Origin of the sequence: Ancylobacter dichloromethanicus (genome assembly GCF_018390645.1) — a bacterium.
In the GTDB taxonomy this organism is placed as follows: domain Bacteria; phylum Pseudomonadota; class Alphaproteobacteria; order Rhizobiales; family Xanthobacteraceae; genus Ancylobacter; species Ancylobacter dichloromethanicus.
Genome location: NZ_JAHBGC010000005.1, coordinates 54,850 through 108,814, shown reverse-complemented (window position 1 = coordinate 108,814; position 53,965 = coordinate 54,850). Strand labels below are relative to the sequence as shown.

Here is a 53,965-nt window from a genome sequence, read left to right as displayed (position 1 = left end):
TTGCCGGAGACGCCGAATAAATGGAGAAACGTAATCCGCGCGTCATCGCGGGGCCTTAACAGGAGGCTATCCGGCCATTAATGTTGGCCTGGTGTCGTTGCCCCTGCTTCGCGCCCCGCCCTCCGCACCTGCGTCGCCGCGCTTCCCGCCACGGCTTACCGGAATTGAAGTCGCATGCTCCATCGTTCTGCCTGCCCCTCGCCGAAAGAGCGCCCCGACGAAGTCCGCTTCCTTCAGTCCTGGTTCCAGAATCCGCTGCGCACCGGCGCGGTGTCGCCGTCGGGCCGGGCGCTGGCCCGCACCATGGCGGGCTATGTGGACCCCGAGCAGGACGGCCCGGTCATCGAGCTCGGTCCCGGCACCGGACCGGTGACGGCGGCACTGGTCGCCCGCGGCGTCGCGCCCGAGCGGCTGGTGCTGATCGAGTACAATCCGGAATTCTGCAAGCTGCTGCGGCTGCGCTTCCCCGCCGCCACCGTGATCCGAGGCGATGCCTATGACATGGCCCGCACGGTGGAGAGCCATATCGACCGCCCGGCGGCGGCCGTGGTCTCCAGCCTGCCGCTGTTCACCCGCCCGGCGCCCGAGCGCCACGGGCTGCTGGACCAGGCCTTCGGCCTCTCCGTGCCGCGCGCGCCCTTCATCCAGTTCACCTATGCCGTCGTCTCGCCGGTACCGCTGCTGCCCGAACGGTTCGATGCCCATGTCAGCCAGCGCATCTGGGCCAACCTTCCGCCGGCCCGCGTCTGGGTCTATCGTTCCAACATGCACCGCGCGGCGGCGCCGGAGCTGAACGCCGTCGGCGCGTGAGGCCGGAAGCCGCCGCCTGATCGCCGAGGCCCTCATGCGTTCGCCGCGTATCGTCGTGTTCGCCGGTTCCATCCGCACCGGCTCGTTCTCCGCCAGCCTCGCCGCGCTGGCCGCCAAGGAGCTCGCCCAGCTGGAATGCGAGCCGCTCCTGCTGTCGCTCGCCGACTACCCGATGCCGATCTATGACGGCGACCTGGAAGCGAATGAGGGCGTGCCGGCCAGCGCGAAGCAGTTGCGCGACCAGCTCGCCCGCGCCGACGGCGTGTTCATCGCCACCCCCGAATACAATGCCGGCCTGCCGCCGCTACTGAAGAACGCGCTCGACTGGGCCAGCCGCGTGCGCGGCGGCGAGGGCGACGCCTTCAAGGGGCCGGTCTACGCCATCGGCTCCTCCTCGCCCGGCGGGCTCGGCGGCTACCGCGCCTCGATGATGCTGCGCCAGACGCTGGCGCTCGGCCTCGGCTGCCTGGTGCTGGCCGAGCAGGTGATGGTGGCCGGCGCGGCCAATGCCTTCGACGCGCGCGGCGACTTCAAGGACGACAAGGCGCGCGAAAGGTTGCGCGGCGTGATGACAGCGCTTATCGAGCAAGCGGCGCTGCGGGCCGGTCTGCGCGCCTGACGCCGCGGAGACCGCCAGCCATGCACGCCCCCGTTCCCGACCCGCGCGACCGGCTGATCGTCGCGCTGGACCTGTCGTCGGTGGGGGCGGCGGAGAGCCTCGTCTCCCGCCTCGGCGACACGGTGAATTTCTACAAGATCGGCTACGAGCTCGGCTTCGCCGGCGGCCTCGGCTTCGCCCGCGAACTGATCGCCGATGGCCGCAAGGTATTCATCGACTTCAAGCTGCACGACATCGGCAACACGGTGGCGCGCGGCGTCGCCAGCCTCGCCGCGCTGGGCGCCAGCTTCGCCACCGTGCACGCCTATCCCCAGACCATGCGGGCGGCGATGGAGGGCAAGGGCGCCAGCCCGCTGCGCATCCTCGCCGTCACCGTGCTCACCTCCTATGACGAGGGCGACCTCAATGAGGCCGGCTATGCGGCGAGCGTCGCCGAGACGGTGGCCCGCCGCGTCGCGCAGGCCCGCGCGATCGGCATTGACGGCATCGTCTGCGCCCCCACCGACGCCGCCTCGGTGCGCGCGGCGCTGGGGCCGAGGGGCGCCATCGTCACCCCCGGCGTGCGCCCGGACGGCAGCGATGCCGGCGACCAGAAGCGCATCGCCACGCCATTCGCCGCCATCCGCGCCGGCGCCGACCATCTGGTGGTCGGCCGGCCGATCGTCGCCTCGCCCGACCCCGCTGCCGCCGCCCGCGCGGTGCTGGCCGAGATCGCGCGCGCGCTTTCCTGAACCGACGCAGAAGGATTGATGAAGATGGCCAAGGGCTACTGGATCAGCCGCCTCGATGTGCATGATGGCGACGGCTACAAGCCGTATCTGCAGGGCGCCGAGCCGGCCATCGCCGCGTTCGGCGGGCGGTTTCTGGTCCGCGGCGGCGAGCCGGAGGTGCTGGAGGGCACGGCCCGCTCACGCAATGTCGTGGTCGAGTTCAAGGACTACGAAACCGCGCTCGCCTGTTTCCACTCGCCGGAATACCAGGCCGCCTACACCCATCGCGCCGCCTCTTCGGAGGGCGAGCATCTCGTCATCGAGGGCTATACGGGCGACCAGCCGGCAGCGGGCACGATTTCCGGCCCGGCGCAGGGGCCCGGCACCGGCTATTGGGTAATGCGCATCGACGTGCACGACATGGAGACCTACAAATCCTATGTCGCCGCCGACGCGCTCGCCATCGCCAAATATGAAGGCTGGTTCGTGGTGCGCGGCGGCCGCCACGAGGGCGTGCATGGCGAGGCCCGCTCGCGCAACGTGCTCGTCGCCTTCAAGGATTACGACACCGCGCTGGCCTGCTATCACTCGCCGGAATACCAGGCCGCGCTCGCCTTCCGCAGCAAGGCGGCGGTGGCCGAGGTGATCGCCATAGGCGGCGTCTGACCCGCTCGTCGCCCCCGCAAGGCGGCCTCACACTTGCGCAAAACCCTGCGGCGCCTGGAAACCGGGCCGCAGGGCGGGCACCGGCGCAAGCTCGCGCGGCTTTGTCGCCATGGACCGCGCCGCACCGGTGGACAAGGCAAATGACTCCTGCTATGTGCCCTCACCCTGATCGGCTGCCCGCCTTCCCGTAGGTTTTCGGGAGACCCGCACCGGTCTCCAGAATTCAACCATGCGCACGAAGAGGAAGACACGTGCAGGTTCTCGTTCGGGACAACAACGTCGACCAGGCCCTCAAGGCGCTGAAGAAGAAGATGCAGCGCGAGGGTATTTTCCGCGAGATGAAGCTGCGCGGACACTACGAGAAGCCGTCCGAAAAGCGCGCCCGCGAGGAGGCCGAGGCCATCCGCCGCGCCCGCAAGCTCGCCCGCAAGCGCGCCCAGCGCGAGGGCCTGCTGCCGTCCAAGCCGAAGGTCGTCCCCGGCGCCCGCTGAGACGGCCTCCGGGGCACCGCACATGCGGGAGGCCCGGCGGCGAGAGAGTGCCAAGCGCGGTGACCCCGGTCGCCGCGCTTTTTGCATTGGAGAGCTACCGGCCGGGGAGAACTCGCGGCCGGATGAAGCGGGCGGCCTCGTCCCGGATATGACCACGAAGGCAAAGCGGCGGTTCGCCGGCGCCCGTGCGTGGCTTACCGGCGGCGCGCCCTACTGGCGGTTATAGGGGATGGTGTACTCGCCGGCGCGGATGCGCTCGGCCAGGCGCTCGGCGAAGCCGGCGGCGGCTTCCTCGCCATAAGTGGCGACCATCGAGCGGATGGCGGTGAACAGCGCCGCCTGCGCCAGGCAGTCCTCGTCGAGCCCATCATAGACGGCCTCGTTCCACGCCTCGTCGAGATAGGCGAGCGCGGCGTGGCGCTCATCCTCGTGAGTCTGGTCGGCCTGGTCGTCGATGTCGAGCGTTCCGGGAAGTTGAGACAATCCAAATCCTCCGCGTGCCGAAATGTCTGCGCCTGTGCGGCACGCTACCTGTAGACCTTAGCATGCCCTGCCGGCACGTCCGCTCAAGAATTGAAGGACGGTTAATCTGCCGCGGCAAAAATGCGACAGGTGTGACATAATCGTACACCGACAGCCGCCGCGGGCGGCGGTTCAGTTGCTGCCGTAGCGGGTGGCGACATCACGGGCGAGCTTGGCCCCGGTCTCCAGATAGCGCTGGCTCGCCAGTTCCGCCGAGGGGGTGCAGGTGCGGTAGACCTGCCTGTAGCCCTCATAGCCGGTGTTGAAGGCACTGGTGAGCTGGCCGCGGCGATCGCCCGAGGGCGCCTCGACATTCAGCAGAGCCTGCATTTCGTCGCGCCAGCGCGTCGTCTCGGCCGCCCCGCAAAGCGGGCGCAGATAGTGCAGCGCTCCGAGAATCTCGGCGAGGTGCAGCAGGTCGGCCTCATAGGGCGGGGCGCCGCCCTGGGTCGACTGCGCCACGGCGGGCAGCGGGCCGACGGCAAGGCTCGCCAGCAGCACAAAGAGCGAAAGGGGGCGGGGCGCGGCGGGTCGCATGCGGCTGTGGTGCGCCAGCGCCGCGCGGGCGTCAAGAGCCCGCACGCTGGCTAGGCCGCATCCGGCGCGTCGGCGCCGCGGGCCAGCAGAAACGCCGCCTCGACGATGCCAGCGAGCCCCGGCGTCGTCTCCTCCGGCAGGGCGGTGGGAAGGAACCAGCCGACCTCGGCCGCCTCCGGCCCCACCGCCGGCTCGAAGGCGACCCAGCGCGCGGCATGGCTCACCACGACGAAATGGGCCGCCAGCGCGCCCGACGGATCGCGCTGGATGATGTCGAGCGCACCGGCAACGCCCAGAACATGGCAGGCAACGCCGACCTCCTCCATCACCTCGCGCGTCGCGGCCTGCGCCAGCGTCTCGCCCGGCTCGACCCGCCCGCCCGGCAGCGTCCACAGCCCGCGCGAGGGATTCTGGCCACGCCGCGCCAGCAGCACCCGGCCCTCGCGGAACACGGCGGTGCTGGCAGCGAGCACGGGTCTGGTCGATTCCGGCATAGGTATCGGGCTCCGTCTGGGGCGAATCGCTCCTCATCCTAGCCGGTTTGCGCCGCGTGCCGGGCTGGCCCCGCTTGACGGCGCCCGATTGGGGCCGCATTCGGATCGGAAGGTTCGATCCTCGGCACGGCGGAAGGCGGGAGCGGTTGATGGGTGAGGCGGTGGAACGCGGGCCGATGCCGCTGCGCCTTTGCATGCTGGCCGTGCTGCTCGCCGCAACGACGACGCTCGGCAGCCCCGGAGCGGCAGCGCAGGCGAATGAGGACGCCGGCCGCAAGCCGGCAAATGCCGACGGCAGGTCCGATCCCGCCTGCGCCAGCTACGGCGCCGGCTTCACCCGCCTGCCCGGCTCCTCCACCTGCGTGAAGATCAGCGGCGGCATCCAGGCGGACCTCTATTCGACCGACGTCAACGGCTCGACCCGGGTCGACGCGCTCGCGCCGGGGCTGAAGAGCAAGTAGCCCGGCCAATCAACAGCTTGGCGTGGAGACGTTCAGCGCCCGAACACGGCGAAATAACGCTCGATCGTGCCGGCATAGACGCGGGCAAGCGCCCGCACCTCGTCGATCGGCGTCGATTCGTCCACCGCGTGCATGCTGGTGCCCACCAGCCCGAACTCGACCACCGGGCAGTAATCCTTGATGAAGCGGGCATCGGAGGTGCCTCCCGTGGTGGAAAGCTCGGGGCGCTGGCCGGTCGCCTGCGCGACCGCCTCGACCACGACATCGACGAACTCGCCGGGCGCGGTGAGGAAGCTGTCGGAGGAGCGGGCCTCGAAGGCGAGGGCGAAGCGCACCTCGTTGCCCGCCGCCGCCACCATCCGGCGTTCGATCTCGGCCGCCAGCGTCTCAGGGGTCCAGAGATCATTGAAGCGGATATTGAAGCGCGCCCGCGCCTCGGCGGGGATCACGTTGAAGGCGGGATTGCCGACATCCACCGAGACGACTTCGAGATTCGACGCCTGGAAATGCGCGTTGCCGCCGTCGAGCGGCTCGGCCTTCAGGGCGGCGAGCAGCCTCACCATGCCCGGAATCGGGTTCTCGGCGAGATGGGGATAGCCGACATGGCCCTGCCGGCCGTGCACGGTGAGCGTGCCGGACAGCGAGCCGCGGCGGCCGATCTTCACCATGTCGCCCAATGCCGCGCGCGAGGAAGGCTCGCCCAGCACGCAATGGTCGATTCGTTCGTCGCGGTCGGCCAGCCAGCGCAGCAGCTTTTCGGTGCCGTTGATGGCCGGGCCTTCCTCGTCGCCGGTCAGCAGGAACGAGATGGAGCCCGGCCGTTCGCCCTTCCCGCCGGGGCCGTGCGTGGCGGCGAAATCCAGCCCGGCGGCGATGAAGGCGGCCACGCCCCCCTTCATGTCGACCGCGCCGCGGCCATAGATCAGCCCGTCCTGTATCGCGCCCTCGAAGGGCGGGAAGCGCCAGTGCGCGGCATTGCCCGGCGGCACCACGTCGGTATGGCCGGCGAAGCACAGATTCGGCCCGCGCGTGCCGAAGCGGGCGTAGAGATTCTGCACGTCCGGCGTGTCGGGTCCGGTCAGCGTTACCCGGTGGGTGGCGAAACCCGCCGCGCTCAGCAACGCATCGAGATAGGCCAGCGCGCCGCCCTCCTCCGGGGTCACCGAGGGGCAGCGGATGAGCGCGCGCAGGATCTCGACCGGGTCGGCGGCGTCGGCGCGGGAGGAAGGGACAGTGGCGGGCATGCTTGATCCTCTCCTCATCATCCCGGACGGCCAAAGGCTCATCCGGGATCGCGTGCCGACGGCCCGGCCGCCAGCCACGAACAATCCCGGCTCTTCGCTACGCTTCGGCCGGGACGGCGGACAAGCCGGGGCGCGGGAAACCCGCGTTCAGTCCCGGAGCAGATCGTTGATCGAGGTCTTGGAGCGGGTCTGCTCGTCCACCCGCTTGACGATCACCGCGCAGTAGAGCGAGGGGCCGGGCGCCCCGTTGGGCAGCGGCCTGCCGGGGAGCGACCCGGGCACCACGACCGAATAGGCCGGCACCTCGCCGACGAACACCTCGCCGGTGGCGCGGTCGACGATCTTGGTGGTGGCGGAGATGAACACGCCCATGGAGAGCACCGAGCCGCGGCGCACGATCACGCCTTCCACCACTTCCGAGCGGGCGCCGATGAAGCAGTCGTCCTCGATGATGACCGGGCCGGCCTGCAGCGGCTCCAGCACGCCGCCAATGCCGACGCCGCCGGACAGGTGCACGTTCCTGCCGATCTGCGCGCAGGAGCCGACCGTCGCCCATGTGTCGACCATCGAGCCGGCATCGACCCGCGCGCCGAGATTGACGAAGGACGGCATCAGAACCACGTTCGGCGCGATGAAGGCCGAGCGGCGGACGATGGCGCCCGGCACGGCGCGGAAGCCCGCCGCGCGGAATTCGCCCTCGCCCCAGCCCTCGAACTTGGAGGGCACCTTGTCCCACCAGTGGGCACCGCCGGGGGCGCCGGGAATGGCAGTCATGTCGTTGAGGCGGAAGGACAGCAGCACCGCCTTCTTGAGCCACTGGTTGACGCTCCACTGGCCGTCCGCGCCGGGCTCGGCGACCCGCGCCTCGCCGGCGTCGAGCAGGCCCAGCGCCTCGTTCACCGCGTGGCGGATCTCGCCGCCGGTCTCGAAATTGACCTCGGCCCGGTTGTCGAAGGCGGTCTCGATGATGCTCTGAAGCTGGCTCGACATGTCACTCTCCGCTGTTGGCGGGTCTTGTCCGGTCGCGCGCGGCTTCTGTCAACTTGGATGTGCGCGGGAGGGGCGGCGAGCCGCCAGTGCGCCGTCATCCTGAGGTGCGCGCGCAGGCTCACGCCCTGAGGCTGTTCAGGAACGCCGTCAGGTCCTGCGTCACCACGTCGATATGGGCGCCGTCGCGGCCCTCATGCTCCCACGCCTCGCGGTCGGCCGGGTTGACGGCAAGGCCGGGCGGCACCACCAGCACGGTGCGCATGCCGAGCCGGGCCGGCACTTCGAGGTTGCGGGCGAGGTCCTCGAACATCGCCGCACGGGCAGGGTCGACCTCGAAGCGGGTAAGGAAGCCGCGATAGGCGGCCTCCTGCGGCTTGGGGTGAAATTCGGCGGCGACGATATCGTGCACATCGGCGAAATGCTCGGAGATGCCGAGCTTGGCCAGCACCTGCTCGGCATGGCGGCGCGAGCCGTTGGTGTAGACCAGCTTGCGGCCCGGCAGCGCGCCGATCGCCTCGCCCAGCGCCGGCGCCGCCTCGAGGCTGGCGAGATCGATGGCGTGGACATGGGCGAGGAAGTCGTCCGGGTCCATCGCGTGCTCGATCATCAGCCCGCGCAGCGAGGTGCCGTATTTGCGGTAGTAGCCCTTCTGCAGCGCGAACGCCTCGTCCAGCGACAGGCCGAGGAAGTTGGCGATATAGGCGCGCATCTTCATGTCGATCTGCCGCCACAGGTCCAGGCCCGGCGGGTAGAGCGTGTTGTCGAGGTCGAACACCCAGGTGTCGACGTGGGAGAAGTCGGCATGGGAGACGTCGGCGGGCGACCCGGCGGCAATGGGGGATGGCGTGTTCATGGCGTCCTCCATAGCGAAGCTCGGGCGGCCCGGCGAGGCGTGATTTCACGTTTGGGCGCGTTACCTCTCCCCGCCCGGGGAAAGCTCGGCGCGGAGCACCGGGTGAGGGGTGCCCCGCACATCGGCCAGCCGGCGTTCCCCTCTCCCCCCGCCGGGGAGAGGGGGCAGGGCGTCGTCACCGCGTAATGAGCGTGCCGGCGCCGTGGTCGGTCAAGAGTTCCAGCAGCACCGCGTGCGGCACCTTGCCGTCGAGGATCACCACCCCTTCCACGCCCTGCTCCAGCGCGTAGATGCAGGTTTCCACCTTCGGGATCATGCCGCCGGAAATGGTGCCGTCGGCGATCAGCGCGCGGGCCTGCGCGATGGTCAGTTCCTTGATCAACTGCTTGTTCGCATCGAGCACGCCGGGCACATCGGTCAGCAGCAGCAGCCGCTTGGCGTCCAGCGCCCCGGCGATGGCGCCGGCGAAGGTGTCGGCGTTGACGTTGAAAGTGCCACCATCCTTGCCGGTGGCGACCGGGGCCAGCACCGGGATCAGCTCGCGGCCGAGGATCTGGTCGAGCACGGTGGTGTCGACCCTCTCCGGCTCGCCGACGAAGCCGAGATCGACCACCTGCTCAATGTTGGAATCGGGGTCGCGCACCGAGCGCGTGACCTTGGAGGCGACCACCATGTTGCCGTCCTTGCCGGACAGCCCCAGCGCCTTGCCGCCGGCCTCGTTGATGAAGCCGACCAGCGATTTGTTGATCGAGCCGGCAAGCACCATCTCGACGATCTCGACGGTGGCCTTGTCGGTGATGCGCAGCCCGGCGGCGAATTCCGACTTGATGCCGAGCTTGGCCAGCATGGCGCCGATCTGCGGCCCGCCGCCATGCACCACCACCGGGTTCACGCCGGACTGTTCGAGCAGCACGATGTCCTGGGCGAAGTCCCGCGCCACCTGCTCGTCGCCCATGGCGTGGCCGCCATATTTCACCACGATGACGGCGTCGTCATAACGCTGCATGTGCGGCAGCGCCTGCACCAGCACGCGCGCCTTGGTGTGGTCGTCAATGGTCTCGGCGGTGGTCTCAGCGGTCATTGGCGGGTCCGTTCGCACGGGTGAGCAAGGGTGAGACGGGCGCGAAGCCGCGCGGGGCGGCCGGATGGGGAGAGCCCTTCTAGCCGATTTCGGTGACGCTTCTCAATCATCGCCTTGTGTCGCGAGGGTGGCGGGGATGCGGGCGTGCAAGCAACGGCTTGCGCCGGCGAACCTGTCCGCCGTGTCCCGCGCGTGCCATATCCGGCGCATGGATACGCTTTCCCCCCGCGCCAGGCCGCTCAAGGCACGTTTCGTCGAAGGCTCGACCCTGCGCCATGTGGCGACGATGACCGCCGCCGGCTCGGTCGGCCTGGTCGCGGTGTTCGTGGTCGACCTGCTGAACCTGTTCTACATCTCGCTGCTCGGCGAGGAGGAGCTGGCGGCAGCTATCGGCTATGCCGGCACGGTGATGTTCTTCACCACCTCGATCGGCATCGGCGTGATGATCGCCGGCTCGGCGCTGGTGTCGCGGGCGATTGGCGGCGGGCAGGTCGACGACGGGCGCCGGCTCTCCACCTCCTCGCTGATCTACATGGCGCTCGCCACCGGGCTGATGACGCTCGCCATGCTGCCCTTCCTCGGCCCGATGCTGGCGCTGCTCGGCGCCACCGGCCGCACGCTGGAACTGGCGCGCGGCTTCCTGCTCATCGTGCTGCCTTCCACCCCGCTGCTCGGCCTCGGCATGGCCGCCTCCGGCACGCTGCGCGGCATTGGCGACGCCCGCCGCTCGATGTGGGTCACGCTGTCGGGCGGCCTCGTCACCGCCGTGCTCGACCCGGTGCTGATCCTCGGGCTCGGCCTCGGCGTCGAGGGCGCCGCCATCGCCACGGTGATCGCCCGTCTGGCGATGACCGCCTATGGCCTCAACGCGGTGATAAGGGTGCACAAGCTCGCCGCGCGGCCGAGCGTTGCCGGCTTCCTCACCGATTTCGGTCCGCTCTCGGCCATCGCGGTGCCGGCGATCCTCACCAACATCGCCACCCCGGTCGGCAATGCCTATGTCACCTATGCCCTCGCCCCCCATGGCGACGCGGCAGTGGCGGCCTGGGCGGTGATCGGCCGGCTGATCCCGGTCGCCTTCGGCCCGCTCTTCGCGCTCACCGGCGCCATCGGCCCCGTGATCGGACAGAACGTCGGCGCGCGGCGTTACGACCGGGTGCGGCAGACGGTGCGCGACAGCCTCAAGCTCACGCTCACCTATGTACTCGGCGTCTGGCTGATCCTGGCGCTGGCCCGCCAGCCCATCGCCGGCGTGTTCGGCCTGTCGGCGGAGGGCGTGGCGCTGGTCGAGTTCTTCTGCCTCTATGCGGCGGGCGCCTATGTGTTTTTCGGCGCGCTGTTCGTCGCCAACGCCGCCTTCAACAATCTCGGCGCACCGCTGCTCTCGACCCTGTTCAACTGGGGGCGGGCGACGCTCGGCACCATTCCCTTCGTCTGGCTCGGCGGGCGCTGGTACGGCGTCGAGGGGGTCATCGCCGGGCAGGCGCTGGGCTCGGTCGCCTTCGGCGTGGCGGCGCTGATCTGCGCCTTCGCCGTGGTGGGGCGGCTGCATGCCGGCACGCCCCCGCCATTGCCTGCGACCCCGCTGGCCGGAGCCGAGCTGCCGCCGTTCTCGCGCGGCGAGGACGCCCCCGCCATCGAGACGGCGGAAAGCCCCTTCCCGACACGGGAGACGGACCCCTTTCCTCGCAGTGGGGAGAACGGATAGAGTACGGGGATGAGCGACACCGCCTATTCCGGCTTCGTCCCGCCCGACGTCGTCGTGCCCCTGGACGGGCGCCAGTCCGAGACCGCCCGCGGCATCCAGCGCGGGGCGCTGCGCTATCTGGCGGCACGCGGCCTCGTCGGCGTGCCGGAATTCTGCCTCGCCTCCGGCCGGCGGGCCGACATCGCCGCCCTCGATACGCGCGGCGAGGTGTGGGTGGTCGAGATCAAATCGTCGGTCGCCGATTTCCGCACCGACCGCAAATGGAGCGAATACCGGCTGCATTGCGACCGGCTGTTCTTCGCCGTCGGCCCGGATTTCCCGCTGGACATATTGCCCGAGGATGCCGGCATCCTCGTCGCCGATCCGTTCGGCGCCGGGCTGGTGCGCGAGGCGCCGCGCCACCCGATGGCGGGCGCCACCCGCAAGGCGCTGACCCTGCGCTTCGCCCGCGCCGCCGCCGGCCGGCTGATGGGGCTGATGGACCCGGAAGCTTTGCGGGGCATCGCGCTGTGAAGCTCTGTCCGCCGGATCGACCATCCGGGCGATGGAAAGCACGATTCTGCGAAACAGTGAGGGGATAACCGGCCGTGACGCTTGAAACGCGGCCCCCGCCTCTGCCAGCGTCCCCGCCATGGATGCGCCCGTGAACAAGATCGCCCCCGGCGAGGCCGCGACCGAACGTCCCGTCCCCAAGGCGGCAGGCGACGGCGAACGCGTCACCCCGATGATGGCGCAATATATCGAGATCAAGACCGCCAATCCCGGCAGCCTGCTGTTCTACCGGATGGGCGATTTCTACGAGTTGTTCCTGGAAGACGCCGAGATCGCCGCGCGCACGCTCGGCATTGTGCTCACCAAGCGCGGCAAGCACCAGGGCGAGGACATCCCGATGTGCGGGGTGCCGGTGGAGCGGGCCGAGGAATATCTCCACAAGCTGATCGCCGCCGGCCACCGCGTCGCCGTGTGCGAACAGATGGAACCGCCGGCCGAGGCGAAGAAGCGCGGGCCCAAGAGCGTGGTCAGGCGCGACGTGATCCGCCTCGTCACCCCCGGCACGCTCACCGAGGACGCGCTGCTGGACGCGAGGCGCGAGAACGTGCTGGCGAGCCTTGCCCGGGTGAAGGGCGGGACCGGCGAGGAGGGCGACGGCTACCTCTACGCCCTCGCCTTCGCCGACATCTCCACCGGCTCGTTCCGTGTCGCCGAGACCGATGGCGCCCGCCTCGCCGCCGACCTCGCCCGCATCGAGCCGGCCGAGCTTCTCGTCGCCGACGCGGTCTATGAGGACCCCGAGCTGCGCCCGCTCTGGCGCGACCTGCCGGCGGTGACGCCGCTGCCGAAGGAGAGCTTCGACGGGGCGACCGCCGAGCGGCGCATCGCCGGCTTCTTCCAGGTGGCGACGCTGGATTCCTTCGGCACCTTCGCGCGCGCCGAACTTGCCGCCGCCGGCGCCATCGTCGCCTATATCGAGCGCACCCAGCTCGGCGCCCGCCCGCCGCTCAGCCGGCCGCAGCGCGAATCTTCCTGCGACGCCATGGTGATCGACCCGGCGACGCGGGCCAATCTCGAAATCCTGCGCACCACCACCGGCGAGCGGGCGGGAAGCCTGTGCGCGGCGGTCGACCGTACCGTCACCTCCGCCGGGGCGCGCCTGCTCGCCCGCCGCCTCGCCGCGCCGCTGACCGACCCTCGGCGCGTGGCCGATCGGCTCGATGCGGTGGAGTGTCTGGTCGATGCGACCGGTTTGCGCACCCAGTTGCGCGAGCGGCTCGCCCGCGCCCCGGACCTCGCCCGCGCTCTTTCCCGGGTGGCGCTGGGGCGCGCCGGCCCGCGCGACCTCGCCGCCATCGGCCGGGGACTCGGTGAGGGCACGGTGATCGCCGCCCTGATCGACGCCGCATCGGCGCCGGACGAACTGGTGACCGCCGCCGCCGCGCTGAAGGGCGTCGATCCCGCGCTCGCCGCGACGCTGACGGCCGCGCTCGACGACGAGCTGCCGCTCAACCGCCGCGACGGCGGCTTCATCCGGCCCGGCTATGCCGAGGAACTCGACGCCACCCGCGCCCTGCGCGACGAGAGCCGGCGCGTGGTGGCGGCGCTGGAGCGCCGCTATGTCGAGGAGACGGGCGTGCGCGCGCTCAAGATCCGGCACAATGCTGTGCTCGGCTATTTCGTCGAGGTGAGCCAGCAGAATGCCGACCGGCTGCGCGAGCCGCCTTTCGACGCCATCTTCCTGCACCGCCAGACCATGGCGGGGGCGATGCGCTTCACTTCCACCGAATTGGCCGAGCTGGAGGCGAAGATTTCCAGCGCCGGCGAGCGGGCGCTGGCGCTGGAGCAGCGCCTGTTCGACGAGTTGGTCGGCGCGGTGACGGGCCAGACCGAGGCGATCCGCGCCTGCGCCGAGGCGCTGGCGGTCATCGACGTCACCGCCAGCCTCGCGAAACTCGCGGTCGACGAGGCGCAGGTACGCCCGGACGTGCATGACGGGCTCGACTTCCGCATCGAAGGCGGGCGCCACCCCGTGGTCGAGCAGGCGCTGCGGCGCGATCGCGGCGCCTCGGGCGGGCCGTTCGTCGCCAATGATTGCGACCTGTCGCCGCCCGACGGCGCCAAGGGGGACTCCGGCCGCATCTGGCTGGTCACCGGCCCCAACATGGCGGGCAAATCGACCTTCCTGCGGCAGAACGCGCTGATCGCCATCCTCGCCCAGGCCGGCGCCTTCGTGCCCGCGCGGCTCGCCCGCATCGGCGTGGTGGACCGGCTGTTCTCCCGCGTCGGCGCCGCCGACGATCTCGCGCGCGGGCGCTCCACCTTCATGGTCGAGATGGTGGAGACCGCCGCCATCCTCAACCAGGCGACGGAGCGCTCGCTGGTCATCCTCGACGAGATCGGACGCGGCACCGCGACCTTTGACGGCCTGTCCATCGCCTGGGCCAGCCTGGAGCATCTGCACGAGGCCAATCGCTGCCGCGGCCTGTTCGCCACCCATTTCCACGAGCTCACCGCGCTGTCGCAGCGCCTTTCCCGTCTCGTCAACGCGACGGTGAAGGTGAAGGAGTGGGACGGCGAGGTGATCTTCCTGCACGAGGTGGTGCCGGGCGCGGCGGACCGCTCCTATGGCATCCAGGTGGCCAAGCTCGCCGGCCTGCCGCACGCGGTGGTGGAGCGCGCCCGCGCCGTGCTGACCGAGCTGGAAGACGCCGACCGCGCCGCCCCCACCCAGCGCATCCTCGACGACCTGCCGCTCTTCGCCGCCCTTAACCGCGCCCCGCCTCCGGCCGCGCCCGCCGCGAAGGCGGACCCGGTGGCGGCGGCGGTGAAGGCGGCTCTGGCCGGCATCGACCCCGACGAGATGACCCCGCGCGAGGCGCTGGAGGCGCTGTACCGGCTGAAAGCGGCGGCGAAGGGCGGGTGAGGGTGAAGCTGGGCGAACTCGCGCCACCCTGAACAGGTGCCTTATCAGATTTCAAATTTGGCCTGACAAAGTCCCTTGCAGGGAGGCCCCATGCAGCGCGTGGAAGCCGAGATCGCCGTCAGTGTCTCCGATCTCAAGAAGAACCCGACCGCCATCGTCGATAACGCGCGCGGCAACACGGTCGCGGTGCTGAACCATAACCGGATCATGGCCTATATGGTGCCCGCCGCGAAGCGGCGGTGAGGCGGTGCCCAATGCGACCTACGGGCTCGGCGATTTAGCCGCCCGCCGGGAGAGGCTGCGCGCAGCGGGCTTGCCGACCTATCCCACCTCCTCTGCGGCGCTTCGTTGAGCAAACACCTCCTTGGCGGCGAACAGACCGTTGAGCGCGGCGGGGAAGCCCGCATAGACCGACATTTGCATGATGATCTCGGTGATCTCCTCGCGGGACAGGCCGACATTCAGCCCGGCCGCGATATGCACCTTCAGCTGTGGTACGGCGTTGCCCATCGCTGTCAGTGCGGCGATAGTCGCGATCTCCCGCGCGCGCAGATCGAGGCCAGGCCGGCAGTAAATGTCCCCGAATGGGAACTCGATGACATAGGCCGCGAAATCGGGAGCGATGTCCGCGAGCGCGGCGACGACCTTCTCGCCGGCCTCGCCGTCGATCTCAGCGAGGGCGCGCCGTCCGCGTTCCAGCCGGCTTTCGTCTTCGCTGCGGTGGTGGTGCATCATAATCCTTCATCCTCGGCTCGGAGCCGGCATAGCCGGCGATCTTGGTGTCGAGGACCAGAAGGCAGTCTTGCAGTTCGGCGAGATGAAGAGCCACGCGCTCCCGGTGCTGTTGCAGCAGAAGGCGCCGCTCGGCTTCGGTTTCGACGCCGCGTTCCCGCAAGGCCGCATAGCGCAGCATGTCCCGGATCGGCATTCCGACCGTCTTGAGGCGGCCGAGAAAGGTGATCCAGACCAGGATCGATGCGTCGTAATCGCGCTGGCTCGAACGGTTCCGGTCGGCATAGGGCAGCAGCCCGATCCGCTCGTAATAGCGGATGGTATGGACCGACAATCCCGACTGCCTGGCCAGCTCCCCGATCTTCATGATCGCCCTTTTCGCCACGACGCAGACGAGGCTAGGGGTTCGAGCGCGCTCTAAGTCAAGACGGGAGATCGACCCGGAAGCGTTTCTGTTGCGGCCGACATCGGCCAGCCGCAACGCAAATCAGCGCCAACCCCTCACGCCTGCGAGGCGACCTTGCTCTTCAGCGCGGCCTGCGCCGCCGCCAGCCGGGCGATCGGGACGCGGAAGGGCGAGCAGGAGACATAGTCGAGCCCGACTTCCTCGCAGAAGGCGACCGAGGCCGGGTCGCCGCCATGCTCGCCGCAGATGCCGAGCTTGAGCTTGGGCCGTACGGCGCGGCCGCGCTCGGTGGCGATCTTGACCAGTTCGCCCACGCCCTCGGTGTCGATCGACACGAAGGGGTCCACCGCGAAGATGCCCTTGGCGAGATAGGTGCCAAGGAACGTGCCGGCATCGTCGCGCGAGATGCCGTAGGTGGTCTGGGTCAGGTCGTTGGTGCCATAGGAGAAGAACTCGGCGGTTTCCGCGATCTCGCCGGCCATCAGCGCCGCGCGCGGCAGCTCGATCATGGTGCCGACCTGGTATTCCAGCGTCACCCCGGTCTCGGCCTCGACCTGCCGGGCCACCGTGTCGATGTCGTGCTTGACGAGGTCGAATTCGCGCTTGCCGGTGATCAGCGGCACCATGATTTCCGGCACCACCGGCTTGCCGGTCGATTTCTGCGCCGCCACCGCCGCTTCGAAGATGGCGCGCGCCTGCATCTCGGCGATCTCCGGGAAGGCGATGGCGAGGCGGCAGCCGCGGAAGCCCAGCATCGGGTTGAACTCGTCGAACTCGCGCTTGCGGGCGGCGAGCTTGGCCGCGCTGACCCCGAGACCCTGGGCCACCTCGGCGATGTCCTCCTCGGTGTGCGGCAGGAATTCGTGCAGCGGCGGGTCGAGCAGGCGGATGGTGACGGGGAGCCCGTCCATGATCTCGAACAGCTGCTGGAAGTCCGAGCGCTGGGCCGAGAGCAGCTTGGCCAGCGCCGCGCGGCGGCCCTTCTCGTCGTCGGCGAGGATCATTTCGCGCACGGAACGGATACGGTCGCCCTCGAAGAACATGTGCTCGGTGCGCGACAGGCCGATGCCCTCGGCGCCGAAATTCTTCGCCGTGCGCGCGTCCAGCGGGGTTTCCGCATTGGCGCGCACCTTGAGGCGGCGCACGCTGTCGGCCCAGCCCATCAGCGTGGCGAACTCGCCGGAAAGTTCCGGCTGCAGCGTCGGCACCGCGCCGGCGATCACCTGGCCGGTGGCGCCGTCAATGGTGAGGATGTCGCCCTTCTTCAGCGTCACCCCGCCGGAAGTGAGGGTGCCGGCGGCATAGTCGACGCGGATGGTGCCGGCGCCGCAGACACAGGGCTTGCCCATGCCGCGCGCCACCACGGCGGCGTGCGAGGTCATGCCGCCGCGGGTGGTGAGGATGCCCTGCGCCGCGTGCATGCCGTGAATGTCTTCCGGCGAGGTCTCGATGCGCACGAGGATGACCTTGCGGCCCTGCGTCTTCAGCAGTTCCGCCTCGTCGGCGGAGAACACGATCTCGCCCGAGGCGGCGCCGGGGGAGGCCGGCAGGCCGGAGCCGATCACCTTCTTGTCGGCCTTGGGGTCGAGCATCGGGTGCAGCAGTTGGTCGAGCGCGGCGGGGTCGACGCGGGCGATCGCCTCCTCGCGGGTGATGACGCCGCCATTGGCGAGTTCCACCGCGATGCGCAGCGAGGCCTTGGCGGTGCGCTTGCCCGAGCGGGTCTGCAGCATCCACAGCTTGCCGCGCTCGACGGTGAATTCGAGGTCCTGCATGTCGCGGTAGTGGCCTTCCAGCACGCCGGCGATGCGGACGAACTCGGTGTAGACCTCCGGCAGCGCCTTCTCCATCGAGGGCTTGTCCGAGCCGGCGCCGATGCGCGCGACCTCGGTGATGTTCTGCGGCGTGCGGATGCCGGCCACCACGTCCTCGCCCTGGGCGTTGATCAGGAACTCGCCATAGAGCGCGTTCTCGCCGGTGGAAGGGTTGCGAGTGAAGGCGACGCCGGTGGCGGAGGTCTCGCCCATATTGCCGAACACCATGGCCTGCACGTTCACCGCCGTGCCCCAGCTTTCCGGGATCTGGTGCAGGCGGCGATAGACGATGGCGCGCTGGTTCATCCACGAGCCGAACACAGCGCCGATGGCGCCCCAGAGCTGGTCGTGCGGGTCCTGCGGGAAGGGGGTGCCCAGCTCATGCGCCACCAGCGCCTTGTAGCGGGCAACGATCTCCTTCCAGTCGTCGGCGTGGAGGTCGGTGTCGAGAGTGTAGCCCTGGTCGGCCTTGAAGCTGTCGAGCACTTCCTCGAAATGGTGGTGGGGGAAATCCAGCACCACGTTCGAATACATCTGGATGAAGCGGCGATAGCTGTCATAGGCGAAGCGGGCGTCGCCGGAGGACGCCGCCACCGCCTCGACGGTGACGTCGTTCAGGCCGAGATTGAGCACTGTGTCCATCATGCCGGGCATGGAGGCGCGGGCACCCGAACGCACCGAGACCAGCAGCGGGTTGGCGGGGTCGCCGAAGCGGCGGCCGGCGAGCGCGCCGACATGGGCGAGGGCGGCCTCGACGTCGCCCTTCAGGCTGTCCGGATAGACATTGCCATTGGCGTAGTACCAGGTGCACACCTCGGTCGAGATGGTGAAGCCGGGAGGCACCGGCAGACCGAGATTCGACATTTCCGCGAGGTTCGCGCCCTTGCCGCCGAGCAGGTTGCGCATCTCCGCCGCACCTTCCGCAGTGCCGTCGCCGAAGGTGTAGACCCATTTCGTCATTTCAGAAGCCCTGTTGGGTGGGGCTGGAGATTACCCCGACACCGTGATGGAAATTCAGCCATGGCTGAAATGTACGCACCGCCAACGGGTTGGCCGGGGGGTCGACAAGGGCCCCCGCACCTTTTCCCACTCTTGGTCTAGCGTTTTGAGGTCTTTCCTTCAATCCATCATTCGCAGCTGCGTCATGAACTTTGTGCCATGCGACAAACGGATGTTACCGCAGCCTGATTGCCGCGACCGGGCGCTTGGGGCAGGTTCAGCCGCCGGCAACCCCTGAGCCCGAGAGGCACCACCGATGATTGCCACTTTGACGCGACTGGCCCCCCACATTCTCAGCCTGTTGCGGATCGCCTCCGCACTGCTGCTGCTGCAGCATGGCACTACCAAGGTACTCGGCTTCCCGGCCACTCAGATGACCGGCGTCGACCTCACCTCCCCGCCCGGCATCGCCGGCATCATCGAACTGGTCGGCGGCGCGCTGCTGCTGGTCGGGCTGTTCTCGCGCCCGGTCGCCTTCATTCTCTCGGGCATGACGGCGGTGGCCTATTTCATGGTGCACGCGCCGCAGAACTTCTTCCCGCTGGTCAATGGCGGCGAACTCGCGGCGCTGTACTGCTTCGTGTTCCTCTACCTGACCTTCGCCGGCCCCGGCCCGTGGAGCGTCGACGCGCTGCGCGGCGGTGAGCGGGCCTGACACCCGCCCCGATCCGTTCCGTCAGGCCATGCCCGGGGGAGTGCCGGGCATGGCGCCGGGATGGCCGCCCTACAGGCCGAGGCGCTGGCCGATATTCTCGACCCCGCCCGGGCCGAGCAGGCCCACAATGCCGATGAAGATGAGATAGATCGCGACGATGAAGTTCAGCAGGCGCGGCATCACGAGGATGAGGATGCCGGCAATGAGCGCGACGATCGGCTGGATGGCGACGATATTGATGTCCATGGAACGCTCCGCTGGGTGGCAGCGGCACAAGCCGCCGCGGGGCAGGATGGTTCCCGCCCCGTCCCGGCGCAAGCGCGGCGAGGCACATCCCTGCGGAACGACGTCATCCTGAGGTGCGCGCGCCGCGCGCCTCGAAGGATGGTTGTCAGCACGGCGTGGGCAACCGCCCTGCGTGCTTCGAGGGCGCCTGCGGCGCCGCCTCGGCATGACGGGGCTTCAAAAGACGTGGAATCGTGGATCCCCGGGTCAAGCCCGGGATGACGGAATGGGTGGGGCAGCGGCGCCGGCGGGACGACAGATTCGCGGGCCGGAGGCGTCCGCCCCCTACCCCTCGATGCGGTCGAAATCGGCGATGGAGCGGGTGGCGGCGCGGATGTCGGCGAGCAGGCGCAGGCGATTTTCGCGCAACCGGGCGTCCTCCGCGTTCACCGTCACCTTCTCGAAGAAGGCGTCGACCGGGGCGCGCAGCCCGGCGAGCAGCGCCATGGCGGCCTCGAAATCCTCGGCCCCCAGCGCCGCCTCGATCCGCGGGCCGAGCGCGGCGATAGCCTCGGCCAGCGCCCGTTCCTCCGGCTCGTGCAGCAGCACCACATCGACGCCGCCCTCATAGGTGACGCCGTCCTTCTTCTCCTCGATGCGCAGAATATTCGCCGCGCGCTTGGTGCCGGCGAGCAGGTTCCGGCCGTCCTCGGTGGAAAGGAACCGCCCCAGCGCCTCGACCCGCTTCACCACGAGGAGGAGGTCGTCCTGGCCGGGAAGGGCGAAGACGGCGTCGACGAGATCGTGGCGGGCACCAGCTTCGCGAAGATGCACCTTCAGGCGGTCGGCGAAGAAGGAGAGGAGGTCGTCGCGGATGGCAACGACACTTGGGAAAAATGCAGGATTTTCGACGATGAGCCTTCTAAACGCCTCGAAGAAGAACGTTTCCTTTCTCGATAGCTCAGAGCCGTCAATCCAGATAGCTTCCAACTCAGAAACTACTTGTGGTGGCACCTTCACAGCACGATCAGAGTAGATGCTCTCGCGAATTTCCAGAATTATCCTTCCAAAAATATTCAAGAGAACTGGCGCCAGCTTCACGGTCAGCCCGTTCTCCAGCACGATCCGCACCACACCGAGCGCCGCACGGCGCAGGGCGTAGGGGTCCTTGGAGCCGGTCGGCTTCTCGTCGATGGCCCAGAAGCCGACCAGCGTGTCGAGCTTGTCGGCCAGCGCCACGGCAACGGAGACTGGCGCGGTGGGGACAAAGTCGGTCGGGCCCTGCGGCTTGTAGTGCTCTTCCGCCGCCGCCGCGATTTCCTCGGGCAGGCCTTCCAGCCGGGCGTAGTATTTGCCCATCAGCCCCTGCACTTCGGGGAATTCACCGACGACTTCGGTGCGCAGATCGCTCTTGGCGTAGAGCGCCGCCTGTTCGGCAAGGTCCGGATCGGCGCCGACCACGGGCGCGAGTTCGCGCGCCAGCGCGGCGATGCGCCTGATGCGCTCAAGTTGCGAGCCGAGTTTTTCGTGGAAGGTGACGTTGCCGAACCGTTCCAGCCGCTCCGCCAGCGGCACGGTGGCGTTGGTCTTCTGGTCGGTCTCCCAGAAGAACTTGGCGTCCGACAGCCGGGCGCGGATGACGCGCTCATTGCCGGCGATGATCGCCGCTCCGCCATCGCTGGCGACAAGGTTCGACACCAGAATGAAGCGGTTGGCGAGGCGCCCGGTGGCGGGGTTCCTCAAGACGAAGCACTTCTGGTTGGCGCGGATGGTGGCGCGGATCACCTCGTCCGGCACGTCGAGAAAGGCGGGGTCGAACGACCCCATCAGCGCCACCGGCCATTCCACCAGCCCGGCGATCTCCTCCAACAGGCCGGCATCCTCGACCAGCTCCAGCCCCTGCGCGAGGGCGAGGTCCTTGGCGTCGGCGAGGATGATGTCCTTGCGGCGCTCCCGGTCGACCACCACGAAGGCGGCCTCGAGCTTAGCCATCCAGTCCTCCAGCCGGCGCACGCGGATGGTGCCTTCGGAGAGGAAGCGGTGGCCGCGCGTGGTGTCGCCCGAGCGGAGGCCGTCGACCTCGAACGGCACCACTTCCGGCTCCTCGGTCTCGGGGCCGAAGGTGCAGAGAATGGATTGCAGCGGGCGCACCCAGCGCAGCGTGGTGGGGCTGGACGACCCCTTGCCCCAGCGCATCGACTTCGGCCAGGGGAAGGCGCGGATCACCGCCGGCACGATCTCGGCGATCACATCAGGCGTGGCGCGGCCATGCTTGTGCAGGCGCGCGACATAGAACTCGCCCTTCTTCGGGTCGCTCTCGATGCTGGCCTGGTCGATGGAGGCAAGCCCGGCGGCCTTGAGGAAGCCGTCGATCGCCGGTTGCGGGGCGCCGACGCGCGGGCCCTTGCGCTCCTCATGGGTGTCCGGCTGCTGGGCCGGCAGGCCGTGCACGGCCAGCGCCAGCCGGCGCGGGGTGACGAACGCCTTGGCGCCCTCATAGACGAGGCCGCGCTCGACCAGCGCGTCGGTGACCAGCTTGCGCAGGCTTTCCGCCGCACCGGCCTGCATGCGGGCGGGAATTTCTTCGCAGAACAGTTCGAGCAGGAGATCGGGCATGGCGCTGTCGTCACGTCGGCTGGCGGGCGGCGCCGGGCCGCCCTTGCGGGAATGTCGCGGCAGGCCCTAGCACGTCGCGCCCCGCGAGGGGAGGCGTCACGTTCAGGAAAGCGGCCGGCCGCGGCTCTCCTTCATGGTCAGCGCGGCGGCGAGCGAGGCGGCCGCGACAATGATGAGATAGACGGCGGGGCCCATGTCGAACTGCTCGCGGTTCACCAGATACACCGCCACCATCGGCGCCGTGCCGCCGGCAAGGCCGAGCGCGAGGTTGTAGCTGAGCGAGAGCGCGGTGCAGCGGGTGGCCGGGCGGAACATCTCCACCAGCACGCAGGGCATCGGCCCGGCATAGCTCGCCACCAGAACGGCGAAGCCGAGCTGGCCCAGCAGCGCCAGTTCGGCGCTGCCGGAATCGAGCAGGTGGAACAGCGGCCAGGACAGCAGGATGAAGCCGATCAGCCCGCCGCAGACCACCGGCTTGCGCCCCACCCGGTCCGACAGCGCGGCGAAGACCGGCGCCAGCACCAGCACGGCGACCATGCTGATGGTGTTGATCTGCAGCGAGACCCGCTCGCTCAGCCCGTCGACCTGCTGCATGTAGGTCGTGAGATACACGAACAGCATGTAGAAGCTGACGCCCAGCGTGAGGTTCAGCACCACCGCGCGGATCATCTCGCGCCCGTCCGAGCGCAGCGCCTCGGCGAGCGGCAGCCGGCCCGGGCGGGACGGCCTCGCGGGCGCGGCCTCGCCGCCGGCGGTCGAGCCGCGCAGATAGAGCGTGAAGCCGCCCAGCACGATGCCAAGGAGGAACGGGATGCGCCAGCCCCATTCCATCAGGTCGTCCGTGCTCATTGCCATGGCGGTGACGGCGCCCACCGCCGAGCCGAGCAGCGTGCCGGCCGAGGCGCCGCAGCCGGCGAAGGAGGCGACGAGGCCCCGCGCGCGCACCGGCGCGTTCTCGGCGAGGAAGATCGCCGAGGTGGTGTATTCGCCGCCGATGGACAGCCCCTGCAGCAGCCGAAGCACCAGCAGCAGCAGCGGCGCGGCGGCGCCGATCGCCGCATAGGTCGGTAGAAATCCGATGGCGACGGTGGAGCCGGTCATCATCGCGGCGGAGATGAACAGCGCCGTGCGCCGGCCATAGCGGTCGCCGATATGGCCGAACATCACACCGCCCACCGGGCGCATGACGAAGGAGGCGGCAAAGATGCCGAAGGCCGCGATCAGCCCGACGAAGGCATCGCTGCCGGGAAAGAAGTTTTTCGCGAAGATGGCGGCGAGGAAGCCATAGGCGGCGAAATCGTACCATTCCAGCGCATTGCCCAGCGCCCCGGCGAAAAGCGCGCGCGGGCCGGCCGGCGCGGCGTCGGCGTATGGGCTGTCTGAGTAGGCTGCGACGTCGGTGCTCGACATGGACGCGGCTCCGCACGGGCGATGGAGGGAGGATCAGGGCGCGGGGGTGCCGCCCGCCGCGGTCGCCAGCCAGGCCGCCCCACAGGCCCTGGAAAGCTCGCGCACGCGCAGGATGTAGCTCTGGCGCTCGGTGACGGAGATCACGCCGCGCGCGTCCAGCAGGTTGAACACGTGGCTGGCCTTGATGCACTGGTCATAGGCCGGCTGCGCCATCAGATGGCGGGCCTTGGTGCCGTCTTCCCAGCCGGCCTCCAGATATTTCGCCGCCGCCTCTTCCGCCATGCGGAACTGCTGGAAGAGCATGTCGGTGTCGGCATGCTCGAAATTGTGCCGGGAATATTCCTGCTCGGCCTGCAGGAACACGTCGCCATAGGTGACCTTCTCGTCGCCCTCGCGGCCGTTGAAATTGAGGTCGTAGACGTTCTCGACCCCCTGCACATACATGGCGAGGCGCTCCAGCCCATAGGTCAGCTCGCCCGCCACCGGCGCGCATTCGAAGCCGGCCACCTGCTGGAAATAGGTGAACTGGCTCACCTCCATGCCGTCGCACCAGCACTCCCAGCCGAGCCCCCAGGCGCCGAGCGTCGGGCTTTCCCAGTCGTCCTCGACGAAGCGCACATCGTGCAGCCTCAGGTCGATGCCGATCGCCTCCAGCGAGGCCAAGTAGAGGTCCTGCAGGTCGGCGGGCGAGGGCTTCAGGATCACCTGGTACTGGTAATAATGCTGCAGCCGGTTCGGGTTCTCGCCATAGCGCCCGTCCTTGGGCCGGCGCGAGGGCTGCACATAGGCCGCCTTCCACGGCAGCGGCCCGAGCGCGCGCAGCGTAGTGGCGGGGTGGAAGGTGCCGGCGCCGACTTCCATGTCGTAGGGCTGGAGCACGACGCAGCCCTTGTCCGCCCAGAAGGCATGGAGCGCGAGAATGAGCCCCTGGAACGATTTGTCGGGACGCATATGCGGCGGCAGGGCGGGATCGATCATGATGAGCCGGCGGTTGGGCGGGAAAGGCGGCGCAACCTAGGCCGGGCGAGGGCGGGGATCAAGGTGGCCGCGCTCTTCCCGTGTCCCCAAGGAAACACCGTCATCCTGAGGTGCCCGGCCAATGGCCGGGCCTCGAAGGATCTCGTTGGGGTGCCGAACGAACATCCTTCGAGGCTCGCTTCGCTCGCACCTCGGGATGACGGCGCTCGGTTGGTCGCCCTCGCCGCCCGGTTTCCGCCTCCGACAAATCCGACTATCACTCGGGGATGCCCGACAGCCTCTCCGAATCGCCCGTCTCCAACGCCGCCGACTGGACCGTCTCCGAACTCTCCGGCGCGCTCAAGCGCACGGTGGAGGATTCCTTCGGCCATGTGCGGGTGCGCGGCGAGATTTCCGGCTATCGCGGGCCGCACTCCTCCGGCCACGCCTATTTCAGCCTGAAGGACCAGAATGCCCGGCTCGACGCCGTGGTGTGGAAGGGCGTGTTCGGGCGGCTGAAGCTGCGCCCCGAGGAAGGGCTGGAAGTGGTCGCCATCGGGCGCATCACCACCTTTCCCGGCAAGTCGTCCTATCAGATCGTCATCGAGCAGCTCGAATTCGCCGGCGCCGGCGCCATCATGGCGATGCTGGAGGAGCGCAAGCTCCGGCTCGCCGCCGAAGGGCTGTTCGCACCCGAGCGCAAGCGCCGTCCACCCTTCCTGCCGGCCGTCATCGGCGTCGTCACCTCGCCGACCGGCGCGGTGATCCGCGACATATTGCACCGCCTCGCCGACCGCTTCCCGCGGCATGTGCTGGTATGGCCGGTGCGGGTGCAGGGCGACACGTCAGGGGCGGAGGTGAGCGCCGCCATTCGCGGCTTCAGTTCCATTCCTGCCGGGGGCCTCGCGCTTGCCGCCGGGGGCCTGATCCCGCGCCCGGACGTGATCATCGTCGCGCGCGGCGGCGGTTCGCTGGAGGACCTGCTCGGCTTCTCCGAGGAGAGCGTGGTGCGCGCCGCGGCGGAGAGCGAGATACCGCTGATCTCCGCCGTCGGCCACGAGACCGACATCACGCTGATCGACTTCGCCGCCGATATCCGCGCCCCCACCCCGACGGCGGCGGCGGAAATGGCGGTGCCGGTGCGGGCCGACCTCGTCGCCGAACTGGCCCAGTTCCATGCCCGGCTTCGCGCCGGCTTCGCGCGCGGGCTCGACCGGCGCCGGACCGACCTGCGCAGCCTCGTCCGCCTGCTGCCGAGCGCCGACGCCCTGCTCGCCCTGCCCCGCCAGCGTCTCGACATTGCCGGTCAGCGCCTGCCGCGCGCGCTGAAGGCCAATGCCAGCGCCCATCGGCTGCGCCTCGCCCGGGCCGAGAGCCGCTTCGGCCCGCAGGTGCTGACCTCGGCCCTGACCCGCCGGCGCGAGCGCGTCGCCGTGGTCGGCGCCCGTCTGCCGCGCGGCCTCACCGCCACCACCGCCGGGCACCGGCTGCGGCTCACCCGCGTCGATTCGCGGCTGCGGCTGGTGGCCCAGTCGCAGCGCGACCGGCGCGAGCGCGGCCGCGATCGGCTGGACGGCCTGCTGGGGCGGCTGCGCCGCTGCCGGAGCCAACAGGCCGGCGCACGCGCCGGCCGGCTGGACGCCGTCGCCAAGCTGCTGGCGGCGCTGTCCTACAAGGGCGTGCTCGCACGCGGATTTGCTCTGGTCCGCAATGGCGCGGGCGCACCGGTGCACGCGGCGGAGGGCATCACTGCGGGCGACGCGCTGGAGATCGAGTTCCGCGACGGCCGGGTGGCGGTGCGGGCCACCGGATCCGGCCCCGACGCCCCGCCGCCGGCGCGCCCGCCGCGCAAGCCGGCAAAGACGCGCGCCGCGACGCCCTTGCCGGACGAGCCCCGCCAACCCACCTTGTTCGACAAGTGACGGCCGCCACGCCACACGTCGGCGGCGCCGGGCATTGGCGGAACCAGGCGTGCCGGGAACAGGCTCGCCCCTAATAGGCTTGCCGGAACCGCGCCCGGGTCTTTATTGTCGCGGCAACCGAACAGACAGGATGAGCGGGACCATGAACCGCTTCGAACGATTCCCCGCCTCGGGTGAAGCCGAGCTCCGCTATCTCGACGGCGACTTCCGGGTCGTGCGCCCGGGCACCTATGTGCGCTGCGCCGTCACCGGCGAGGCGATCCCGCTCGACGAGCTGCGCTATTGGAGCGTGGACCTGCAGGAAGCCTATGCCAGCCCGCAGGCGGTGCTCGCCCGGCATTATCCCGACCGCATCAGCCCCGGCTGAGCGCGTCCGTCAGCTTCCCAGCCCGCCGAGCATGCGCTCCAGCGCCTTGGCGCTCTGTGGCTCCAGCGCCATGCGCACCGGCAGCACGTCGGAGGCGGCGATCAGGTGCTGGCCGATGTCGCTGCCGGCGAGCCGCATCGCGTCCTTCTCGGTGGTGACGAGCAGGAGGTCCATCGCCTCGGCCTGCGCGCGCAGTTCCTCCACCTCGGCGGCGGTGTAAACATGGTGATCGGGAAAGGCCCGCGTCACCACCGGCAGTACGCCCAGCGTGCGCAACGATTCGAAGAACTTGGCCGGGCGGCCGATGCCGGCATAGGCGAGCACCCGCTTGCCGAGCAGCCGCGCCACCGCCTGCGCCTCCGGCGCCAGCCGGCCGCGCAGCACCACCACGCCCGCCGCGTAGCCCTCGCGGGCGGCGCGTTCGCCCGGCGCGCCCTCGCCGATCACCAGCAGCGCCTGCGCCCGCTCCAGTTGCGGGGCGAGCGGCGCGCGCAGCGGCCCGGCCGGCAGGCACAGGCCGTTGCCGACCCCCACCCCGGCGTCGACGACCAGGATCGACAGCGACTTGGCCAGTGCCGGGCTCTGAAAACCGTCATCCATGATCAGCACATCGGCGCCGGCCTGCGCCGCGGCCTGCGCGCCGGCCAGGCGGTCGCGGGCGACGAAGGTCGGGGCACTGCGGGCCAGCAGCAGCGGCTCGTCGCCCACCTCGTCGGCACCATGCAGAAGAGGGTCGACCCGCACCGGGCCCTTCAGCCGCCCGCCATAGCCGCGGGTGAGCACCGCCGGCTTGTGGCCGCGCAACGTGAGGCGGCGGGCGATCTCGATCACCGTCGGCGTCTTGCCGGCGCCGCCCACCGTGGGGTTGCCGACACAGATCACCGGCAGGCCGACCTCGGTGCCGGGCTGGCGCAGGCGGGCCAGCGTGGCCCCGCCCACCAGCGCGCCCAGCGGCGCCAGCAGCTTCGCCAGCAGGCCGCGTTCCCGTCGCCACCAGAAATCCGGTGCCTGCATGAAGGTCAACGCCTCTCCAGCCTGATCTGCACCAGATAGGGATCGATGGCGGCAAGCGTGCGTTCCAGCGCGCCGCCGAAATTCTCCACCGTCGCCTGCCCGGCCGCAATCATCCGGCCGCGCGAGGCGCCGTCCGCCAGCAGCATGTAGGCGGCGGCGGCCAGCGAGCGCGCATCGGTCACCGGCGCGGCACCGCCGGCCTCGTCGAGCCGGGCATAGAGCGCGTTGAAATTGGTCACGTTCGGCCCGTGCAGGATGGCGGTGTCGAGCTTGATCGGCTCGATCGGGTTCTGCCCGCCCTTGCGCACCAGCGACCCGCCGAGCAGGGCCACCGGCCCGAGCCGGTAGAACAGCCCGAGTTCGCCGATGGTGTCGGCGACATAGATGGCGGTGCCCTTGTCCGGGCGGTAGCCGTCGCTGCGCAGGACTGCCGGGCAGCCCGCCGCGGTGGCCAGTTCCACCACCGCGACGCCGCGCTCGGGATGGCGGGGGGCAATGATGGTGAGCAGGTTCGGCAGTTCCTTGGCGAGCCGCTGATGCGCCTCGATGACGATCTCCTCCTCGCCCGGATGGGTGGAGGCGGCGATGAACACCACCCGCCCGGCGGTGGCGGTGCGCAGCGCGTCGAAGGCGGCGATGTCGACCGGGGGCGGCGGCGCGTCGAATTTCAGGTTGCCGGTGACGGTGACGCGCGGCGCGCCGAGCTGAATCAGCCGCTCGCCATCCTCCGGGCCCTGCGCCAGGCACAGGTCGACCCGCGACAGCAGGGCGGACACGCTGCCCTGGACCCGCCGCCAATTGGCGAAGGAGGCCGGCGACATCCGCGCATTGACCATCACCAGCGGCGTGCCGCGCGCATTCACCTCGATGATCAGGTTCGGCCACAGCTCGGATTCGACCAGCAGCACCAGATCGGGCCGCCAGTGCCTGAGGAAGCGCCGCACGAAGAGCGGGGAATCCAGCGGCACGAACTGGTGCGGCACGTCGGGCGGCAGGCGCGACTGCGCCAGCTGCGCCGAGGTCAGCGTGCCGGAGGTGAACAGCACGCGAAAGCCGCGCCCGCGCAGCCGCTCGATCAGCGGCAATACGGCGATCATCTCGCCGACGCTGGCACCGTGCACCCACACCAGGGCGCCGCGCGGGCGCGGGGCGCTGGCCCGGCCATAGCGCTCGCCGAGCCGGGTGCCGTCCTCCTTGCCGCGCTTCAGCCGGCGCGCCAGCAGCAGGCGGACCAAGGGCGGCGCCAGCCAGGTGGCCGCCCGGTACAGGCGGACGAGGAAAGGGGAGCGCGCCCGTGCCATGGCGCGTCAACCGTTGCGCGGTTCGGCGGAAGCGTGATCCGGCGCGGGATTCCGGGGGGCTGCCGGTGGCGCGGGATTCGCCGCCGCCGGCGCTTCCGGCCTGGCGGCGGCCGGAGTCGCCGACCGCCGGCCGACCAGTTCCTCGGCCCGGGCGGTGATCTGTTCCAGCTGGCGCTGCAATTCGCGCCGCGCCTCCTCCAGCGCCTCCGGGCCGGCATCGACCGCCACCCGCACGCCATCGCCCGCGACCACCGCCGCCCGGCCGAAGGGAAGGTGGATCGCCGCCCTGTCCCAGCTGCGGGCGAGGATGCGCCGCGAGGTGGCGATGGCGACCGGGTAGATCGGCCGCCCGGAATGCTTGGCGATGGTGACCACGCCGAGGCCGACGACGCGCGAGATCTTCGGCACGTCCGCCGTCATCGCCACATTGGTGCCCTCGCCGAGATGGCGGATCATCTCCAGCGTGGCGTTGAAGCCGCCCTTGGTGCGGAAGTCGCGCCCCTGCGCGCCGGAGCCGCGCACCGCCCCGATACCCAGCGCCTCGGCCGCGATGGCGTTCACGTCGGCATCGGCGCTGCGCGAGATCATCACCTTGGCGCGGTGATAGGGCCTGACGATGAACGGGGTGAGAAAATGCTGCCCGTGCCAGAAGGTGAGGATCATCGGCAGCTGCGCGTCGGCCAGCTCATACAGGTTGGCCGGCTCCATCACCACGCGCTGGGTGCGCCAGACGAGGCGCAGATAGGACGCCATGCCCCGCCCGAGAACGGTGCGGACCGTCGGTGAGGTGCGCAGTCTACGCCACATGCGGAAACCGGCGTTCAGCTGGTCTTCGCGCTGGCTTCCGGGTCCAGCAGGCGATGAAGGTGCACGATGAAGTAACGGGTCTGCGCCTGGTCGACGGTCTGCTGCGCCTTCGCCTTCCACGCCGCATGGGCGGTGGCGTAGTTCGGGAAGATGCCGACGACGTCCAGCGCGTCAAGGTCCTTGAAGGTGACGCCGTCGATCTTTTCGAGCTCGCCGCCGAAGACAAGGTGCAGAAGCTGGGGACTGGTGGTCTCGGGCATTCCGGTCGCGTCCTGTGCTCGGGAACCGTCAGCGCGCCGCGGCGACGAGTGCGGGATGAAGCAGGCTGCCGGCGGAAACCAGCGCTCCATGCCGTGGCACCGGCGCGTTATAGGCGAGCGGACGGCCATCGAGCGTGGTCAGCCGTCCGCCTGCTTCGTGCACCAAAAGGTCCGCTGCGGCAAGGTCCCAATCATTCCCGTTGGGTGACGCCAGCGCCGCATCCAGTTCGCCGGTGGCGACGCGGGCCAGCCGCAGCGCCAGCGACCTGATGCGCTCGACCCGGCGCAGGCTTCCGTTCCGGTCCATGTGGTTGAGCCACGGGGCGGGACCGTCGATCACCGCGCCGGCCACGGCCCCCGCCTCGGACACCCGGATCGGCCGGCCGTTGCGCGTCGCGCCGCCGCCCAGCACGGCGATGAACAGTTCGTCGGTCACCGGCGCGAACAGCGCCCCGGCGATCGGGCGGCCGTCCTCCACCAGCGCGGCCTCGACGCACCAGTCCTCGCGCCCGGCCATGTAGGCGCGGGTGCCGTCGATCGGATCGACGATCCATACCCGGCGCCGCGACAGCCGCGAGGGCTCGTCCACCGTTTCCTCCGACAGCCAGCCATAATCCGGGCCGATCAGGCTGAGCCGCTCGCGCAGCATCGCGTCGACCGCGAGGTCGGCCTCGGTGACCGGGGAATCATTGTGCTTGGACCAGCTCTTCACGCCCTCGCGGAACATCGCCACCGCCACCGCGCCGGCGGCGACGACCGCGTCGGCCAGATGTCGCGCCGCGACGGCGGGATCGGCGAGGGGATCGTGGCGGGGGAGGTCGGAGGCAAGGGTCGGCATCGGGTCCATTCGGGGGAAGTACGCGGGAGGGGAAAAGAATGCAAACGCGATATCGGCATTCGGAACCAATCCGACAAGCTTTCATCAAGCATAGGTGCCATTCGGCGCCGAGAAGAAACCGTCAACCATCTCCCTTAAGCGGGTCGGCAGGCCCCCGCGACTACAGTGCCCCCACGACCGAGGCCGCAGAGCCAGAAAATCGGCGGGGAGATGCGAGATGCGTCAGCAGAAGATGGAAGCACAGATGGACGCGGCCGGGCCGGTGGCGGCCGATCCCTACGTGGCGCTGCCGCGCCCGGACTCGCCGGAGGGCTGGCCGCTCCGGTTCCAGTCGCCCGACCCGGGCGCCGATGGCCACATGCGGCATGTCGAGCTCGGCCCGCAGTCCGTCGTGCTGCGCCGCCGCGTCGCCGGCGTGCCGATGAAGGCGGCCCGCCCGCTCAAAGCCTATCAGGGCCTCGCCGTCGAGCTGCTCGACCCCGAAGGCGAGGGCGACGGGGTCGCCATCGTACTGGCGCATGCCGACCTGGCGCTGTGCGTGACGTTGTACAGCGCGCCGCACATCGACGACGTGGTGGCGGAATGGCGCTTCTGGAGCGCGGCGCTCGGGCTGCCCATGCTGGTGAGCGAAGCCGACGGCACCCGCCGGCCCGCCTATGCGATGATCGGCCGGCTCACCGTCGGCGACACGCGGGAGCGCCGCGCACGCCGGGGAGCGCTCAAGCACCGCCGGCCGAGCGTCTATCGGCGCCGCGCCGCCGGGCGTCCCATCGGCGAGCCGGCCGTGCATCGCGGCGAGCGCGAGCTGATCGCGCGGGACTGAACCCGTGCGTCACGCCCCGCCCTGCGGCGCGATCGGCCGCACCAGATGACCGTGAAAGGCGACCGCAAGCCCCATCAGCGTGGCCAGCAGCCCCCCGGCCGCCTCGGTGACCAGCGTCACCGACCATTGCCCCTGCGCGATCTGGAGGCCGAGCCGGGTGCTGTTGCCGCTCATGAAGGACAGGAACAACCCTCCGAGATGGGCGTAGCCGACCGCATCGACGAAGCCGGCAGCAAAAAGGGCGCACGCGGCGCCCTTTCCTCTTCTCGCTTCGCCTATGGCGTGTCAGGGGCAGACATGCACCCAGCCGCCACCCCAGCCGCGGCGCCAGTAGCAGGTCGGGCGAACCGGCGGGCCCCAGCCGCGCGCATAGGGCGGTACGTACCAGTTGCGCCAGTTGGGACGCCAGAAGCAGCGCCAGGGACCGCAGATCCAGCGCACATTCTCGGCCTGCAGGGCGGGCGCCCCAATGCTGTCGAGAGCGGCGGAGGGCGCGGCGAGGCTCGGCAGGGTAACGCCGGCCTGGGCGGAGCCGGAGCCAACGCCCACAACCACGAAGGCGGCGAGCGCCAGGGCGGCGCCGAAGATCGCCCGGCGCAGCAGCGCGAGAGCGGAAGTCACGTAGGGATCACGCATGAGGCACTCCCCGTGAAAAGGTGGCGATAGAAAGGCAGGATAGCACGGGCCTTGCCGGGCACCAGCCGCAACCCCATGCGGCAGCGGAAATTCTTCCCGGCCGCTGACGCCGCCGCCGACCTCGCCTATGGTGGCGGGCGCCACCCTTCCGCCCCCCTTCCGCAAACCTGCCGCCAAGACCTCCGGAGGCCCCGCATGCGCTCGAAAATCATCGGCACCACGCTCCCCGTTCTCGAACTCCAGCTCGACGCCGGCGACCGCGTCATCGGCGTTCCCGACCAGCTTTCCTGGATGTCGGGGGATATCTCGCTCACCACCTCCACCGCCGGCGGCGGCGGGTCGGGCGGGCTGTTGGGGCTCGTGAGTCGGGCGGTATCGGGCGGCGGGCTGTTCATGACCGAATTCCACGCCGAGCGCGGCCCGGGCAATGTCGCCTTCGCCGCCAAGCTGCCCGGCAGCTTCGTCGAGATGCAGGTCGAGCCCGGGCGCGGCTATCTGGTCCACCGCCACGGCTTCGTCTGCGGCACCCCCGGCATCGAGGTGACGACCGCGTTCCAGCAGACGCTGGGCGGGGCGGTGTTCGGCGGCGAGGGCTTCATCCTGCAGAAGCTCGCCGGCCGCGCCAGCGCCTTCGTCGAGCTGAGCGGCGAACTGGTCACCTATGAACTGCAGCCCGGCCAGCAATTGCTCGTGCATCCCGGTCATGTCGGCATGTTCGAGGAGACCGTCGGATTCGAACTGACGACGATGCGCGGCGTGCGCAATGCGCTGTTCGGCGGCGACGGACTGTTCCTGGTGCGGCTGTCGGGGCCCGGCAAGGTCTGGCTGCAGAGCCTGACCGCGCCTGGCCTGGCCCATGCGATCAGCTATTATCTGCCGGAACGCCGGGGCTGAAGCCGGCCGTCGGGGCGGCCGGGATCAGGAGGGCGGGGGATCAGGAGGGCGGCATGCCCGCCCCGGTGCCGCTGAGCAGCGCGAGACCGACCAGCCCGCCGCCCAGCACCAGCAGTGCCGGGTTGATCTTCTTGACGCAGTAGACCCCGGCGAACACCGCGAAGGCGATGACGACGGTCAGTCGGCCGTCGATCGCCGTGCGGGCGATCGAGATGGTGCCCGAGGCCATCAGCCCGACCACGAGCGGCGCCAGCCCCTGCTGCAGCGCGCGCCGCCACGGCGAGCCCTCGAAATGGTCCCACACCCGCGAGGCCGCCCAGGAGATCGCCCCGGCCGGCAGGAAGAAGCCGAGAAAGGCCATCAACGCCCCGACAAAGCCGGTGACGTGGTAGCCGATGACGATGACCATCAGCATGTTGGGGCCGGGCACCACCTGGCCGAGGCCGTAAATGTCGCGGAACTGGTCGTCGTTCAGCCAGTGATGGGTTTCCACCACCAGCGCCTTGGTCTCCGGCAGCACGGCGGCCCCGCCGCCGACCGCCAGGATCGACAGCAGCGAGAAGACGCCGAGGACCGACAGGTTCTCGTTCATGAGGCCTCCCCGGATTTGCCGGCGGCGGCCTCGCCGTCTCCCTTGCGCGGGCGGAACAGGAACACCGCGACCGGGCCGACGGTCAGCAACACCCAGATCAGCGAGATGTGCAGGAAGCTGACCATCAGCACCGTCGCGGCGATGATGGCGACGTTGAGCACCTGATTGAGCTGCTTGTGCCCGATCTGCAGCGTCACCGCCGAGAGCATGCCGACCGCGGCGGCGCCCACCCCGACAAGGGCGGCGTTGACATAGGGGTTGTGGGCGTTGGCGGCGTAGGCCACGCCGAGCGCCAGAACCATGCTGCCGCCCGGCAGCGTCATGCCGGCGAAGGCGATGATGGCGCCGGCCACGCCGCGCAGCCGGTCGCCGACGATGATGCTCATATTGGTGGCGTTGAGGCCGGGCAGCGCCTGCGAGATCTCCAGCGCCGAGAGGAAGTGCTCCTCGTCCAGCCAGCCTTTCTTCAGCACCAGGCTGGCCCGCAGATACGCCACCACGCCGCCGCCGAAGCTGATCGCGCCGATGAACAGGAAGGTGACGAAGATGTCCCACAGAGGCACGCCGCGCGGCACCGCGTAGGCGGCGGGCGCCTCGGCGGCGGCGGCGGGAACCGGCGGAGGGGAAGGGTTCATGCGGGGAGGTTCCAGAGATGCGCCGGCGGCGGGTTCAGCCTTCGTGGCTGGCCACGAGCTGCTTGCCGAAATTGTACACCAGCGCGGTCTTGGTCGCCCCGAGCTTCACCCATTCGGGCGCGCGGGTCTGCGCCGCCTTGAAGAACTCCTCGGAGCGGGCGAGCGCCTTGGCGCTGAGCGCGTCGTAGCGGTCGAACTTCGCCTGGAAGGCGAACTCGCCGATGATCGAGCTCTCGGTGGCGCGGTCGCGCCAGACCGCGATGGTCGCCTTGGCGATCAGCCCATGGCCGAAATCGAACGAGCCGACATTCACCTGCACCTCCTCGACCGGCAGGTTGTTCACCAGCGAGATCGTCGCCGCCTTGTCGGCCGGGCAGTGCTCGGCCAGCTCGGGGAAAACCGAGGTGATGCGCTCCAGCCCGGCGTCCAGCACCAGGCCGGGGCTGAGCAGCACGCAATTATGCGAATAGAGCGAGCGCACGCCGCCCAGGCTGTCCTTCAGCGGCAGAAGTTCCTCCTTGAACTTGATGTCGGCCGCGCCGCTGAGATGCGGCACCACGTCGACCGCCGCGGCGACGGCGAGTTCGGGATGGCGGAACTTCAGCGTCAGCTCATGCTCGGGCTCGGGCCAGCCATCGGTGTAGAAGGTGCGCTTCCGCAAGATGAAGGCGTTGCGGTAGAGGTCGTAGTCGGGCGTGTCGTAGAACAGCACTTCGCGCACCTGGCGCTTGAAGCCGTCCTTGTTGGTGCTGACGCCGACCTTGAACTCGGGCGCGATCAGGCACAGCTTGTGCCAGTAAACCTCGAACTGGTGGGGATCGAAGAAGCGCTCCGGGCGGAGCAGGATCTTGTATTCGCGGTAGTGAATATCGTCCATGGAAGGTTCCGCTGCCCCAGGCCTCGCGCCGGGCGACAAGATTTACGCCCCCCGCGAAGTCTCTACAAGGCCAGTCCGGCGTCGGCGTCACATGCGCGTCATCGTTTGGGGCACCTTGAAGACCGCGCCCCAAATGTGGTCCAACCAAGCTGATCGTCTATCCGTGCCTGCGGACAGGACCACGGGGGTCCGTTCCCGCGAGAAGAGAGAAAGCGCCATGCCCTCCAAGCTCGACCAATTGCGTGCCATGACCGTCGTCGTCTCCGATACCGGCGACATCGAAACGGTGCGTCGGCTGAAGCCGCAGGACTGCACGACCAACCCGACGCTGCTGCTCAAGGCTGCGGAGATGCCGGCCTATGCGCCGCTGGTGGACGAAGTCATCGACTGGGGCCGCCGGCAGGGCGGGGCCTCCGAGGCCGTCGTCGCCGCGACCTGCGACCGGCTGGCGCTGAACTTCGGCGCCGAGCTGTCGAAGATCGTGCCCGGCCGCGTCTCCACCGAGGTGGATGCCGACCTCTCCTTCGACACCCAGGCGAGCCTCGCCAAGGCGCGTTCCTTCATCGCCTCCTATGAGGCGCGCGGCGTCGGGCGCGACCGCATCCTCATCAAGCTGGCCTCGACCTGGGAAGGCATCCGGGCCGCCGAAGTGCTCCAGAAGGAAGGCATCGACTGCAACCTCACCCTCCTGTTCTCGCTCGCCCAGGCGGCGGCAGGGGCGGATGCCGGCGCCTTCCTGATCTCGCCCTTCGTCGGGCGCATCCTCGACTGGCATGTGAGCGCGGGCGAAGGCCCGTTCACCGCCGAAACCGACCCCGGCGTCGTCTCGGTGCGGCAGATCTACGCCTATTACAAGAAGCACGGCATCCCGACCGTGGTGATGGGCGCCTCGTTCCGCAACACCGGCGAGATCGAGGCGCTGGCGGGCTGCGACCGGCTGACCATCGGCCCCTCGCTGCTCGACCAGCTCGCCGCCGACGAGGGCGTGCTGGAGCGCAAGCTCGACCCCGCCAACACCGAGGGCGCGCCGGATCGGCTGCATCTCGACGAGAAGGCGTTCCGCTTCGCCATGAACGAGGACCAGATGGCGACGGAAAAGCTCTCCGACGGCATCCGGCACTTCGTGAAGGACCTGCGCACCCTGCGCGGCCTGGTCGCCAAGCGGCTGGAAGGCGCGCAGGCCGCCTGATCCGGCTGCACCTACAGGCTGCAGGACCGGCTGCTTCATCAAGCTGCGGGATTGCGGTCGCCACGAGGAGGAGGGCTCCCCTCCTCCTCCGTTTCCGGCGGTTTCCTCTCCATGCCCGTGCCCGATCTCGGCTTTGCCCTTGCCGCCGGCCTGGCGGCTTTGTTCGTGGGCATGGGCAAGGGCGGCGTGCCGATGATCGGCAGCCTCGCCGTGCCCACCCTGGCGCTGTTCATCTCGCCGATCACCGCCGCCGGCCTGCTGCTGCCGGTCTATGTGGTCAGCGACATGTTCGGGGTGTGGGCCTATCGGCGCGAATTCTCCGGCCGTAACCTCGCCATCCTCATTCCCGCCGCCACCATCGGCATCGGCATCGGCTGGGCCACCGCCTCGATCGTGACCGATGCGATGGTGATGCTGATCGTCGGGATGATCGGCCTCGCCTTCTGCCTCATCCGCTGGCTCGGCCGGGCCGGGCGGGTGGCGCGGCCCGCCGACCTGCCGCGCGGCCTGTTCTGGGGCGCGGTGTCGGGCTTCACCAGCTTCGTCAGCCATGGCGGGGCGCCGCCGTTCCAGATGTATGTGGTGCCGCAGAAACTGCCGAAGATGGTCTATGCCGGCACCACCACGCTGACCTTCGCCGCCATCAACGCGCTCAAGCTCATCCCCTATGCGGCGCTCGGCCAGCTCAACCCGGCCAATCTGACGATCACGGCACTGCTGATGCCGGTGGCGGTGGCGGCGACCTTCGTCGGCGTCTGGCTCACCCGGCGGCTGCCCGAGGCGCTGTTCTACCGGCTGGTGATGGGTGCGCTGCTGCTGGTCTCGCTGAAGCTCACCTGGGACGGCGCGGCGGGAATGATCGGGTCCTAGAGCCCCTTGCCGAACGGTGGTTCGGCAAGGGGCTCCCGCTTGTCGCTTTGGCGCCTTTTCTTCACGCCAACCGGTCTTCACGTCGATCTCCCCTTCGCTCGAAAATACTCCGGCGTTCATTCCTCCACCGGCCGCGCCATCGCCGCCGCGCACCAGAAACCCAGCGCGAGAGTCGAGGCGAGGGCGATCACCGCCATCAGCACCGCGTCATAGGAGCCCGTGGCGGTCCACAGCATGGCCATGCCGGCCGGCGCCAGCGCCCGGGAGAAGGTCGCCGGCATCGCCAGCGCGCCGTTCACCGCACCATAGGCGCGCCGGGTCAGCAGTTCCGGCACCACCAGCCCGCGCACGATGGTGATGATGCCATTGACCGCGCCATAGCCGAGGGCGATCAGCGCCACGAAGGCGAAATCCGGCGGAATCAGCTCCAGCGCCAGGAAGGCGAGCGGGAACACCGCGACGATGACCGAGCCGACCACCCGCACCGGCGCGCGCGGCGCCAGCACGGAGACAAGGACGCGCCCGGCGACCTGCGCCGGCCCGATCAGCGCGATGGCGCTCACCACCGTCGCGGTGTCGAAGCCGCGCTCGACCAGCAGCGGGTACATGTGGAAGGTGAAGCCGGAGAACATCGCGGAATAGGCGGTGAAGGCCACGGCCAGCGCCCAGAACACCGGCTGCCGGATCACCGCGCCGATGACCGAGCGCGGCGCGGCTATCACATGGCCACGCGGCGCCGGCCGGTCGCGCGCGGCATTCACGGCGAGGAAGTTCATCGTCGCGCAGACGAGGATGTTCACCGCGCCGAGCACCAGCAACGTGTCGCGCCAGCCGACCGTGTCGAGCAGCAGCTGGATCAGCGGAATGAACACGGTGGAGGAGAAGCCGCCCCACAAAGTGAGCGCGGTGATGCCGGCGCGCGCCCGCAGCGGCCCGGCCCGCCGGGCGACGACGGCGAAGGCCGGCTCGTACAGCGTCGCCGCCTGCACCGCGCCGATGCCGGCCACGGCGACATAGAACAGGCCGAGGCTCTCCACCTGCGCCCACAGCACCAGCAGGGCGCCGGCCAGCAGCGAGGCGCCGGCCATCACCGCCCGCCCATGGCCGCGGTCGATGGCGGCGCCGACCGGATAGGTGAGCACGCCGGCCAGGGCGAGGCCGAGCGTGGCGGCGCCATAGAGCTCGTCCTTCGACCAGCCGAGGTCGGCGCCCATCGCCTGCGCGATCTGCGGGAAGCTGTAATAGAGGCTGCCCCACGAACAGAGCTGCGCCACGCCGAGCCCGAGCACGAACGGGCTGCGCCCGTCCGGCGGCGCGCCCGGTTCGTCCTCGGGCTCCAGGGCGGAAGGGGAAAGGACGCTCACCACAGGCGCACCCGGCAGCAGCTCGCCCGCAGGAGGTTCACGCGCGCGGCGCCGGCCCGAGCAGGGAACCGACGAGGTTGACCCAGTAGCTGGCCCCCACCGGCAGCAGCGCGTCGTTGAAGTCGTAGGCGGCGTTGTGCAGGTTCGGCCCCGGGCCGCTGGCGAGGCACAGATAGGCGCCGGGCACCGCCTCCAGCATGTAGGCGAAATCCTCCGCCGCCATGATGCGTTCGAAATCGGCATCGACCTGATCGCCCACCGTGGCCTGCGCCGCCGCCAGCGCGTGGTCGAACTGTTCCGCGTGATTGACCAGCGAGGGATAGCGCCGGTCGTAGCGGAGGGTGGCGGTCGCGCCCTGCGCCGCGCAGACGCCCTCGACGATGGCGCGGAAGCGCTGCTCGGCGAGATCGCGCACCTCGCGGGAGAAGGTGCGCACCGTGCCGCGCAGCACCACCTCGTCGGGAATGACGTTCCAGGTGTCGCCGCCATGGATCTGGGTGACGGTGACCACCGCCGCTTCCTGCGGGTTCACCGAGCGCGAGACGATGGACTGCAGCTGGGCGACGACATGGGCGGCGGCGAGCACCGGGTCGATGCCGCGCTGGGGCATGGCGGCATGGGCGCCGCGCCCGGTCACCTTGACCTCGAAGATGTCGAAGGCGGCGAACATGGCGCCGGGCCGGCCGAGAAAGGTGCCGAAGGGCGCGTTCGGCCAGTTGTGCAGGCCATAGACCGCCTGCATCGGAAACAGGTCGAACAGGCCCTCGTCGACCATGACCTTGCCGCCGCCCTCATTCTCCTCGGCGGGCTGGAAGATGAAATGCACCGTGCCGGCGAAATCGGGATTGTCGCTGAGATGCCGGGCGGCGGCGAGCAGCATGGTCATGTGCCCGTCATGGCCGCAGGCGTGCATCTTGCCGGGCGTGTCGGAGCGCCAGGGCAGGTTGGTCGCCTCGTCGATGTCGAGCGCGTCCATGTCGGCGCGCAGGCCGATGGCGGGGCCGGCGCCGCGATTGCCCTTCAGCGTCGCCACCAGCCCGGTGCCGGCGAGGCCGCGACGCACCGGCAGGCCGAAGCTCTCCAGCTTTTCGGCGACGAAGGCCGAGGTGCGATGCTCCTCGAAGGCGGTCTCGGGCATGGCGTGCAGGGCGCGGCGCCATCCCGCCAGCTCGTCCGCCTGCGCCGCGAGGGCGGGCAAGGTGCCGGGGGTGGAGCCATCGCGGGGGGTGTGCTGCACGGTCGTCATCCCTCTGCTGGAACCGGCCGAGGCGCCGTGTCCGATCCGCGTATTAGGCATCGGCTTCAGGACGAGGCAAGCGCGCCGACGGCAGGGGCACCCCCTCGTTCCCGCATGGGTGGCGCCGCGCCGGAAGACACGCCGCCTCCGCCGATGTGAACGGCGCCGCGCCTGCCGTTGGGTTATTCAGGAGCGGCGAAACGAAAAATCGCGAAGGGGGCGGGATGAAAGAGCGGCACGGCTCCGTATACGGATCATGAAGCGCGACGACACCTCCTTCGACGTGCCGGCCCAGCTCGGCGTGATGCGGCGCTATGCGCGCGCGCTGACACGCGACGACGTCGAGGCCGAGGACCTCGTGCACGACGCGCTGGTGCGCGCCTATGAGCGGCGCGGCAGCTTTGATGCCGACCGCGCCGCGCCCGGCAACGCCGCGCGCGGCTCGGGCCAGCCAGGTTCGGGGCTGCGCGGCTGGCTGCTCTCGGTATTGCACAACGTGTTCGTCGACCGCCGCCGCTCGCGGGCCGCCGAGGCCCGGCGCGAGGCCGACAGCCTCGACCTCGCGGAGACCAGCGCCGCCCCGGCGCAGGAGCACCGGCTGCGGCTCGCCGAGGTGCGCGAGGCCTTCATGGCGCTGCCGGAGGAGCAGCGCGCGGTGCTGCACCTCGTCGCCATAGAGGGGCTCGGCTATGCCGAGGCCGCGGCGACGCTGGGCATTCCGCAGGGCACGCTGATGTCCCGCCTGTCGCGCGCCCGCGCCACGCTGCGGGCGATGGAGGACGGCAGCGCGGCGGACGCCCCGAAACGCCTGCGCATTGTAGGAGGCACGGATGAACCGTCCCGTTGACCCCGTCTCCGACGACGACCTGCAGGCCTATGTCGACGACCAGCTCAGCGTGGCGCGGCGCATCGACGTCGAGGCCTATCTCAGCGCCAACCCGGCCGCCGCCTCGCGGGTGATGGGCGACCTGCGCATCCGCGACGAATTGCGCCTGGCTCTCGCCGAGACGCCCCGCTCCGCCTCGACCGCGGCGGCCCGGCTGGCGACGGTGGAAGCGGCGCGGCGGCTGCAGGGCGCGCTCGCGCGGGCCCGCTGGAGCCGCCGGTTCCGCGTCGCCGCCACGGTGGCGCTGCTGCTCGGCGCCGGCTGGATCGCCAACGCGCAGTTCGGCCATCTGGGCGTGAGCCGCGTCGTCGCCTCGGGGCTTCCCCCGGCCTATCTGGAGGACGCCGTGCGCGCCCACCGCACCGCGCTCGTACGCGCCGACATGCCCTCGCAGCCGGGGTCGAATCGCTACGACCCGGCGGAAATCCTCTCCGCCACCGCCATTGTCATGCCGGTTTTGCCGGAGGGCTGGAAGGTGGAGGACGTGCAGGTGTTTCCCTCCACCTTCGGCCCGAGCGTGGAAATGACCGTCGAGGCCGGGGAGATCGGCACCGCCTCGCTGTTCGCGGTGCGGCCCGGCGGGTTCGACGTCGTGCCGGCGACCAGCGTGCCGCAGGACGAGCTTACCGCCGCCTACTGGCAGGTCGGCGAGGTGGCCTATGCGCTGGTCGCCCATACCGGCGATGCAGCCGATTCGCGTGATCTCGACCGGGCGGCCGCGCGCCTTGCCCGGACGCTCTACTGAACTCACATGCTCGCCATCAGGAGACTGACATGAACACGCCGAATTCCGGCTTCCAGTGGTCCCGCACCGCCTCCGTCGACCAGGCCGTCTATGATGAGGGCCTGCGCCGCCACATGCTGCGGGTCTACAACTACATGGCGCTCGGTCTGGTGCTGACCGGCGCGGTGGCCTTCATCGTCGGCACCACGCCGGCGCTCTACGTGCCGATCTTCTCCACCCCGCTGAAATGGGTGGTGATGCTGGCGCCGCTGGCCTTCGTGCTGTTCTTCTCGTTCCGCATGCAGTCGATGTCGGGCAGCGCGGCGCAGACCATGTTCTGGGCCTTCTGCGCGGTGATGGGCCTGTCCATGGCCTCGATCTTCCTGGTGTTCACCGGCACCTCGATCGCGCGCACCTTCTTCATCGCCGCCACCATGTTCGGCGCCACCAGCCTCTACGGCTACACCACCAAGCGCGACCTCTCGCAGTTCGGCTCGTTCCTGATCATGGGCCTGATCGGCGTGGTGATCGCCAGCGTGGTCAACATCTTCCTCGGCTCGACGATGCTGCAGTTCATCGTCTCGGTGGTCGGCATCCTCGTCTTCGTCGGCCTGACCGCCTGGGACACCCAGTCGATCAAGGAACAGTACGCCGACCATTTCGACGCCGAATCGCAGCAGAAGCTGGCCGTGTTCGGCGCCTTCTCGCTCTATCTCAACTTCGTCAACATCTTCCAGCTGCTGCTGAATTTCACCGGCGAGCGGGAGTGAGGCGGACAACCGCCAAGGGAACCCAGCCATGAACGACCAGGACCGCCAGGCCATTGACGGCCTCTTCGGCAAGCTCGCCGAGGCCGAGCGCCAGTCCGGACCGCGCGACGCCGAGGCGGAGGGCTTCATCGCCCAGCGCATCGCCCAGCAGCCGGCCGCGCCCTACCTGATGGCGCAGACCATCGTGATGCAGGACTACGCCCTGCAGCAGGCGCAGGCCCGCATCGAGGCGCTGGAACAGCAGACGCAGCAGGCGGCCGCCGCGCGGCCGGCCGGCGGTGGACTGTTCGGCGGCCTGTTCGGCTCCGGCGAGCCGGTCCGCCGCAGCCCGGTGCCCTCGATGCCGCGCCCCGGCACGGCCGCCGGCGCGAACCCGGGGATACCCGACGACGCGCCACCGGCGTGGCGCTCGGGCGCGGTGCAAGGCGGCCAGCCCGGCCAGCCGATGGGCGCGCCCGGCGCGCCGCAGCAGGGCGGCTTCGGGCGTCCGGGCTTCGGTGGTGGCGGTGGCGGCTTCCTGGCCGGTGCCGCGCAGACCGCGATGGGCGTGGCCGGCGGCGTGCTGCTCGGCAGCGCCATCGGCAGCATGTTCGGCGGCGGCGAGGCCAAGGCGGCCGAGGCAGCACCCGCCGAGACCGCTGCCGAGACCCCTGCCGAAGAGCCGGCGGCGGCTGATGAGCCGACCGATGCCGGCGGCGATGATGGCGGCTTCTTCGGCGGTGGCGACTGGTTCGGCGGCGGCGAGGAGTTCTGACCGCCGGCGGCGGCGCGTCCCGAACGCTCCTGCCGCGGGCGCGCCCACTGCGTTTCACTTCCCCCCGCCGGCCGCGGCCGGCGGCGGGCACTTCCCAACTCCAGCAGGCCGGCCCCTCACCGGCCTGTTCTTTTTTGCTCCATTTTCGCCCGCGCGAAGCGGGTCGCGGGCTACACCCGCAGGCCGTTCTCCCCGGCATAGTCCTTCAGCCGGCGCTCCGGGCGGGCGCCGATATGACTGATGATCTCGGCCGCGCAGAGCGCGCCCAGCCTCAGGCATTCCTCAGCGCCGAAGCCGCTGGCGAAACCGTGGAGATAGCCGGCGGCGAACAGGTCCCCGGCGCCGGTGGTGTCCACCACCTTCGGCACCGCGAAAGCCGGGACGGCAACCAACTCGCTCCCCGAGGCGGCCAGCGCGCCCTTTTCGCTGCGGGTGACGACGGCGTGCCGCGCCTCCTGCCGCAGCCGGGCCAGGGCGGCGTCGAAATCGGTCTCGTAGAGCGACATCAGCTCCGCCTCGTTGGCGAAGACGAGGTCGACCGTTCCCTCGCGCAGCAGCGTGAGGAACTCGGCCCGGTAGCGCCCGACGCAGAAGGCGTCGGAAAGCGTCAGCGCCACGGTGCGCCCGGCCTTGTGGGCGATGCCGGCGGCCTTGAGGAAGGCCTCCTTGGCCGGCGGCGGGTCCCACAGATAGCCTTCGAGATAGGTGACCTTGGCGCCCGCCACCATCGCCTCGTCGACATCGGCGGGGGAAAGGTCCTGCGCCGCGCCGAGATAGGTGTTCATGGTGCGCTCGCCGTCGGGCGTCACCAGGATGAGGCAGCGGGCGGTGGCCGGGCCGGCGCTTGCGGCCGAGGTCGCGAAGGCGACGCCGGCGGCGCGGATGTCGTGGGCGAAGATGCCACCCAGCTCGTCGTCGCGCACCTTGCCGATGAAGCCGGCACGCCCGCCCAGCGCGGCGATGCCGACCATGGTGTTGGCGGCCGAGCCGCCGGAAATCTCCACCCCCGGCCCCATCGCCTCATAGACCGCCTCGGCGCGCGCCTCGTCGATCAGCGTCATGCCGCTCTTGCGCATGCCATGCCGGTCGAGGAAGGCGTCCTCGGTGCGGGAAATCACGTCGACGATGGCATTGCCGAAGCCGATCACATCGAGCTGGGAAGCGGTCATGGACGGCGTTTCTCCGAAAGGGTTCGTCCTGGGGAAGGCGGGCTTTGGAAGCGGGGTCGGGAAGGCGGGTTTCGCGGTAGCAGAAGGGCGCCCCGCCCGCAACGCCGGCGCGCTCCCCGCCGTCTTCATCGCCGGACCCGGCCCGGGCGCCCGGCCACGCCGCGCAGGCCGGCCGAAGCCTGATTGGCGGGGTCGTGCCCGGCCATCCGCAGATACCGGCCTGCCGGGAAGGGCGGCCCGGCTCCAACCGCCTTTCCCTTCCCTCGCCGGCCGACTATTGCTGGCGCATGGCCCTGCTCCGCCACGCCTCCACCGTCGCCCTGCTGACGCTCGCCTCGCGCGGGCTCGGCTTTGCGCGCGATGCCGGGGTGGCGGCGCTGTTCGGCACCGGTGTGGTCGCGGACGCCTCGGTGGCCGGGCTCGCCTTGCCGCAGATCGCCCGGCGCCTGCTCGGCGAGGGCGCGCTCAACGCCGCGCTGCTGCCGGGGCTGGCGCGGGCGCCGGCGGGTGAGCCACGCCGCGCCCTTGCCGGAGCGGCGCTGGTGCTGTTCGCGCTGGCCGGGCTCGCGCTCGCGGCGCTTCTTTTCGCCTTCATGCCGCTGGTGGTGGCGGTGCTGGCGCCGGGCTTTGCCGGCGACGGCGCCCGGGCGGAGGGCGCGGTGCTGGCCGGGCGGCTCACCGTGGTGTGCCTGCCGCTCGCTTTGCTCGCCGGGGTGTTCGCCGCCTTCGCCAATGCGGGCGGCCGCTTCGCCCGGCCCGCCTTCGCCCCGGCCGCCGCCAATGTGGCGGTGATCGCGCTGCTCGTGATGCTCTGGCTTGCCGGCGCCCACACGATGAGTTCGTCCGCGGCGCTGGCCTGGCTGGCGGCCGGCGCGGTGGCGGGGGCGCTGACCCAGTTCGTGCTGAATCGGGCCGCCGTGCCGCGCGGCTTCTTCCGTCTGCCGGCCACTCGGGCCGAACTCCGGGCGGCGCTGCCGGTGCTGACCGGGGCGGCGACGCCGCTGCTGGCGGCCGCCCTGCCGCAGCTGCGCTTTCTCATCGCGGCGGCGGCGGCCTCGGGCATTGGCGGCGGGGTCGCGGCGCTGTTCTACGCCACCCGCCTGGTCGAGCTGCCGCTCGGCCTGGTCGGCGCCAGCGCCGGGGCGGTGCTGCTGCCGGCGCTGGCGGCGGATGGCGACGCGCCCGCGCGGCAGGGAGAGGCCGGCGCGGGCAGGTTGGGGGCGGGCGTCGTGGGCGCTAGCGACCTGGGTGCCGGCGGCATCATGGCGGCGCTGGCGCTCTCGCTGCCGGCGGCGCTCGGCCTTGCCGTGCTCGCCCATCCCATCGTGGTGGTGCTGTTCGAGCGCGGTGCCTTCGACCCCGCCGCCAGCGCCCTCACCGCCAGCGCCCTCGCCTTGCTGGCGTTGACCCTGCCGGCGCAGGCGCTGGAAAAGGTGCTGATCACCATCGCCTTCGCCCGCGGCCTGTCCCGCCTCGTCACCCTCGCCAGCCTGGCGGCGCTGCCGCTGGGCGCGCTGGTCGGCTTCCTCGCCGTCGGGCCGCTCGGCATGGCGGGGCCGGCGCTCGGCGTGCTGGCCTCCAGCCTCGCGGCGCTCGTCGCGCTCACCGCCGGCCTTGTCCGCCGGCGGCTGATCGTGCTGCCGGCCGCCTCCCGCCGCCGGCTCGGCCGGCTGGTCGTCGCCGCGCTGGCCATGGCGGCGGCGGTGACGCTGGCGCGGCAGGGGCTGGAGGGCGCCCTCGCGCAGGGCGGGCTGACCGCCGCCGGCGTGCTGGCCGGCCTCGTGGCGCTGGGGGCGGGCGTCTATGCCAGCGCGGCGCTGGCGCTCGGCGGCCTCGACATTGCCGGCCTGCGCGCGGGCTGGCGCAAATAGCGCGCTGCCGCTGCCCCTGAAGAAGCTTGCTCCCGAAGAAGCTTGCCCCTGAAGTTCATGCGTGCCATAGCGCCCCCGCCCCGGGGCGACGTCCCGCGGCACGGCAGGGCGCAGACCACAGGACGTCCCGACATGGAATTCAAGCCGCTCGTGTTTTCCGGCGTCCAGCCGACCGGAAACCTGCATCTCGGCAATTATCTCGGCGCCATCCAGCGCTTCGTGGCGCTGCAGGAGAGCCATGACTGCCTTTATTGCGTGGTCGACATGCACGCCATCACGGTGTGGCAGGACCCGGCCGACCTGAAGCGGCAGATCCGCGAGGTCACCGCCGCCTTCGTCGCCGCCGGCATCGACCCGACCAAGCACATCGTGTTCAACCAGAGCCAGGTCTCCGGCCATGCCGAACTGGCCTGGGTGTTCAACTGCGTGGCGCGCCTCGGCTGGCTCAACCGCATGACCCAGTTCAAGGAAAAGGCCGGCAAGGACCGCGAGAACGCCTCCGTAGGCCTCTACGCCTATCCCAGCCTGATGGCCGCCGACATCCTGCTCTACCGCGCCACCCACGTGCCGGTGGGCGAGGACCAGAAGCAGCATCTGGAGCTGACCCGCGACATCGCGCAGAAGTTCAACAACGACTTCGCCCCCTCCATCGCCGCCAACGGGCTCGGCGAGGCCTTCTTCCCGCTGCCCGAGCCGCTGATCGGCGGGCCGGCGGCGCGGGTGATGAGCCTGCGCGACGGGGCGAAGAAGATGTCGAAGTCGGACCCCTCCGATCTCTCGCGCATCAACCTGACCGACGATGCCGACCTCATCGCCTCGAAGATCCGCAAGGCCAAGACCGACCCCGAGCCGCTGCCGTCCGAGGCCGAGGGGCTGAAGGGGCGGCCGGAGGCGGAGAATCTCGTCGGCATCTATGCCGCGCTCGGCGAACTGCCGAAGGAGGAGGTGCTGCGCCAGTTCGGCGGCGGCCAGTTCTCCACCTTCAAGGCGGCGCTGGTCGACCTCGCCGTGGCCAGGCTCGGGCCGATCGGCGCCGAGATGCAGCGGCTGATGGCCGAACCGGACCATATCGACGCCATCCTGCGCGACGGCGCGGCGCGCGCCCGCGTGCTGGCCGACGCCACCATGGCCAATGTCCGCGACATCGTCGGCTTCGTGCGCTAGCCTTCCCCGGTCAGAACCGCCCGGGGAAAGCCCATGCCGCGCCAGCGCCAGAGCCACCAGCCCGGCCACCGCCGCAAATTCCTCGTCCTCGCCGACGACACGCCGGAATGCGACCGCGCGCTGTATTACGCGGCGCGGCGGGCGGCGCGCACCGGCGGCGGGGTGGTGCTGCTCAGCGTGCTGGCGCTGGAGGACGCGCCGAGCCAGTGGCTCGGCGTCGCCGACCTGATGCGGGCGGAGGCGACCGACAAGGCCGACGCCCGGCTCGACCTGCTGGCCGCCCGCGCCCAGGGCATCGCCGGCCTCGACCCGGAACGGGTGGTGCGCGAGGGCGGCATCGCCGAGCAGATCCACAGGATCGTCGAGGAGGACGAGGACATCGCCATCCTCGTGCTCGCCGCCGGCACCGGCAAGGAGGGTCCGGGGCCGCTCATCGCCTCGCTGGCGAAGGGCGGGTGGGCCGGCCTGCCGGTTCCCGTGACCATCGTGCCCGGCACGCTCTCCGACGCCGAGATCGACGCGCTGGCGTGAGGTCCCCGCCGGCCGGAGCGCCAGCGCCTCTTCCCCCGCGCCACCGGAGAGCTTATCTAAAGTGGAAATTCCCCCCGTCGCCGCGGCCTTGAACCGTGGTTGGCAAGGAGACCGACATGTTCATCCAGACCGAAGCCACCCCCAATCCCGCCACGCTGAAGTTCCTGCCCGGACGCTCGGTGCTGGGCGACGGCACCTTCGAGGCGCGCGACGCCGACGAGGCGGCCCGCTCGCCGCTCGCCGTGCGCCTGTTCGAGGTGCCGGGCGTCACCGGCGTGTTCTTCGGCTCCGATTTCGTCACCGTGACCAAGCAGCAGGGCGAGTGGGCGCATCTCAAGCCGGCCATTCTCGGCGCCATCATGGAGCATTTCGTCTCCGGCCAGCCGATCCTGCCGGCGGACCACGCCCACACCGCCGACGACGCTTTCTTCGAGGAGAAGGATGCCGGCGTGGTCGACACCATCCGCGAACTGATCGACACCAGGGTGCGCCCGGCGGTGGCCAATGACGGCGGCGACATCACCTTCCGCGGCTACAAGGACGGCGTGGTGTTCCTCGCCATGAAGGGTTCCTGCGCGGGCTGCCCGTCCTCCACCGCGACGCTGAAGAACGGCATCGAGAACCTGCTGCGCCACTTCGTGCCCGACGTGGTCGAGGTCCGCCCGGTCTGAACAGCCCCGCCTGACCAGCCCGGCCGGGCCCGCCCGCCGGGCGCCCGCTTTCCAACCGGCCGCGCCCGTGCGCATGGTGCGCGCATGACCGGGTTCGTCCATGCTGATTCTCGCTTATGCTGATCCTCGCCATCGACACCGCGCTTGAGGCCTGCTCGGCGGCGCTGCACGACATGGACACCGACCGCACACGGGCGGTGGAGCACATCGTCATGGCGCGCGGCCATGCCGAGGCGCTGATCCCCATGGTGGAGCGGGTGCTGGCCGCCGCCGGCGCCGATTTCGGCGAGATCGACGCCTTCGCGGTCACCGTCGGCCCCGGCAGCTTCACCGGGCTGCGGGTCGGCATTTCCGCCGCGCGCGGCTTCGGCCTCGCCACCGGCAAGCCGGTGATCGGCCTGCCGACCCTGACCGTGCTGGCCGCGCCGCTGCTGGCGCGCGACGACAATGTGCCGGTGGCCGCCGCCATCGACGCCCGCCACGGCAATGTCTACCTGCAGATGATCGGCCCCGCCGGCCGGATACTGGTCAGCCCCCGGGCGATGGCGGTGAAGGATGCCGCCCGCTCGGTCGCCAACGGGCCGGTGCGGCTGGTCGGCTCCGGCGCCGGCCTCATCGCCGATGCCTGGCCGATGGGCGCGCAGCCGCCCGCCGAGGTGCGGGCCACCGCGACGCCGGACCCGGTCTGGCTCGCCCGCATCGCCAGCGTCGCCGACCCCGACCGCTCCGAACCGAAGCCGCTCTATCTGCGCGACGCCGACGCCACGCCGCAGACCGGCGGCCGGATCGCCCGTCGGTGAGCGGGCTGCCGGCATGGCTGGGATGGCTGACGGGCAGGGCGCGCCGGCGCGAGGTCGCGCTGCGGGCCATGCGCGCCAGCGACGCCGACGCGCTGGCGCGCATCCACGCCCAGTCCTTCCGCCTCGGCTGGGACGCGGCCGAGTTCGAGCGGCTCATCGCCAACCGGCTGAGCCGCGGCCTCGTCGCCACCGACGCCCCCGGCGGCGCCCCGGTCGGCTTCATCCTGCTGAGCGGGGTGACGCCGGAGATGGAGATCCTCTCCGTTGCGGTCGATGACGGCCGCCGCGGCGAGGGCATCGGCGCCCGGCTGGTGGAGGCCGCCTTCGGCACGCTGGCGGCGGAAGGCATCCGCACGGTGTTCCTGGAGGTGGAGGACGGCAACCTCGCCGCCTTGCGGCTGTATGCCCGCACCGGCTTCCGCGAAATCGGCCGCCGTCCGGGCTATTATCGCGACCGCGCCGGCGCGCCGGTCGCGGCGCTGACCATGCGGCGCGACATCGCCTGAGCGAACCCATTGCCCTCGCCCGCCGTGCTGCGCCATAAGGCGGGACGGACGCGGACAAGGTGAACCGTGCGGGCTGCCTTGCGGGCCGAAAGAAACAGGCCGAGGAATGAACGACAAGCCGACCCTGATCGAGGAAGCCTGCGTCACGCTGGGCCTGCGGATGACGGACCAGCGGCGCGTCATCGCCCGCATCATCGCCGATGCGCAGGATCATCCCGACGTCGAGGAACTGCACCGGCGCGCCGTGGCGGTGGACGACCGCATCTCCATCTCCACCGTCTACCGCACGGTGAAGCTGTTCGAGGATGCCGGCATCATCGAGCGGCATGATTTTCGCGACGGGCGTTCGCGCTACGAGCCGGTGCCGGACGAGCACCACGACCACCTGATCGACCTGCGCACCGGCCATGTGGTGGAGTTCCGTTCCGAGGAGATCGAGCGGCTGCAGGAGGAGATCGCCCGCAAGCTCGGCTATCGCCTGGTCGGCCATCGGCTGGAACTCTACGGCGTGCCGCTCGACGCCCCCAGGACGCAGGCGGTGTCCAAGCCTTCCGATTCGTCCAAGAAGGATTGAGGCCGTGCGGGCGTGGCTGGTGATCGTGCCGGTCGTGCTGGTGACGCTCGTCGGGCTGCCGTTCCAGTGGCTTTCGGTGGCGCTCGGGCTGCCGACCCGGCGCACCATCCCCATGCTCTATCACCGCATCGTGCTGGCGCTGGTCGGCGTGCGGGTGCGGGCGGTCGGCGCGCCGGCACCGGCGCGGCCCCTGCTGCTGGTCGCCAACCATTCGTCCTGGCTGGACATTCCGGTGCTCGGCTCACGCCTGCCTTTGTGCTTCGTCGCCAAGAGCGAGGTCGCGCGCTGGCCCGGCATCGGGCTGCTGGCGCGGCTGCAGCGCACCATCTTCGTCGACCGCACCTCGCGCACCGCCACCGGCCGGGTGGCGGGCGAGATGGCGGCGCGGATGGGCGACGGCGACCCGGTGGTGCTGTTCGCCGAGGGCACGTCCAGCGACGGCAACCGGGTGCTGCCGTTCCGCTCGGCGCTGATCGGCGCCGCCCGGCAGAGCCTGGGCGACGAGGACGGGTCGGCGGCGACCATCCAGCCGCTCGCCATCGCCTATGTCGGCCTGTCCGGCCTGCCGCTCGGGCGGGCCGGGCGGCCGCGCCTCGCCTGGTATGGCGACATGGACCTCGCCCCGCATCTGATGGAGGTGCTGCGGCGCGGCGGCGTCGAGGTCGAGCTGCGCTTCGGCGCGCCGCTGGCGGCGGGCGGGCGCAAGGTGGCGGCGCAGGAGGCCGAAAAATCGGTCCGCACGATGCTGGCGCAGGCGCTGACCGGCCGCCCCGGCTGAAGCAACGTTGCGGAAATTCACGGTTTTGCGCCCCTCCCGCCGGCCCCGGCGCATTTCCTTTTGGCGGGAATCCCGCTACACAGGGGCATAGGCGTTAATCGTGGAGACGTAGACGATCTCGACCTGCGCGATACCGAGGTGGGAACGAGCGGCGATGGACGAGGGCGCCTTGCGAGAGCGCGTCCGCCGCGCCTCGGGGCTTCCATCCCAATGCGCCGCCGGACCCTGCGAGGGCGCGCGGCACGGGTCGATCGACACGCAATGAGTGAACCGCGCAAGCTTTACGTCCGTTCCTTCGGCTGCCAGATGAACGTCTATGACGCCCAGCGCATGACGGACACGCTGGCCCAGGAGGGCTATGTCGAGACCGACAGCCCCGACGACGCCGATCTCGTCATCCTCAACACCTGCCATATCCGCGAGAAGGCCGGCGAGAAGGTCTATTCGGAACTCGGCCGCCTGCGGAAGGCGCAGGAGGAGGCCGGCCGCCGGCAGATGGTGGCCGTCGCCGGCTGTGTCGCGCAGGCGGAAGGCGCGGAAATCCTCAAGCGCGCCCGCAGCGTCGACCTCGTGGTCGGCCCGCAGAGCTACCACAAGCTGCCCGAGCTGATCGCCGCCGCCGAGCGGCGCGGCGGCAACCGGCCCGCCGGCATCGTCGAGACCGAGTTCCCGGTCGAGGACAAGTTCGATTTCCTGCCCCCGCCGACCCGCGCCGCCATCGCCAGGCGCGGCCCCACCGCCTTTGTGACGGTGCAGGAAGGCTGCGACAAGTTCTGCACCTTCTGCGTCGTGCCCTATACGCGCGGCGCCGAGGTGTCGCGCCCGCTCCCCAAGATCCTCGACGAGGTGAGCCGCCTCGCCGATGGCGGGGTGCGCGAGGTCACGCTGATCGGCCAGAACGTCAACGCCTATCACGGGCTCGACGCCGCCGGCCGCACGGCGAACCTGACCGAACTGGTGCGCGCCATCGCCGAGGTGCCCGGCATCGCCCGGGTGCGCTACACCACCAGCCATCCGCGCGACATGGACGACGAACTGATCGCCGCCCATCGCGAGATTCCCGCGCTGATGCCCTATCTGCACCTGCCGGTGCAGTCCGGCTCCAACCGCATCCTCGCCGCCATGAACCGCAGGCACGACCGCGAGCTGTTCCTCGACATCGTCGCCCGGGTGCGCGCGGCGCGGCCGGACATCGCCTTTTCCTCCGATTTCATCGTCGGCTTTCCCGGCGAGAGCGACGCCGATTTCGCCGACACGATGGAGCTGGTGGAAAAGGTCGGCTTCGCCTCCTCGTTCTCGTTCAAATATTCCTCCCGCCCCGGCACCCCGGCGGCCGGCATGGGCGAGCAGGTTCCCGAGGCGGTGAAGTCCGAGCGCATCCATGCGCTGCAGGCGCTGCTCGACCGGCAGAAGGCAGCGTTCGACGCCGCCTGCCGCGGCCGGCGCTTCGACATACTGATCGAGAAGCCGGGCCGCTTCCCGGGCCAGCTCATCGGCCGCTCGCCCTATCTCCAGTCCGTCGTCGTCGAGGGCCCGCAGGAGGCGATCGGCACGCTGGCGGAGGTCGAGGTGCGCGAGGTCAGCACCAAGAGTCTTTCGGGCGACATACGCGGCGGGGAATTCTTCATGAGGAACCCGGCGCGGGAATCGCGTTTCATCGGGCAGAGCGAGAAGCTGGAGGCGTGAGCGTGCGTCGACCTGGAACCGGAACTGGCAGCGATACCGAACGTGCCTTGGTTTCCACCCGCGCGGGCGCGCCCGCCGGGTCCGTGCAGACCGCCCCGCGCCCGCCGGCGGCCCCCCGGCCGGCCGCGCATTGGCTGGAGACGGCGGAGGACGAGGGCAGCGGCCAGATCGTGCTCGCCTTCGACGACAACCGGATCGCCAGCCAGCTCTTCGGCCATTACGGGCAGAACCTCGCCCTGATCGAGCGGCGGCTGGAGATCGTCGCCGAGCAGCGCGGCAACCATGTCACGCTGGAGGGCCCGCGCGAGGCCTGCGAGCAGGCGCGCCATGTGCTGGAGACGCTCTACGCCCGGCTGAAGAAGGGCGGCGAATTGCTGCCCGGCGATGTCGAGGGCGTGCTGCGCGAGGCCGCCGCGCAGGGGCTGCTGTTCGAATTCGACGCCGCCACCAAGAAGCAGAGCTTCGACGAGATCCAGCTCCGCCGCCGCCCGGTGCGCGCCCGCACCGCCGCGCAGGACGCCTATATCCGCGCGCTCAAGCGCCAGACGCTGGTGTTCGGCGTCGGCCCGGCCGGCACCGGCAAGACCTGGCTGGCGGTCGCCTATGCCGTGCACCTGCTGGAGCGGCGGGTGGTCGACCGGCTGATCCTCTCCCGCCCGGCGGTGGAGGCGGGCGAACGGCTCGGCTTCCTGCCCGGCGACATGAAGGAGAAGGTCGATCCCTATCTGCGCCCGATCTACGACGCGCTGCACGATCTGATGGACCGCGCCTTCGTCGAGCGGGCGATGACCTCCGGCGAGATCGAGATCGCCCCGCTGGCCTTCATGCGCGGGCGCACGCTGGCCAATGCCTGCGTCATCCTCGACGAGGCGCAGAACACCACCTCGATGCAGATGAAGATGTTTCTCACCCGGCTGGGCGAGAACTCGCACATGATCATCACCGGCGACCCGAGCCAGATCGACCTGCCGCCGGGCCAGACCTCGGGCCTCGCCGAGGCGGTGGGGCTGCTTGGGGATGTCGAGGGCGTCGAGGTC

59 protein-coding genes and 1 pseudogene (2 of these 60 running past the window's edge) are annotated in these 53,965 nt (G+C 70.3%); 33 read left to right on the top strand and 27 right to left on the bottom strand.

The features are described from left to right. From dnaJ to rpsU, 7 genes and pseudogenes are all read left to right on the top strand, one after another. A protein-coding gene (gene dnaJ / locus KHC23_RS03010; protein WP_213369356.1) for a molecular chaperone DnaJ crosses the window boundary here: on the top strand, nt 1-20 show its end. It extends 1,123 nt beyond the left edge of the window; the window shows 20 of its 1,143 coding nt (coding positions 1,124-1,143); its start codon lies beyond the left edge, outside the window; the stop codon is at nt 18-20. Nucleotides 21-174: 154 nt separating this feature from the next. Further along, on the top strand, nt 175-810 hold the full coding sequence (locus KHC23_RS03005; RefSeq protein ID WP_213369354.1) for a class I SAM-dependent methyltransferase: 636 nt from the start codon (nt 175-177) through the stop codon (nt 808-810). A 34-nt stretch (nt 811-844) separates the two neighbouring features. After that, nucleotides 845-1,429 carry an NADPH-dependent FMN reductase gene (locus KHC23_RS03000; protein WP_213369352.1) on the top strand — a complete coding sequence of 195 codons (585 nt, stop codon included), beginning with the start codon at nt 845-847 and terminating at the stop codon, nt 1,427-1,429. Between the two features lie 20 nt (nt 1,430-1,449). Further along, on the top strand, nt 1,450-2,160 hold the full coding sequence (gene pyrF, locus KHC23_RS02995; RefSeq protein ID WP_213369350.1) for an orotidine-5'-phosphate decarboxylase: 711 nt from the start codon (nt 1,450-1,452) through the stop codon (nt 2,158-2,160). Between the two features lie 24 nt (nt 2,161-2,184). Then, nucleotides 2,185-2,484 (top strand): annotated as a pseudogene (locus KHC23_RS24270) (DUF1330 domain-containing protein); the annotation flags it as partial. After that, entirely contained in the window at nt 2,458-2,805 is a 348-nt protein-coding gene (locus KHC23_RS24265) for a DUF1330 domain-containing protein (RefSeq protein ID WP_309299181.1), read from the top strand. The pseudogene KHC23_RS24270 and the gene KHC23_RS24265, both read left to right, overlap by 27 nt. A 251-nt stretch (nt 2,806-3,056) precedes the next feature. Then, nucleotides 3,057-3,296, top strand: a complete 240-nt coding sequence (gene rpsU, locus KHC23_RS02985) for a 30S ribosomal protein S21 (RefSeq protein WP_213369348.1) — start codon at nt 3,057-3,059, stop codon at nt 3,294-3,296. 210 nt (nt 3,297-3,506) lie between these two features. On the opposite strand, the gene KHC23_RS02980 is transcribed toward rpsU, so the two are convergent. The 3 genes from KHC23_RS02980 to KHC23_RS02970 form a co-directional block, all read right to left on the bottom strand. Further along, nucleotides 3,507-3,779, bottom strand: coding sequence for a hypothetical protein (locus KHC23_RS02980; protein ID WP_213369346.1), 273 nt, complete (start codon nt 3,777-3,779; stop codon nt 3,507-3,509). 171 nt (nt 3,780-3,950) lie between these two features. After that, the gene (locus KHC23_RS02975; protein WP_213369344.1) at nt 3,951-4,400 is read right to left on the bottom strand and encodes a TIGR02301 family protein; all 450 of its coding nucleotides are present in this window, start codon (nt 4,398-4,400) and stop codon (nt 3,951-3,953) included. A gap of 5 nt (nt 4,401-4,405) precedes the next feature. Beyond that, nucleotides 4,406-4,849, bottom strand: coding sequence for an NUDIX hydrolase (locus KHC23_RS02970; RefSeq protein WP_213369342.1), 444 nt, complete (start codon nt 4,847-4,849; stop codon nt 4,406-4,408). Nucleotides 4,850-4,998: 149 nt separating this feature from the next. Between KHC23_RS02970 and KHC23_RS02965 the strand changes: the two genes are divergently transcribed. After that, nucleotides 4,999-5,310: a porin gene (locus tag KHC23_RS02965; protein ID WP_213369340.1), complete on the top strand. Its 312-nt coding sequence runs from the start codon at nt 4,999-5,001 to the stop codon at nt 5,308-5,310. A gap of 32 nt (nt 5,311-5,342) precedes the next feature. Here KHC23_RS02965 and dapE read toward each other — a convergent pair whose 3' ends face one another. The 4 genes from dapE to argB all read right to left on the bottom strand — a co-directional run bounded on the left by dapE (nt 5,343) and on the right by argB (nt 9,478). Further along, entirely contained in the window at nt 5,343-6,554 is a 1,212-nt protein-coding gene (dapE, locus tag KHC23_RS02960) for a succinyl-diaminopimelate desuccinylase (RefSeq protein WP_213369338.1), read from the bottom strand. Nucleotides 6,555-6,701: 147 nt separating this feature from the next. Then, complete coding sequence (gene dapD / locus KHC23_RS02955; RefSeq protein WP_213369331.1) at nt 6,702-7,544, bottom strand: 2,3,4,5-tetrahydropyridine-2,6-dicarboxylate N-succinyltransferase; 843 nt, start codon at nt 7,542-7,544, stop codon at nt 6,702-6,704. A gap of 118 nt (nt 7,545-7,662) precedes the next feature. Then, nucleotides 7,663-8,397, bottom strand: a complete 735-nt coding sequence (locus KHC23_RS02950) for a pyrimidine 5'-nucleotidase (RefSeq protein WP_213369329.1) — start codon at nt 8,395-8,397, stop codon at nt 7,663-7,665. Nucleotides 8,398-8,572: 175 nt separating this feature from the next. Then, nucleotides 8,573-9,478, bottom strand: coding sequence for an acetylglutamate kinase (gene argB, locus KHC23_RS02945; RefSeq protein ID WP_213369328.1), 906 nt, complete (start codon nt 9,476-9,478; stop codon nt 8,573-8,575). 208 nt (nt 9,479-9,686) lie between these two features. On the opposite strand from argB, the gene KHC23_RS02940 reads away from it, so the two are divergent. The 4 genes from KHC23_RS02940 to KHC23_RS02925 all read left to right on the top strand — a co-directional run bounded on the left by KHC23_RS02940 (nt 9,687) and on the right by KHC23_RS02925 (nt 14,847). Continuing rightward, nucleotides 9,687-11,186 (top strand): MATE family efflux transporter, encoded by a 1,500-nt coding sequence (locus KHC23_RS02940; protein WP_213369326.1) that lies wholly within the window; start codon nt 9,687-9,689, stop codon nt 11,184-11,186. A gap of 9 nt (nt 11,187-11,195) precedes the next feature. Then, nucleotides 11,196-11,699, top strand: a complete 504-nt coding sequence (locus KHC23_RS02935; protein WP_213369324.1) for an MmcB family DNA repair protein — start codon at nt 11,196-11,198, stop codon at nt 11,697-11,699. Nucleotides 11,700-11,817: 118 nt separating this feature from the next. Continuing rightward, complete coding sequence (gene mutS, locus KHC23_RS02930) at nt 11,818-14,604, top strand: DNA mismatch repair protein MutS (protein ID WP_213369322.1); 2,787 nt, start codon at nt 11,818-11,820, stop codon at nt 14,602-14,604. Nucleotides 14,605-14,694: 90 nt separating this feature from the next. Continuing rightward, nucleotides 14,695-14,847, top strand: a complete 153-nt coding sequence (locus tag KHC23_RS02925; protein WP_213369320.1) for a type II toxin-antitoxin system Phd/YefM family antitoxin — start codon at nt 14,695-14,697, stop codon at nt 14,845-14,847. A 78-nt stretch (nt 14,848-14,925) separates the two neighbouring features. On the opposite strand, the gene KHC23_RS02920 is transcribed toward KHC23_RS02925, so the two are convergent. The 3 genes from KHC23_RS02920 to ppdK all read right to left on the bottom strand — a co-directional run bounded on the left by KHC23_RS02920 (nt 14,926) and on the right by ppdK (nt 18,516). Then, a complete protein-coding gene (locus KHC23_RS02920; RefSeq protein ID WP_213369765.1) occupies nt 14,926-15,336 on the bottom strand; it encodes a carboxymuconolactone decarboxylase family protein in 411 nt (136 codons plus the stop codon). Further along, entirely contained in the window at nt 15,275-15,703 is a 429-nt protein-coding gene (locus tag KHC23_RS02915) for a MerR family transcriptional regulator (protein WP_213369318.1), read from the bottom strand. The genes KHC23_RS02920 and KHC23_RS02915 overlap by 62 nt, the downstream gene beginning before the upstream one ends. Nucleotides 15,704-15,837: 134 nt before the next feature. Beyond that, the gene (gene ppdK, locus KHC23_RS02910; protein ID WP_213369316.1) at nt 15,838-18,516 is read right to left on the bottom strand and encodes a pyruvate, phosphate dikinase; all 2,679 of its coding nucleotides are present in this window, start codon (nt 18,514-18,516) and stop codon (nt 15,838-15,840) included. A 295-nt stretch (nt 18,517-18,811) separates the two neighbouring features. Between ppdK and KHC23_RS02905 the strand changes: the two genes are divergently transcribed. Continuing rightward, nucleotides 18,812-19,210, top strand: coding sequence for a DoxX family protein (locus tag KHC23_RS02905; RefSeq protein WP_213369315.1), 399 nt, complete (start codon nt 18,812-18,814; stop codon nt 19,208-19,210). A gap of 69 nt (nt 19,211-19,279) precedes the next feature. Here KHC23_RS02905 and KHC23_RS02900 read toward each other — a convergent pair whose 3' ends face one another. The 4 genes from KHC23_RS02900 to KHC23_RS02885 all read right to left on the bottom strand — a co-directional run bounded on the left by KHC23_RS02900 (nt 19,280) and on the right by KHC23_RS02885 (nt 24,439). After that, nucleotides 19,280-19,456 (bottom strand): DUF3096 domain-containing protein, encoded by a 177-nt coding sequence (locus tag KHC23_RS02900; protein WP_213369313.1) that lies wholly within the window; start codon nt 19,454-19,456, stop codon nt 19,280-19,282. A gap of 324 nt (nt 19,457-19,780) precedes the next feature. Then, entirely contained in the window at nt 19,781-22,051 is a 2,271-nt protein-coding gene (glyS, locus tag KHC23_RS02895; RefSeq protein ID WP_213369311.1) for a glycine--tRNA ligase subunit beta, read from the bottom strand. 102 nt (nt 22,052-22,153) lie between these two features. Beyond that, nucleotides 22,154-23,461: an MFS transporter gene (locus tag KHC23_RS02890; RefSeq protein WP_213369303.1), complete on the bottom strand. Its 1,308-nt coding sequence runs from the start codon at nt 23,459-23,461 to the stop codon at nt 22,154-22,156. Between the two features lie 33 nt (nt 23,462-23,494). After that, on the bottom strand, nt 23,495-24,439 hold the full coding sequence (locus KHC23_RS02885; RefSeq protein WP_213369301.1) for a glycine--tRNA ligase subunit alpha: 945 nt from the start codon (nt 24,437-24,439) through the stop codon (nt 23,495-23,497). A gap of 266 nt (nt 24,440-24,705) precedes the next feature. Here KHC23_RS02885 and xseA point away from each other — a divergent pair, with 266 nt between their 5' ends. Next, a complete protein-coding gene (xseA, locus tag KHC23_RS02880) occupies nt 24,706-26,340 on the top strand; it encodes an exodeoxyribonuclease VII large subunit (protein WP_213369299.1) in 1,635 nt (544 codons plus the stop codon). A gap of 142 nt (nt 26,341-26,482) precedes the next feature. Continuing rightward, nucleotides 26,483-26,707: a DUF2093 domain-containing protein gene (locus KHC23_RS02875; protein WP_213369297.1), complete on the top strand. Its 225-nt coding sequence runs from the start codon at nt 26,483-26,485 to the stop codon at nt 26,705-26,707. Nucleotides 26,708-26,716: 9 nt separating this feature from the next. Here KHC23_RS02875 and lpxK read toward each other — a convergent pair whose 3' ends face one another. The 5 genes from lpxK to KHC23_RS02850 all read right to left on the bottom strand — a co-directional run bounded on the left by lpxK (nt 26,717) and on the right by KHC23_RS02850 (nt 30,927). After that, entirely contained in the window at nt 26,717-27,721 is a 1,005-nt protein-coding gene (lpxK, locus tag KHC23_RS02870) for a tetraacyldisaccharide 4'-kinase (RefSeq protein WP_213369763.1), read from the bottom strand. A gap of 5 nt (nt 27,722-27,726) precedes the next feature. Continuing rightward, on the bottom strand, nt 27,727-29,022 hold the full coding sequence (locus KHC23_RS02865) for a 3-deoxy-D-manno-octulosonic acid transferase (RefSeq protein WP_213369296.1): 1,296 nt from the start codon (nt 29,020-29,022) through the stop codon (nt 27,727-27,729). A gap of 6 nt (nt 29,023-29,028) precedes the next feature. Then, nucleotides 29,029-29,775: a lysophospholipid acyltransferase family protein gene (locus KHC23_RS02860; RefSeq protein WP_246544105.1), complete on the bottom strand. Its 747-nt coding sequence runs from the start codon at nt 29,773-29,775 to the stop codon at nt 29,029-29,031. A gap of 68 nt (nt 29,776-29,843) precedes the next feature. Further along, complete coding sequence (locus tag KHC23_RS02855; protein WP_213369294.1) at nt 29,844-30,089, bottom strand: DUF4170 domain-containing protein; 246 nt, start codon at nt 30,087-30,089, stop codon at nt 29,844-29,846. A 28-nt stretch (nt 30,090-30,117) separates the two neighbouring features. Further along, complete coding sequence (locus KHC23_RS02850) at nt 30,118-30,927, bottom strand: 3'(2'),5'-bisphosphate nucleotidase CysQ (protein ID WP_213369292.1); 810 nt, start codon at nt 30,925-30,927, stop codon at nt 30,118-30,120. Between the two features lie 217 nt (nt 30,928-31,144). On the opposite strand from KHC23_RS02850, the gene KHC23_RS02845 reads away from it, so the two are divergent. Next, nucleotides 31,145-31,750 carry a DUF6101 family protein gene (locus KHC23_RS02845; RefSeq protein ID WP_246544103.1) on the top strand — a complete coding sequence of 202 codons (606 nt, stop codon included), beginning with the start codon at nt 31,145-31,147 and terminating at the stop codon, nt 31,748-31,750. Nucleotides 31,751-31,759: 9 nt separating this feature from the next. Here KHC23_RS02845 and KHC23_RS02840 read toward each other — a convergent pair whose 3' ends face one another. After that, nucleotides 31,760-32,029 carry a DUF1275 family protein gene (locus tag KHC23_RS02840; RefSeq protein WP_213369759.1) on the bottom strand — a complete coding sequence of 90 codons (270 nt, stop codon included), beginning with the start codon at nt 32,027-32,029 and terminating at the stop codon, nt 31,760-31,762. 6 nt (nt 32,030-32,035) lie between these two features. Then, the gene (locus KHC23_RS02835) at nt 32,036-32,386 is read right to left on the bottom strand and encodes a hypothetical protein (protein WP_213369290.1); all 351 of its coding nucleotides are present in this window, start codon (nt 32,384-32,386) and stop codon (nt 32,036-32,038) included. Nucleotides 32,387-32,581: 195 nt separating this feature from the next. Between KHC23_RS02835 and KHC23_RS02830 the strand changes: the two genes are divergently transcribed. After that, nucleotides 32,582-33,280, top strand: coding sequence for a TIGR00266 family protein (locus KHC23_RS02830; protein WP_213369289.1), 699 nt, complete (start codon nt 32,582-32,584; stop codon nt 33,278-33,280). A gap of 40 nt (nt 33,281-33,320) precedes the next feature. Here KHC23_RS02830 and KHC23_RS02825 read toward each other — a convergent pair whose 3' ends face one another. The 3 genes from KHC23_RS02825 to KHC23_RS02815 are packed head-to-tail and all read right to left on the bottom strand — an operon-like array spanning nt 33,321 to nt 35,384. Further along, complete coding sequence (locus KHC23_RS02825) at nt 33,321-33,872, bottom strand: chromate transporter (protein WP_213369287.1); 552 nt, start codon at nt 33,870-33,872, stop codon at nt 33,321-33,323. Continuing rightward, a complete protein-coding gene (locus KHC23_RS02820; RefSeq protein ID WP_213369285.1) occupies nt 33,869-34,507 on the bottom strand; it encodes a chromate transporter in 639 nt (212 codons plus the stop codon). Before KHC23_RS02820 ends, KHC23_RS02825 begins: the two co-directional genes overlap by 4 nt. A gap of 34 nt (nt 34,508-34,541) precedes the next feature. Beyond that, nucleotides 34,542-35,384 carry a hypothetical protein gene (locus tag KHC23_RS02815; protein WP_213369283.1) on the bottom strand — a complete coding sequence of 281 codons (843 nt, stop codon included), beginning with the start codon at nt 35,382-35,384 and terminating at the stop codon, nt 34,542-34,544. A gap of 217 nt (nt 35,385-35,601) precedes the next feature. Here KHC23_RS02815 and tal point away from each other — a divergent pair, with 217 nt between their 5' ends. Together tal and KHC23_RS02805 are read left to right on the top strand one after the other, a co-directional pair. Beyond that, the gene (gene tal, locus KHC23_RS02810) at nt 35,602-36,573 is read left to right on the top strand and encodes a transaldolase (RefSeq protein WP_213369281.1); all 972 of its coding nucleotides are present in this window, start codon (nt 35,602-35,604) and stop codon (nt 36,571-36,573) included. A 111-nt stretch (nt 36,574-36,684) separates the two neighbouring features. Continuing rightward, nucleotides 36,685-37,443 (top strand): sulfite exporter TauE/SafE family protein, encoded by a 759-nt coding sequence (locus KHC23_RS02805; protein ID WP_213369279.1) that lies wholly within the window; start codon nt 36,685-36,687, stop codon nt 37,441-37,443. Nucleotides 37,444-37,559: 116 nt separating this feature from the next. Here the strand turns inward: KHC23_RS02805 and KHC23_RS02800 are convergent, their stop codons facing one another. Together KHC23_RS02800 and KHC23_RS02795 are read right to left on the bottom strand one after the other, a co-directional pair. After that, nucleotides 37,560-38,807: an MFS transporter gene (locus tag KHC23_RS02800; protein WP_271188637.1), complete on the bottom strand. Its 1,248-nt coding sequence runs from the start codon at nt 38,805-38,807 to the stop codon at nt 37,560-37,562. A gap of 37 nt (nt 38,808-38,844) precedes the next feature. Further along, nucleotides 38,845-40,044: a M20 aminoacylase family protein gene (locus KHC23_RS02795; protein WP_271188636.1), complete on the bottom strand. Its 1,200-nt coding sequence runs from the start codon at nt 40,042-40,044 to the stop codon at nt 38,845-38,847. 256 nt (nt 40,045-40,300) lie between these two features. Between KHC23_RS02795 and KHC23_RS02790 the strand changes: the two genes are divergently transcribed. From KHC23_RS02790 to KHC23_RS02775, 4 genes are read left to right on the top strand one after another with little or no spacing between them, the layout of a single operon-like run. Beyond that, entirely contained in the window at nt 40,301-40,891 is a 591-nt protein-coding gene (locus KHC23_RS02790; protein ID WP_213369275.1) for a sigma-70 family RNA polymerase sigma factor, read from the top strand. Continuing rightward, on the top strand, nt 40,875-41,675 hold the full coding sequence (locus tag KHC23_RS02785; RefSeq protein ID WP_213369273.1) for an anti-sigma factor family protein: 801 nt from the start codon (nt 40,875-40,877) through the stop codon (nt 41,673-41,675). The genes KHC23_RS02790 and KHC23_RS02785 overlap by 17 nt, the downstream gene beginning before the upstream one ends. Nucleotides 41,676-41,704: 29 nt before the next feature. Then, entirely contained in the window at nt 41,705-42,424 is a 720-nt protein-coding gene (locus KHC23_RS02780; RefSeq protein WP_213369271.1) for a Bax inhibitor-1/YccA family protein, read from the top strand. Between the two features lie 28 nt (nt 42,425-42,452). Next, complete coding sequence (locus KHC23_RS02775) at nt 42,453-43,178, top strand: DUF2076 domain-containing protein (RefSeq protein ID WP_213369270.1); 726 nt, start codon at nt 42,453-42,455, stop codon at nt 43,176-43,178. A 170-nt stretch (nt 43,179-43,348) separates the two neighbouring features. On the opposite strand, the gene KHC23_RS02770 is transcribed toward KHC23_RS02775, so the two are convergent. Next, nucleotides 43,349-44,347 (bottom strand): adenosine kinase, encoded by a 999-nt coding sequence (locus KHC23_RS02770; RefSeq protein ID WP_213369268.1) that lies wholly within the window; start codon nt 44,345-44,347, stop codon nt 43,349-43,351. A 194-nt stretch (nt 44,348-44,541) separates the two neighbouring features. Between KHC23_RS02770 and KHC23_RS02765 the strand changes: the two genes are divergently transcribed. The 10 genes from KHC23_RS02765 to KHC23_RS02720 all read left to right on the top strand — a co-directional run. Continuing rightward, nucleotides 44,542-46,218, top strand: a complete 1,677-nt coding sequence (locus KHC23_RS02765; RefSeq protein WP_271188635.1) for a lipid II flippase MurJ — start codon at nt 44,542-44,544, stop codon at nt 46,216-46,218. Between the two features lie 132 nt (nt 46,219-46,350). Continuing rightward, nucleotides 46,351-47,382 carry a tryptophan--tRNA ligase gene (gene trpS, locus KHC23_RS02760; protein ID WP_213369266.1) on the top strand — a complete coding sequence of 344 codons (1,032 nt, stop codon included), beginning with the start codon at nt 46,351-46,353 and terminating at the stop codon, nt 47,380-47,382. A gap of 33 nt (nt 47,383-47,415) precedes the next feature. Then, nucleotides 47,416-47,913 (top strand): universal stress protein, encoded by a 498-nt coding sequence (locus tag KHC23_RS02755; RefSeq protein WP_213369264.1) that lies wholly within the window; start codon nt 47,416-47,418, stop codon nt 47,911-47,913. 116 nt (nt 47,914-48,029) lie between these two features. Next, nucleotides 48,030-48,584: a NifU family protein gene (locus KHC23_RS02750; protein WP_213369262.1), complete on the top strand. Its 555-nt coding sequence runs from the start codon at nt 48,030-48,032 to the stop codon at nt 48,582-48,584. Between the two features lie 116 nt (nt 48,585-48,700). Next, nucleotides 48,701-49,384 carry a tRNA (adenosine(37)-N6)-threonylcarbamoyltransferase complex dimerization subunit type 1 TsaB gene (gene tsaB, locus KHC23_RS02745; RefSeq protein WP_213369260.1) on the top strand — a complete coding sequence of 228 codons (684 nt, stop codon included), beginning with the start codon at nt 48,701-48,703 and terminating at the stop codon, nt 49,382-49,384. Then, nucleotides 49,381-49,890 (top strand): GNAT family N-acetyltransferase, encoded by a 510-nt coding sequence (locus KHC23_RS02740; protein WP_213369253.1) that lies wholly within the window; start codon nt 49,381-49,383, stop codon nt 49,888-49,890. Before tsaB ends, KHC23_RS02740 begins: the two co-directional genes overlap by 4 nt. Before the next feature lie 106 nt (nt 49,891-49,996). Beyond that, nucleotides 49,997-50,464 carry a Fur family transcriptional regulator gene (locus KHC23_RS02735; RefSeq protein ID WP_213369252.1) on the top strand — a complete coding sequence of 156 codons (468 nt, stop codon included), beginning with the start codon at nt 49,997-49,999 and terminating at the stop codon, nt 50,462-50,464. 4 nt (nt 50,465-50,468) lie between these two features. Then, nucleotides 50,469-51,242 (top strand): lyso-ornithine lipid O-acyltransferase, encoded by a 774-nt coding sequence (gene olsA / locus KHC23_RS02730; RefSeq protein WP_213369250.1) that lies wholly within the window; start codon nt 50,469-50,471, stop codon nt 51,240-51,242. A gap of 261 nt (nt 51,243-51,503) precedes the next feature. Beyond that, the gene (gene miaB, locus KHC23_RS02725; RefSeq protein WP_213369248.1) at nt 51,504-52,928 is read left to right on the top strand and encodes a tRNA (N6-isopentenyl adenosine(37)-C2)-methylthiotransferase MiaB; all 1,425 of its coding nucleotides are present in this window, start codon (nt 51,504-51,506) and stop codon (nt 52,926-52,928) included. A gap of 134 nt (nt 52,929-53,062) precedes the next feature. Further along, nucleotides 53,063-53,965, top strand: partial view of a PhoH family protein gene (locus KHC23_RS02720; RefSeq protein ID WP_213369753.1) — the 5' portion only. 126 nt of this gene lie beyond the right edge of the window; only the first 903 of its 1,029 coding nucleotides appear in the window; it begins with the start codon at nt 53,063-53,065; its stop codon lies off the right edge, out of view.

Bases quoted from the DNA above. Each gene is read 5' to 3' on its own strand.
- KHC23_RS03005 (WP_213369354.1), top strand. From the start codon at position 175: ATGCTCCATCGTTCTGCCTGCCCCTCGCCGAAAGAGCGCCCCGACGAA.
- KHC23_RS03000 (WP_213369352.1), top strand. From the start codon at position 845: ATGCGTTCGCCGCGTATCGTCGTGTTCGCCGGTTCCATCCGCACCGGC.
- pyrF (WP_213369350.1), top strand. From the start codon at position 1,450: ATGCACGCCCCCGTTCCCGACCCGCGCGACCGGCTGATCGTCGCGCTG.
- KHC23_RS02970 (WP_213369342.1), bottom strand. From the start codon at position 4,849: ATGCCGGAATCGACCAGACCCGTGCTCGCTGCCAGCACCGCCGTGTTC.
- KHC23_RS02965 (WP_213369340.1), top strand. From the start codon at position 4,999: ATGGGTGAGGCGGTGGAACGCGGGCCGATGCCGCTGCGCCTTTGCATG.
- dapE (WP_213369338.1), bottom strand. From the start codon at position 6,554: ATGCCCGCCACTGTCCCTTCCTCCCGCGCCGACGCCGCCGACCCGGTC.
- dapD (WP_213369331.1), bottom strand. From the start codon at position 7,544: ATGTCGAGCCAGCTTCAGAGCATCATCGAGACCGCCTTCGACAACCGG.
- KHC23_RS02950 (WP_213369329.1), bottom strand. From the start codon at position 8,397: ATGAACACGCCATCCCCCATTGCCGCCGGGTCGCCCGCCGACGTCTCC.
- argB (WP_213369328.1), bottom strand. From the start codon at position 9,478: ATGACCGCTGAGACCACCGCCGAGACCATTGACGACCACACCAAGGCG.
- KHC23_RS02940 (WP_213369326.1), top strand. From the start codon at position 9,687: ATGGATACGCTTTCCCCCCGCGCCAGGCCGCTCAAGGCACGTTTCGTC.
- KHC23_RS02935 (WP_213369324.1), top strand. From the start codon at position 11,196: ATGAGCGACACCGCCTATTCCGGCTTCGTCCCGCCCGACGTCGTCGTG.
- mutS (WP_213369322.1), top strand. From the start codon at position 11,818: ATGGATGCGCCCGTGAACAAGATCGCCCCCGGCGAGGCCGCGACCGAA.
- KHC23_RS02925 (WP_213369320.1), top strand. From the start codon at position 14,695: ATGCAGCGCGTGGAAGCCGAGATCGCCGTCAGTGTCTCCGATCTCAAG.
- KHC23_RS02920 (WP_213369765.1), bottom strand. From the start codon at position 15,336: ATGCACCACCACCGCAGCGAAGACGAAAGCCGGCTGGAACGCGGACGG.
- KHC23_RS02915 (WP_213369318.1), bottom strand. From the start codon at position 15,703: ATGAAGATCGGGGAGCTGGCCAGGCAGTCGGGATTGTCGGTCCATACC.
- ppdK (WP_213369316.1), bottom strand. From the start codon at position 18,516: ATGACGAAATGGGTCTACACCTTCGGCGACGGCACTGCGGAAGGTGCG.
- KHC23_RS02905 (WP_213369315.1), top strand. From the start codon at position 18,812: ATGATTGCCACTTTGACGCGACTGGCCCCCCACATTCTCAGCCTGTTG.
- KHC23_RS02900 (WP_213369313.1), bottom strand. From the start codon at position 19,456: ATGGACATCAATATCGTCGCCATCCAGCCGATCGTCGCGCTCATTGCC.
- glyS (WP_213369311.1), bottom strand. From the start codon at position 22,051: ATGCCCGATCTCCTGCTCGAACTGTTCTGCGAAGAAATTCCCGCCCGC.
- KHC23_RS02890 (WP_213369303.1), bottom strand. From the start codon at position 23,461: ATGTCGAGCACCGACGTCGCAGCCTACTCAGACAGCCCATACGCCGAC.
- KHC23_RS02885 (WP_213369301.1), bottom strand. From the start codon at position 24,439: ATGATCGATCCCGCCCTGCCGCCGCATATGCGTCCCGACAAATCGTTC.
- xseA (WP_213369299.1), top strand. From the start codon at position 24,706: ATGCCCGACAGCCTCTCCGAATCGCCCGTCTCCAACGCCGCCGACTGG.
- KHC23_RS02875 (WP_213369297.1), top strand. From the start codon at position 26,483: ATGAACCGCTTCGAACGATTCCCCGCCTCGGGTGAAGCCGAGCTCCGC.
- lpxK (WP_213369763.1), bottom strand. From the start codon at position 27,721: ATGCAGGCACCGGATTTCTGGTGGCGACGGGAACGCGGCCTGCTGGCG.
- KHC23_RS02865 (WP_213369296.1), bottom strand. From the start codon at position 29,022: ATGGCACGGGCGCGCTCCCCTTTCCTCGTCCGCCTGTACCGGGCGGCC.
- KHC23_RS02860 (WP_246544105.1), bottom strand. From the start codon at position 29,775: ATGGCGTCCTATCTGCGCCTCGTCTGGCGCACCCAGCGCGTGGTGATG.
- KHC23_RS02855 (WP_213369294.1), bottom strand. From the start codon at position 30,089: ATGCCCGAGACCACCAGTCCCCAGCTTCTGCACCTTGTCTTCGGCGGC.
- KHC23_RS02850 (WP_213369292.1), bottom strand. From the start codon at position 30,927: ATGCCGACCCTTGCCTCCGACCTCCCCCGCCACGATCCCCTCGCCGAT.
- KHC23_RS02845 (WP_246544103.1), top strand. From the start codon at position 31,145: ATGCGTCAGCAGAAGATGGAAGCACAGATGGACGCGGCCGGGCCGGTG.
- KHC23_RS02835 (WP_213369290.1), bottom strand. From the start codon at position 32,386: ATGCGTGATCCCTACGTGACTTCCGCTCTCGCGCTGCTGCGCCGGGCG.
- KHC23_RS02830 (WP_213369289.1), top strand. From the start codon at position 32,582: ATGCGCTCGAAAATCATCGGCACCACGCTCCCCGTTCTCGAACTCCAG.
- KHC23_RS02825 (WP_213369287.1), bottom strand. From the start codon at position 33,872: ATGAACGAGAACCTGTCGGTCCTCGGCGTCTTCTCGCTGCTGTCGATC.
- KHC23_RS02820 (WP_213369285.1), bottom strand. From the start codon at position 34,507: ATGAACCCTTCCCCTCCGCCGGTTCCCGCCGCCGCCGCCGAGGCGCCC.
- KHC23_RS02815 (WP_213369283.1), bottom strand. From the start codon at position 35,384: ATGGACGATATTCACTACCGCGAATACAAGATCCTGCTCCGCCCGGAG.
- tal (WP_213369281.1), top strand. From the start codon at position 35,602: ATGCCCTCCAAGCTCGACCAATTGCGTGCCATGACCGTCGTCGTCTCC.
- KHC23_RS02805 (WP_213369279.1), top strand. From the start codon at position 36,685: ATGCCCGTGCCCGATCTCGGCTTTGCCCTTGCCGCCGGCCTGGCGGCT.
- KHC23_RS02790 (WP_213369275.1), top strand. From the start codon at position 40,301: ATGAAGCGCGACGACACCTCCTTCGACGTGCCGGCCCAGCTCGGCGTG.
- KHC23_RS02785 (WP_213369273.1), top strand. From the start codon at position 40,875: ATGAACCGTCCCGTTGACCCCGTCTCCGACGACGACCTGCAGGCCTAT.
- KHC23_RS02780 (WP_213369271.1), top strand. From the start codon at position 41,705: ATGAACACGCCGAATTCCGGCTTCCAGTGGTCCCGCACCGCCTCCGTC.
- KHC23_RS02775 (WP_213369270.1), top strand. From the start codon at position 42,453: ATGAACGACCAGGACCGCCAGGCCATTGACGGCCTCTTCGGCAAGCTC.
- KHC23_RS02770 (WP_213369268.1), bottom strand. From the start codon at position 44,347: ATGACCGCTTCCCAGCTCGATGTGATCGGCTTCGGCAATGCCATCGTC.
- trpS (WP_213369266.1), top strand. From the start codon at position 46,351: ATGGAATTCAAGCCGCTCGTGTTTTCCGGCGTCCAGCCGACCGGAAAC.
- KHC23_RS02755 (WP_213369264.1), top strand. From the start codon at position 47,416: ATGCCGCGCCAGCGCCAGAGCCACCAGCCCGGCCACCGCCGCAAATTC.
- KHC23_RS02750 (WP_213369262.1), top strand. From the start codon at position 48,030: ATGTTCATCCAGACCGAAGCCACCCCCAATCCCGCCACGCTGAAGTTC.
- tsaB (WP_213369260.1), top strand. From the start codon at position 48,701: ATGCTGATCCTCGCCATCGACACCGCGCTTGAGGCCTGCTCGGCGGCG.
- KHC23_RS02735 (WP_213369252.1), top strand. From the start codon at position 49,997: ATGAACGACAAGCCGACCCTGATCGAGGAAGCCTGCGTCACGCTGGGC.
- miaB (WP_213369248.1), top strand. From the start codon at position 51,504: ATGAGTGAACCGCGCAAGCTTTACGTCCGTTCCTTCGGCTGCCAGATG.